Here is a 56,836-nt window from a genome sequence, read left to right as displayed (position 1 = left end):
CGCACAGACGCAAGTGCCGAGCAGACTGGCCCAGAGCGGAATCGACAGCAGACACAGCGAACCCACGGCGAACGCCTGGGCCAACAGATACGCCGCCAGCAACTGCCGTGAGGCATGCCAGCGGCATTCGAACGTATTACTTGGGCTGGACACGATCCAGAATCATCCGGACCATGCGTTGCAGCTCGGGATCTTCCGACTCGCTGCGCTCCATGAACCAGCCGAACATGTCCTGATCCTCACAGGTCAGCAAACGCACGTACAGATCGCGATCCACTTGATTCAACGTCGCGTAAACCTCCTGCACGAACGGCACCAGCAGCACGTCAAGCTCAAGCATGCCGCGACGGCTGTGCCAAAAGAGGCGATTCAGTTCAACTTGTTCGACCATGGAGCCCTCCTCGAATTTGCCGGGCAGTATACAGCCCCGGCGCGGGCCGCACAGTCGGCTTTGGTCGGGGACCCCTGATCCTTTATCAACTACCCATTTCAACCCTGCCCCCTTATGATGTGCCCCAGTCTATTTACCCTGCGATGACCCATGGCCGATTCTGCTTTTTTCTGCACCCTGTCTCATGAAGGCGTACTCGCGGTTCGCGGTGCGGACGCCGGAAAATTCCTGCAAGGCCAGTTGACCTGCAATATCAATTACCTGAGCGACACCCGCGCCAGCCTCGGCGCCCGCTGCACACAGAAAGGCCGGATGCAGTCGAGCTTCCGCATCCTGCTTGAAGGTGACGGCGTGGTGATGGCGATGGCCAGCGAGCTGCTCGAACCGCAACTGGCCGACCTGAAAAAGTACGCGGTGTTCTCCAAATCGAAACTGACCGACGAAAGCGCCGCCTGGGTGCGCTTCGGTCTGGCGCATGGCGACGTAGCCCTGACCAGCCTCGGTCTGGCACTGCCCGCCGAAACCGACAGCGTTGTGCGCAACGAAGGCCTGATCGCAATTCGCGTTTCGCCCGAGCGCGCCGAACTCTGGGTGTCTGCCGCTCAGGCGCCAAACATTCAAAGCCGACTGTCCGCCACGCTGGCTGAGGGCGAACTGAATCAATGGCTGCTGGGCCAGATCCGCGCCGGTATCGGCCAGGTCATGCCTTCCACCCGCGAGCTGTTTATCCCGCAGATGCTCAATTTGCAGGCGGTCGGCGGCGTGAGCTTCAAGAAAGGTTGCTACACCGGCCAGGAAATCGTCGCGCGCATGCAGTATCTGGGCAAGCTCAAGCGGCGCCTGTACCGCCTGCGCCTCGACGCGGCCGAGTTGCCGGAGCCCGGCACTCAGTTGTTCGCGCCCAGCCACAACAGCTCGATCGGCGAAGTGGTGCTGGCGGCCAATGCCGAGGGAAACATTGAACTCCTGGCCGTGTTGCAGGCCGAAGCTGCCGAAGCCGGTGATTTGCGTCTGGGCGCCCTCGAAGGCCCCGCGTTGCACGTGCTCGACCTGCCTTACGAACTGGATCGCGACCGCGAAATCCAGCGTTGATCGCAGCATTGTTGCAACACCCTAGAGAGTCCAAATGAGCGAACTGGCGGAAAAGGTCCAACAGGATTTGGTTGCGGCCATCGATAACGATGACCTGGTTCTGCCAACGTTGCCGGAAGTGGCCCTGCAGATTCGCAAGGCCGCCGAGGATCCGGAAATCAGCGTCAGCGATCTGAGCAAAGTCATCGGCCGCGACACCGCGCTGTCGGCGCGCCTGATCAAAGTGGTCAACAGTCCGCTGCTGCGCGCTGCGCAGGAAGTCACCGACCTGCACACCGCCATTACCCGTTTGGGCATCAACTACAGCAGCAACCTGGCGATCGGTCTAGTGATGGAGCAGATCTTCAATGCCCGCTCCGAAGTGGTCGAACAGAAGATGCGCGAAGTCTGGCGCAGCAGTCTGGAAATCGCTGGCGTCAGCTATGCGCTGTGTCGTCGCCACACCCAGCTCAAACCCGATCAGGCGGCACTCGGCGGGTTGGTGCATCAGATTGGCGTGCTGCCGATTCTGACTTACGCCGAAGACCACAATGAACTGCTCTCGGATGCGGTCAGCCTGACCCATGTGATCGAGCAGATTCACCCATTGCTGGGCGAGAAATTGCTGCGGGTCTGGGAGTTTCCCGAGCGCCTGGTGCATTTGCCGTTGCTGTATCAAGACTTCAGCCGCGACTCGACGCGCATCGATTACGTCGATGTCGTGCAAGTGGCCAATTTGTATTGCCGCAAGGACACCGATCATCCGTTTGCGCGGATTGACCCGTTTAGCGTGCCGGCGTTCAGGAAGCTGGGGATTGATCCGGAGAACAAGCAGTTCTGCGCGGATCTGGAAGAATCGCGGTCGATGTTCTACTGACCTGCGGTGAGGGGATTTATCCCCGTTGGGTTGCGAAGCGACCCTAGACTCTGCGATCCGAACCGCGACTGCTGCGCAGCCGAGCGGGGATAAATCCCCTCGCCACAAAACCCCTGGTCACAAAAGTATTACCCGGCAATAAAGCTGACCCGCACCTTCAACCCTGCCTGCTCGCCATCATGCAAGGTGATCTGCGCCAGATGCGCGCGACAGATCTCGCCGACAATCGCCAAGCCCAGACCTGAGCCGGCGACCTGCTGATTACGCCGGTAAAACCGCTCGAACACCCGATCGCGCTCATGCAGCGGGATCCCGGGCCCGTCGTCCTCAACCTCAAGCACCGCCGGCGCCGTCACCCGCAAAATCACATTGCCGCCTGGTGGCGTATGCGCCAGCGCGTTGTCGACCAGATTGCTCAACAGTTCGTTGAGCAAGGTCGGTTCACCACGCAGCCACACCGGTTCATCCGCCTCCAGCGCCAACGCCACACCCCGTTTGTGCGCCAAAGGCGCCATGGCCATGCCCAGCTCTCGGGCCAATTGACTCAGATCGAGCAACTGCGCGCCGCCCTCGGCAATCGCCCGCGCACCGTTTTCGACCCGGGCCAGCGACAGCAGCTGATTGGCCAGATGGGTCAGGCGATCGGTGCTTTGTGCGGATGACTCAAGGGTGGTGCGCCAGGTTTCCGGTTCGTTTGAGCGCAGGCCCAATTCCAGGCGTGCCTTGAGTGCCGCCAGCGGCGTGCGCAACTCGTGAGCGGCATCGGCGATGAACTGCGCCTGCCGCTCGAACTGGCCGCGTAGCCTTTCGGTGAAATGATTGAGCGCGCGGACCAAGGGTCCCAGTTCATGCTGCACTTCCACCAACGGCAGTGGCCGCAAGTCGTCGGGCTGGCGTTCCTCAACGGCGGTTCTTAACCGCTCCAGCGGGCGCAACGCCGCACTCACCGCGAACCACACCAGCAACAATGCGCCCACGGCCAGCATGCCCAGGCGCAGCAACGTATCGGCCGCCAGACTGCGCGCCATGCTGACCCGCGCTTCGTCGGTTTCAGCCACGCGGATCTCCGCCATGCCGTTCATGTTCGGCTCGCTTACGGCCTTGAGCAGGCTGACCACACGCACGTTCTGGCCGTTGTACTTCGCATTGTAAAAGCGCGCCAGCGCCGGATAGCTGTCGGTGCGCGGCGTGCCGGGCGGTGGCCCGGGAAGATTTTCGTAGCCGGAAATCAGCTTCTGGTGAATGTCGTTGACCTGGTAATAGATGCGCCCGGCGCTGTCGTAGGCGAAGGTGTCCAGCGCCACGTAAGGCACATCGGCGCTGAGGCTGCCATCGCGCTGCGACAACCCGGCAGCGATGGTGCGTGCCGAGGCCAGCAGCGTGCGGTCATACGCGGTGTCGGCGGCTTCGCGACCGTTCCAGTAAGCGCTCAAGCCGCTGGCGAGCATCAGCACCACCAGCAACCATCCAAGGTTCCACAGCAACCGCCAGCGCAGGCTGCTGGGCTTATGCATCGCGGCTTTCCAGCAGATAGCCGAGGCCACGGAAGGTGACGATGGCCACGGGCTGGCCATCGAGTTTCTTGCGCAAGCGGTGCACGTAGATTTCGATGGCGTCGGGGCTGGCTTCTTCGTCGAGGCCGAACACCTGCGCGGCCAGTTGCTCCTTGCTCATCACTCGCCCCGGCCGCGCGATCAACGCTTCGAGAACGGCTTGCTCGCGCGAGGTGAGGGTCAGCAGTTCGTCGCCGAGGGTAAAGCGCCGTGTGTCGAGGTCGTAAGCCAGCACGCCACAGCGCTGCTGACGCTCGCCGCCCAGGACACTACGGCGCAGCAAGGCTTTGACCCGCGCTTCCAGTTCCGTCAGTTCGAACGGCTTGGCCAGATAGTCGTCAGCACCGAGATTGAGGCCATGCACGCGATCCTTGACGTCACTGCGCGCGGTCAGCATCAACACCGGCAGGTTTTTGCCGCGTGCACGCAGCCGCGCCAGCACCTCGAAACCGTCCATGCGCGGCAGGCCTACGTCGAGGATCGCTACGGCGTATTCCTCGCTGCCCAACGCCAGGTCGGCAGCTACGCCATCGTGCAACACATCCACCGTCAGACCGGTGCTCTTGAGCGCCTGAGCCACGCTTTCGGCCAGTTGCAAATGGTCTTCGACGAGCAGGACACGCATGGATTTTTACCTCGTTCAGGGTTGGCCAACGCCACGCTTTGTCGCGGAGTTTACAGCCGCAACCGCCGCTGTGAAGCCCGAAAACCGTGAAAGACAACTGAAAGGTTGTTGAAAGGTTAGCCGGTTAGAGTCGGCCCACGGACAGTTTCGACTGTCGCCGCTGCCGCCACACAGCGCAACGCAAAACGCCATGAAGCGTTTTCGACTCATAAGAACAATAACGGAGTACCCCAGCATGCCCTCCATGCGCACCGAGGCTGTAATGCCTGCTCGCCTTGCTCGATTCCACCGTTGCACCGTCGGCTTCTCGCCGCAGTCCTGTTTCCCCTCCGTTGTTTCAGTCGTTGCGCTCGCGCCGCGAGAAAACTGCGCCTGCCGCTAGGTTTTCGCGTTGCCCTTTGGTCATTCGGTCCATCCATAACAACAACTCCTCTGGAGACTCAAATGAACGTATCACTGCGTAAAGTTGCTCTCGCCGCTGGCGCGATGCTGTTTGCCGGCCAACTCATGGCCGAGCCGAAACGTCCGGAATGCATCGCCCCCGCCTCCCCCGGCGGTGGTTTCGACCTGACCTGCAAACTGGTGCAGAGCGCACTGGTCAACCAGAAGTTGCTGAGCAAGCCGATGCGCGTCACCTACATGCCCGGCGGTGTCGGCGCGGTGGCGTACAACGCGGTGGTCGCGCAACGTCCGGCGGATGCCGGCACGCTGGTCGCGTGGTCGAGCGGTTCGCTGTTGAACCTGGCCCAGGGCAAGTTCGGCCGCTTCGATGAAACCAACGTGCGCTGGCTCGCGGCCGTCGGCACCAGCTACGGTGCCATCGCAGTGAAAAGCGATTCGCCCTACAAGACCCTCGACGATCTCGTCCAGGCGTTGAAGAAAGATCCAGGGTCAGTGGTCATCGGCTCCGGCGGCACCGTCGGCAGCCAGGACTGGATGCAGACCGCATTGATTGCCAAGGCCGCCGGGATCAACCCGCGCGAGCTGCGTTACGTGGCACTCGAAGGCGGCGGTGAGATCGCCACGGCCCTGCTCGGCGGCCACATCCAGGTCGGCAGTACCGACATCTCCGACTCCATGCCGCACATCCAGAGCGGTGACATGCGCCTGCTCGCGGTGTTCTCGGACAAGCGTCTCGACGAACCGGAAATGAAGGACATCCCGACCGCTCGCGAGCAAGGCTACGACATCGTCTGGCCGGTGGTGCGCGGCTTCTACCTCGGGCCAAAAGTCAGCGACGAAGACTACGCCTGGTGGAAAGACTCGTTCGACAAACTGCTGGCTTCCGACGAGTTCGCCAAGCTGCGCGATCAGCGTGAGCTGTTCCCGTTCGCCATGACCGGCCCGGAACTGGACACCTACGTGAAGAAGCAGGTCGCCGACTACAAAGTGCTGGCCAAAGAGTTCGGCCTGATCCAGTGATCGTCTCTGTCTAGTGGCTGCGTCTCCTACGCGGGGACGCAGCACAGGAGCTCCCATGCTTATTCAACGCATTTTCGCCTCGGTGTTGCTGCTGGTGTGTGCCGGCCTGGCACTGATGGCGTGGCCGTACCAAGCGGCTTTTTCCTATGAACCCGTCGGCCCACGCGCCTTTCCGCTGCTGATGCTCGGCCTGATGGGGCTGGCGCTGCTGTACATGGTGGTTCGCCCGGCACCCATCAAACACAACCCGGATGAGCCGCCGCTGGATCGCGAAACCCTGACCAAGATCGGTCTGTGCGTGGTGTTGCTGCTGGTGTTTGCCGGCACCTTCGAACCCCTTGGCTTCATCGTGGCCAGCATCATTACCGGCGTACCGATGGCCCGTCTCTATGGCGGCCGCTGGCTGCCGAGCGTGGTCATCATCAGCCTGATGGCGGTTGGTCTCTATCTGCTGTTCGATCGCTTGATGGATGTTCCGCTGCCCCTCGGCCTGCTCAGCGTCCTGGAGAACTGATATGGATACCCTTGGCTATTTGGGTCAGGGCTTCGGCGTCGCGCTGAGCCCGTACAACCTGGTGACCGCCCTGTGCGGCACCCTGATCGGCACCGTCGTCGGCCTGTTGCCGGGCCTTGGTCCGATCAATGGCGTGGCGTTGCTGATTCCGATCGCGTTCGCGCTCGGCCTGCCGCCGGAGTCGGCGCTGATCCTGCTCGCGGCGGTGTATCTGGGCTGCGAATACGGTGGCCGGATCAGCTCGATCCTGCTGAACATTCCGGGCGAAGCCTCGACTGTAATGACCACCCTCGACGGCTACCCTATGGCCCGCAAAGGCATGGCCGGTGTGGCACTGTCGCTGTCGGCGTGGAGTTCGTTCATCGGCGCGTTCATCGCCACCTGCGGCATGGTCCTGTTTGCGCCGCTGCTGGCGAAATGGGCGATTGCCTTCGGACCGGCGGAATACTTCGTGTTGATGGTGTTCGCGATTGTCTGTCTCGGCGGCATGGCCGGTGATCGACCGTTGAAGACCTTTATTGCGGCGCTGATCGGCCTGTTCCTTTCCACCGTCGGCATCGACGCCAACAGTGGCGTGTACCGTTTCACCGGCGACAACATTCACCTGACCGACGGCATCCAGTTCGTCGTGCTGGTGCTGGGTCTGTTCTCGATCAGCGAAATCCTTCTGCTGCTGGAAAAGACCCACCACGGCCAGGAAGCGGTGAAAGCCACCGGCCGGATGATGTTCAACTTCAAGGAAGCGGCGTCGGTTTTCGTCGTCAACGTGCGCTGCGGCGTGCTCGGTTTCATCATGGGCGTGTTGCCCGGTGCCGGCGCGACGCTCGCCAGTGCCGTGGCCTACATGACCGAGAAGCGCATCGCTGGCACCAGCGGCAAATTCGGTGAAGGTGATCCCCGTGGTCTGGCCGCGCCAGAGACCGCAATCGGCGGCGCGGCGTGCGGCGCTCTCGTTCCGATGCTGACCCTCGGCGTTCCGGGTTCGGGCACCACTGCGGTGATGATCGGCGCGCTGTCGCTGTACAACATCACCCCGGGTCCACTGCTGTTCCAACAGCAACCGGACATCGTGTGGGGTCTGATCGCGTCGTTGTTCATCGCCAACGTGATGCTGGTGATCCTCAACATCCCGATGATCCGCGTATTCACCCGCATCCTCGCCGTGCCGAACTGGGCGCTGGTGCCGATCATCGCGATCATCACCGGGATCGGCGTTTACGCGGTGCACGCGACCACCTTCGATCTGTTCCTGATGATCGGTATCGGCATCTTCGGTTACATCCTGCGCAAGCTGGATTTCCCGCTGTCGCCACTGCTGCTGGGCTTCATCCTCGGTGGCTTGATGGAGCAGAACCTGCGTCGCGCGCTGTCGATCTCCAATGGCGCGCTGGAGATTCTCTGGTCGAGTCCGATCACCTTCGGTTGCTGGATCCTCACCGCGATCATGCTGCTGATGCCGCTGATTCGCATCTGGCGTAAACGTTCGGCGGCACGGCGCGTCATTGCCGATGTTTGATCGCTTGTCCCTGAAAGCCTGGTGGGGCACCCCGCTGGTCGGTCTGCTTGGCGGTTTCATCGCCAGCCAGATCGGCTGGCCGCTTCCGTGGATGGTCGGCTCGTTGCTGGCGATCATCCTGGTGCGCTGCCTGACGCCGTGGCAACTGGCGGAAATCCCTGGCGGGCGCAAGTGCGGTCAGTGGATCGTCGGCATCGGTATCGGCCTGCACTTCACCCCGTTGGTGATGGAACAGGTGCTCAGTCATTTCGGTTTGATCTTCTTCGGTGCGCTGGTCACCAGCCTGTCGGCGGTGGTCGGCGTATGGCTGATGCGCCGCACCGGCGAGGATCGCGCCACGGCGTTTTTCTCAAGCATGCCCGGTGGCTCCGGGGAGATGGTCAACCTCGGCGCTCGTAACGGTGCACTGCTCAGCCATGTCGCGGCCGGGCAGAGTCTGCGGGTGTTGGTGGTGGTGTTGTGCGTGCCGGCGGCGTTCAAGTATCTGCTCGGTGACGGCACGCCGATTTCTCATGCAGGCAGCGTCGATTGGCGCTGGCTGGCGATTCTGTTTCCGGCGGGCGCCCTGCTCGCCTGGCTCTGGCAGCATCTGCGCCAACCCAATCCATGGCTGTTCGGGCCGTTACTGGTCAGTGCGGCGGTCAGCATCACCTGGGATCTGCACATCGGTTTGCCCAATGGCGGCAGTCAGATCGGCCAATGGCTGATTGGCAGCGGTCTGGGCTGTCACTTCAATCGGCAGTTCTTCCGCCGCGCGCCGTCGTTCATGGGCCGGACGTTGATCGGCACGGCGCTGACCATGTTGATCGCGTCGCTGGCGGCGCTGGGCTTGAGTGCATTGACCCATCTGGATCTGCGCTCACTGACTCTGGGCATGATGCCGGGCGGGATTGCCGAAATGAGTCTGACGGCGGAGACCCTGCAATTGTCGGTGCCGCTGGTGACGGCGATGCAGGTGATGCGGCTGTTGTTTGTACTGTTTCTGGCGGAGCCGTTGTTCAAATACTGGAATCGTCATCCCGCCTAAGTCTGCGAGATCGGGTCGCTCTTTTCGCGAGCAGGCTCGCTCCCACAGGGGGGTTGTGGCTTGTACACAATTCCTGTGGGAGCGAGCCTGCTCGCGAAGGGGCCAAACCGGTCGACACATCAAATCGGTGGCAAGCGCCAGTCGATCGGCGTTTCGCCATTCTGTTCGAGAAACTTGTTGGTCCGGCTGAAATGCCCACAGCCCAAAAACCCGCGATACGCCGACAACGGCGACGGATGCACCGAGGTCAGCACCAGGTGCTTGGTCGCGTCGATCAGTTTCTGCTTGCTCTGCGCATGGGCGCCCCAAAGCATGAACACCAGATGCGGCTGCCGTTCGCTGACCACCTCAATGATGCGGTCGGTGAAGTGTTGCCAGCCCTTGTCCTTGTGCGCGTTGGCGTTGGCGCGCTCAACCGTCATGGTGGTGTTGAGCAGCAGCACGCCCTGTTCGGCCCAGCTCTGCAGGTAGCCGTGGTTGGGAATGTCGATATTGAGGTCGCGTTTCAGCTCTTTATAGATGTTGACCAGCGACGGCGGCGCCGGCACGCCCGGTTGCACCGAGAAGCACAGACCGTGGGCCTGGCCCGGGCCGTGGTAAGGGTCCTGGCCGAGGATCACCACTTTCACCTTGTCCAGCGGCGTCGAATTCAGCGCATTGAAAATCAGCGGTCCCGGCGGATAGATCTCCTTGCCGGCTGCCCGCTCCTGCTGCAGAAAGTTGCGCAACTCTGCCATGTAAGGCTGGTCGAACTCAGCACGCAGTGCCTCCTTCCAGCTCGGTTCGAGTTTGATACGGTCGTCAGCAGTCATGGTCATTTCCGGCAAAAACAATGGGGCGAACCCTAGGAAAGCCGACCACGCTTGTCAATTGATCTGACGCAGATCCGGCACTTTCCCCCATAGCGATCATACTGATCGCTCAAATTCCCGATCGAGGTCACGATGAATCTGCACTTCGAAGAACTTACCGGCACCGACGGCGCCCGCATCGGCATCGCCAGCCTGGATGCCGAAAAATCGTTGAACGCGCTGTCACTGTCGATGATCAACGCCCTCAGCGACAAATTGAACGCCTGGGCCAATGACCCGCAAATCGTCTGCGTGCTGCTGCGCGGCAACGGCAGCAAAGCCTTCTGCGCCGGCGGTGAGGTGCGCAGCCTGGTCGAAGCCTGCCGCGCTCACCCCGGCGAAGTCCCGCCGTTGGCCGCGCAGTTTTTCAGCGCGGAATATCGCCTCGATTACAGCCTGCATACCTATCCCAAGCCGCTGATCTGCTGGGGTCACGGTTATGTGCTCGGTGGCGGCATGGGTCTGCTGCAGGGCGCCAGCACGCGGATCGTCACGCCGAGCAGCCGTCTGGCGATGCCGGAAATCACTATTGGGCTGTATCCGGACGTCGGCGCCAGTTGGTTTCTCGCCCGATTGCCGGGCAAGCTCGGCTTGTTTCTCGGCCTGACCGGCGCGCACATCAACGGCCGTGATGCACTGGATCTGGATCTGGCCGACCGTTTCCTGCTCGACGAACAGCAACCGCAATTGATCGAAGGCTTGCTGCAATTGAACTGGCAGGAACAGACCGCCATGCAGCTCAACAGCCTGCTCAAGGCTCTGCAGCAGGAGGCACTTGAGCAAATGCCCGAAGCGCAGTGGCTGCCGCGTCGCCAGCTGATCGACGAACTGCTCGATGTCAGCGACGTCACCTGTGCGTGGAAAGCCATCAGTCTGCACCTCGACAGCAGCGATCCATTGATCGCCCGAGCGGCGAAAACCGTGACCGAGGGCTCGCCGCTGACCGCGCATCTGGTTTGGGAACAGATCAGCCGCGCGCGGCACATGTCGCTGGCCGAAGTATTCCAGATGGAATACACCCTGAGCCTCAATTGCTGCCGTCATCCGGAATTCAGCGAAGGCGTGCGTGCGCGGTTGATCGACAAGGATCAGAAGCCGCACTGGCACTGGCCGGATATCAGTAGCGTGCCGGATGCGGTGGTCGAGGCACACTTTCATAAAGTCTGGGAGGGACGGCATCCGTTGGCGGATCTGACCCAGTATTGAGGTGACGCGAGGCCCGCTATGGCGACTGAATTGCCATCGCGGGCCGGCTCAATCGGTCGTCTTGTCAGACATTCAGTTCGTAGAACTCAATGATTTCCCTCATGGCCCGCTGCGCTTCATCGTCGCCCTTTATCAAAATATCCTCGACATCCCTTAATGGCGGAAGCGGGTGCAGGCGCTCGGCAATCTGCGTCGCGCTGTAGTCTTGAGTCGCTGTTCCTTCGCTGACTCTTATGAAGCCAATAGCGCTTTCACCTTCGGCAAAGTGCCTGGAAACCCGGATTTTCGGTGCCATGCCGTAGTCGACCACGATCACCAGATCATCACGCTCACGGTGAAACTTCAGGTTGTCGATCGTCAGCCTGCGTTCGGAAAAATCGATCCCGTCCAGGCCGCCTCCGTTGTTGATGATTACGTCCCTGCCGAGGCCATCGTATCGGTAGATATCATTTCCAGCACCGCCGGTCAGCGTGTCATTGCCCGACCCACCCACCAGCAGATCATCACCGAGGCTGCCCGTGAGCACGTCATCCCCGTGCATGCCTCGGATCTCCCCCGCGCCGCTTATCGTGTCGTTGCCCCGACCGCCCACGAGTGGCAGCGCTCGTTCGTCTCGCAAGGAAGTTGAACGGATGGGATGGTTGACGATGACACCCGTATGAAAAGTCTCGGGCGCAGAGCCGAGCTGACTTGATTCCAGGAGCTGCTTCAAACTTGCGACCGACCCATCGGCGAACTTGACGAGTTCAATACCGGCCCCCTCAAGTTCACCGTTGTGGGGCAAGACGATGCGGACTTTTTGCGTCCCGCCCCATTGGATATCGAGTGTCGGATGAAGCATTTTCGCTTTCGGCGGGTTGCGGTAAGCCGCGCGATCCGGGTTGGGCTCCAGCTCGACATGAGTGGTCTCTATCAGCGCAGCACCCCAGCTCAATTGCAGTGCATCGCGCTGCGCGCCTGCTGGAAGGACGACCGTGTCCTGATCGGACATTCCGTACTCGTCTTTCCACTCCGCTGCGCCAACTTCTGCGCGGTGGAAAACAGGGTTCGGCACATCCGCAATCGTGGTGGTCGCTGCGGCGTACGCTTGCACGATGTAGGTGTCGGCGCCGTCTTCGCCGTAAAGCCAGTCATCCCCTGCCCCGCTGACCAGATAGTCGGCGCCCTCGGCGCCCAGCAAGGTATCGTCACCTGCACCTGCGGATAAAAACGCGCCCGGTGTTCTGTCGCCGACAGTGCCGTAGTCAAGTGGGGAGCCTGCATAAGCGACGATCAGATCATCACCCGCGCCGCCGTGGAAAACGTTTTCCACTTCGACGTTGACTCGCCCGCCGGCATCGTCGCCATGGACGATTTTGCGTTTGATCGTGTCAGTTGTGACATCCCTGCGAAACGCCTTGGGCACTGTTGCGCCCGAACTGAAGCTTGCCGCCGGATAGACGTACCAGCCTTCAAGCGCGCCGGATTCCTCTCGGTCCTCAACCAATACGTCGCCCGAATTGAATGAAAACCTGTTGGCCGAACCGGATCGATAATAGCGAGGCGCCTGAGCTGAGGAAGGCATTGCTCCCTCGGCTTTCACCGGTTTATGTTCGACACGGGTTGTGGTTGTCGACTGCCTTTCACTGACCACGGCGTGCGCTGAATCAACCTTCATCCATGGCGGCGTTTCAGACAGTGTCCCCGCTTCGACGCTGTCCTCGATCAGCTCGGTGTGAGTGGTGTAACCGGTGTCGCTGGTAGTGATATGGCTGCGAACCCAGACGCCTTGCTCATTCAATGTAAAACCTGTGGCGTGTCTGCGGGCGGAGCGTTTTGACTGGATTTGCGCGAGGAACTCATCGGTCCAGTTGACCGCTTGAACAGACGCCACCGGGCCTTGCGCCGCAGCGGTTACATCGTCTCGCTGAAACGGATCCTCAGCTTTGCTTTCAGTGGTTGCCGGGGCGGTGACAGGTTCTGGTACGGGTGATTCGGCCGTCTCTATCGGTGGCAGTGTTTTGCGCAGGACATCTGCGTAATCAAGTACCACGCCCTCGCTGAAATTGAATGTGGAATCCTTCCACCGCTCGTGATTCTTGATGAGTATCGCGTCGCCCGTGCCATTGGCCAGTCGCAACACCGTGCCGACGGTAACTTCGATAACGTCGGCCTTCAGGCTTTGCGCGCAAAACCCTGCACCGAACCTGATGATGTTGCGGCCGCCGGCATCGGTGAAGATATCCAGACCGTCGCCAGCGCCGAAATAGTAGATGTCAGCGCCATCCATGCCATCCAGCACGTCAGCACCGGGACCGCCATCGAACACGTTGTCGCCAGAATCGCCGCGAAGGTAGTCCGTCCCTTCCCCGCCCAGCAAGGTGTCGTTGCCAGCGCCTCCGAGCAGCGTGTCGTTGCCTGAGCCACCGTGCAGATAATCGGCATTCTGCTCGGCCTCAGCGCTGTTTTCGTAATCGCCGGCAAGGATGTCGTCACCCGCGCCGCCGTACAGCGTGTCGGCACCGAAACCACCCTGTAACGTATCGTTTCCTTCTCCGCCCTGAAGCACGTCGTTGTTGCTTCCGCCCGGTTGCAGGTCAGATACGTCGCCATCGAGGAAATCAGACCCTGCGCCACCCGTCAGCGTATCCGCGCCGCCCATGCCGCGCAGGGTGTCGTCCCCCGCACCGCCATCAAGAAAGTCGTTGCCGTGATAGCGAACCGGATGCTCAGGGCTGTCGCCAATCAGATCGTCATGGCCTTCGCCGCCGAAGAGCAAATCATCGCCAGCGCCGCCCCAGAGCGTGTCATCGCCGGAGCCACCGTCCAGCAGATCATCGCCAAAAAAATGCGCGGCATCGCCTTCGACCCCGTCCAGTACGCCGTCATCACCCTGCAAAATGTCGTTGCCAGGGCCGCCATACAAAGCGTCGCTGCCACCGTTACCGGCGAGTGAATCATCACCACTGCCGCCGTCCAGCACATCGTTGCCATGGTGTCTGCTGGGCAGGCCACCGCCCCAATCGAGGTTGTCACCAAGCATCACGTCGTTGCCGCTGCCACCGGCCAGGGTGTCGTTACCTTGATCGCCTTTGAGAAAATCGTCGTCAGCTCCGCCGTCAAGCAGGTCCTCCCCCCAGCCGCCGTCGATAAAGTCCTTGCCACCCTGACCGTACAGCACGTCGTCACCGCCCTCGGACGCACTGTTTATCGAGGCCTTTGAAAAGACCGTTCGGTGACTGGTCACACCGCCAGCAATAGTGACGGTAGCGTGTTTGACCGCCCAACCCTGCTCCAGCGCACCGGTGGTTTCGTCTCCGGATAACACATCGTCGCCAGCACCGCCGATCAAGGTATCCCGGTCATTGCCACCGAGCAGAACATCTCGGGATGCCGTACCGATAAGCAAATCGTCACCTTGTCCGCCGTCGAGCCAGTCTCCGCGACTTGCCTTGCCCTTGGCGTCACCGTCGGCCATAGCATTTTCGAGCGTCGTCTGCTTGTCGCCGAATAACCGATCGTCTCCAGCCTTGCCGAACAATCGATCAGAACCGCCCAGGCCGAGAATGACGTCGTCTGCGGCGGAACCGTAAAGTACGTCGGCCTTGTTGCGCTGTTTGACCTTGGGCAGCAGCACCACGTTGCCCAGCTCATCAAAGGAGGGCTGATCGCCGGGGACAGTGGGATCGGCGTCTTTGGCTTTCCAGTCGCCCTGAAGCGTCAGATCCGCAGCAGTGAGCGGCTGCCCCTCGTATTCAGGGAGGCGGATGCCAAGCATCCCGGGCTGGAAGTTTTTGATCACCACCAGATCGCCCTGGCAGTATTTGATGTTGAGGGTGTTTTCAACAAGCGCCAGGGTGATGGACCGATTCTCGGTAGACCAGATGTTGCTCAGAGGCGCGCGGCGTTTGAGTGCGGGAATCGGTGCGCCATTGATCCACAGCTGCCCATTGGCATTGGCATCAAGAATCTCGTCGAGGCCATCGCCGCTGGCGAATTCATAACGGTCGTTGCCTTCGCCCCCGATCAAAGAATCGTTCCCCTTTCCTCCGATCAGAACATCATCACCGGCCATCCCGTACAACACATCATTGCCGTCACCTCCGGTTAGCGAGTCATTGCCGCGACCACCTTCAATTACATCGTGACCGGCCATCCCATCGATGGAGTCATTGCCCTCGCCGCCATACAGATGATCGGCATTGGCGCCACCAGCGAAAGATCGCCCGCCGTCATCACCGAACATGGCCAACGAGTTCAGCACTCCGGTGGTCATCGGCGCCTGTTTGCCGGAGGCGAGATCGGAGTAGGAAAACTGCTGCAGCGAGTGTTCTCCAAACGAGCCTTGGGTTCGGGCAATCAAACGGGCGAGCATCTGCGCACGGTCCGCCAGCCACTGCGCGGTGATAAAGCCTTCGCCAGTTTGCGGATCGTAAAGCTCGAGGTTGCGGTCGGGATAACCGTCGGCTCGCTCTATGACGACTTCACTGAGTTGCTGCAAAGAGTTGCGCAACGCCAGACCGAGCGGCGTCGCCTCGCCTGCCAGTTTTGCCCATGCATTGGCATTGCCGAACTCGCCTATTGTCCGGGTGACGATGCTTTGCGACTGCTCTGGGGAGAATGCCGAGAAGAAGGCGTAAGCATTGCTGGCGAAGGTGTCGTTGGTGGTGGGTGTGGCAGCAGAATCGCCGTCGTGAGTGCGCTTGAACATGTCGAGAAATTCGTTCTGGCCGTAGCGCAAGATCAGCTCGACCACGGCGGCAACAGGCGTGCCTTTGACTACATGCTGAATCAGCGGATTCACACTGCCACTGGCCAGCGCGATGTTGATTTGCTCGGGTACGACCGATAGCAGACTTTGCAGTGGATTGACGCCGAAATTACTGATCGCCGCTCGCAGGCCGACGCTGTAGGCGTCGATGGCGAAGAGAATGTTTTTATAGTCGTCGAGCCGGTTGGGTTTTGCCTGAGTGGGTGGGCCGCCATCTTCCGCATCCGGGTCGCCCGCAGAGATCAGTCTCCACGTTTCATAGGGAGGTTTACCGCCCAACAGGCTGAATCCGACTGTTCCAGACCAACCGGAGTTACGTTTCACGGCGGTGTCGTCCTCCCCGCAAACCTCCTTGAACAGGGCCTCGCCAATCGCGCTGGCGTCGATTTCTGCGATCTGGCTGATTGACGGAACGGTCCAGGGTGCCAGTTGACCGGCAAGGGATCCGTTGATCAGGGTATTGATGAAGTTGACGGCAACCTGGTTGGATGAAAGCTGCATCAGGTCTTCACTGAAAATTGTATTCAGTCTCAGTTCACCCTGGCGGGAGGTGTAACCACGAATCAGGGCAGAGTAGGCACCGCTTCCACCGTTGGCATCAATGGCCACGGCAAGCCAGAGTCTGGCGCTTTTCAGCACTTCTCCGGCCTCTTTATCGGCAGTTACAACGTCAGAAACTTTTTCACCAATAATGTCGAATAGCTTTTGGTACAGGGGGGCGCAGCTTGCCCCTGCTATTTTCAGCGCATCGTACTGAATTTGTTTTGAGCTCAGCCTCATTCCTTTGCAAATATTAGCCGCGTTGAAAATCTCTGATTTTTCCATGTCGCTAAAAACATAACTCATTGTTACTTCCTTGTAATAACAGCCCGTGAAAGATAACCACTGAGATACTTGAGCATCTCAGGTGCTTCGCGTAATGACGCTAATCCGAGTTTTACGCCACCGTGCCCACCAGCGAAGTCGAAGTTATCCAGATTGATAGCGCAGAAGAAATTCAGTTTGCCGAAATCAAGATTTTCCAATTCAGTTCTGCTGAACCTTGCCAGTTTCTCGTCAGTCAGCTTTTCCTCCGAAGCCGGGCGAATCAAGCCGTCACAGTTGATCAACCGAGGGGTTCCATCTCGCCGCGGCCAGCCAGTAATGACGAACGTTCTAACCGAATCTTCATTCTTGAAATGCGGCGGAGGTGCATCGAGCCAAATCTCCAGCCCCGGATAATTCTTTAGTTTCACAATCAACTCATCCGGCCAGTTGACGTGCCGATAACCCCGCTCATGGGGTTCGGTGGTTTCTTTCCTGGTAAAAAGTCCGGCGTTCAATTTATAGAGCCGCCAACTTTTGGGGATCGACTCTGCGCGCTGATCCTGGTACCGGTGCAGCCCCGTCCCGGTCCACCAGAAAAGCCCCTTCAGAGCAATCGCCAGACACGCTTTCTTGTTGACCATTTCAGGCATGCCTACATAAAACTCAGGGACTAGCGTCTTATCTATATAGGCGCCGCCTAATATCGGCACTTGCCGCATGCTCGCCAGCTTGTTCTGGCAAGCTTTCTCGTTTGCCTGGTGAATAGCCGCCGACTCGGCAGTTTGTTCTTTGCGAATATAAAATTCCGCTACGCAGTAACAGACATAAAAGAACAATCCATACTTCAACAACCTTTTAAACCACTTGATCGCCTGCTTACGCGACTTCCTGGACATTTCAAACCTCCCGCTCAAACTGCGGAACGGTTGGTATGTCGCTATGCCCGGATATCGCGCTTGCAAAAACCTCAAAATATTGGCTCACGCCCGATTCCACACTGAACCGACCTGCCGTCAACTTCGCGGTGCTGGCAAGACCACCGTACTCACCTGCCGACTTCAAAACCTTGCTTACACTTCCGGCAATTTCTTGATGGTCAAAGAAATCCACCAATATGCCATTAGCCCCCTCGACAACGACTTCCCTTACCGGAGCCGTATCCGACGCAACAACCACACAACCGGACGCCATCGCCTCCAGTAACGACCAGGACAAGACAAACGGATACGTCAAATAGACATGAACTTTCGAACACTGCAGAACCGCTCGATAAGTCTGGTAAGGAAGTTTCCCTGTGAAATGCACTCTGGAGTGATCGAAACTGACCTCCGCCTCCATCCTGCTGCGCCAATCCGGGTACCCGACCGGCTTACTCCCATAACTGACACCGTCACCGCCAACCACGATGATCTGCGCATCTGGACACTCGGCCTGAATAAGCGGGATCGCTCGCATGAAACTGTGAAAGCCGCGATAAGGCTCAAGGTTTCTGGCGACATAGGTAACGATCGGCTGTCCGGCTTTGAGCTCGATTCCATTGGGCAGTCTGACTGCCCCGACTTTCGCCAGGTCAGTACTTTGAACCACACCTTCGTGAATGACCCGAATCGCCGACCGGTAAGCGGCCGGAAACAGGCTGCGCTGCCACTGCGTGGGCGCGATTGCGATATCGCATTGTTGAATATTCAACAGATGCAGCGAGTTGAGCACCCGCAGCCGTGACGACTCCCTTGCGGCTCGGCGGAATTCAGGGTCGAACCCGCAATCGGCGCCCTGCGCTCGATAGTAATACTCGCAATAGTGAATCAGCGGCGTATCGGCATAGACGTCCTTGGCAAACAGCGTCTCTCCCCACCCGGGATGAGCAAGAATCACGTCTGGCTGATAGCCCGAACGTTTCAGCCTGCCCAGAATTTCAAAAACCTTCTGCCCGTCGATCACCGCTTGTTCGTAGCGGATCAGATACGGGTGAATATTGCCGGGCGCTCGGCTGGTCGCTCGATATCGATGGGTGTTCACACCGGCGACGCCCGGTGCAGTGTCCCGACCTATCGCCATAACCTCATCACCGCGCTCCAGCGCTGCCAGCACCACATGACGGAACTGACCGGGAAAATTTTGGTGAATAACCAGAAGCTTCATAGCGCTGAACGTCCATTTTTCGCCGCTATCGAGCTGAGGATTGCTCGCCTCGTTCGGCATCCACGAACGCTAACAAACGCCACGAAATGAAACTGTAGGACGCTTCCGGGAATCTCCTAGGAGATGGCCAACGGAACAACTTTTCGCCGGGCAAAAAAAAGCGGCGCTTGATGCGCCGCTTGTTCATTGCAGAGATTTACCAGCGGTTGCCACGGCCGTTGTAGTCACGGCGACCGCTGTGACGATCATAGTTGCCGCGACCGCGGTGGTCATTATCCCAACCGCCGCGACGGTGGCCGTCCCAGCGTCCGCGATCATTGCCGTGCCAGCGCCGGCTTTCGTAGTAACGCGGGGCCGGTTGGTAGTGCCGTGGCGCCTGGTAATAACGCGGTTGCTGGTAGTAACGCGGCGCTGGCTGGTAGTAGCGCGGCTGGGTGTAATAGGTGCCGCCGCTGCGGTAATAGGAGCCGCCACCGCTGTAATAGGCCGGTGCGGGTGATGTGTAGACCTCTGACCTGTAGTAGCTGTCTCCATAGGAATAAGGAACGCATCCGCCAAGGGAAAAAAGCATCACGGCAAGCAGTACGATTCGGCGATACATGGCGGCCTCCTGGACCGCGGGTTGGCCACACCAGCGACGCTGGCAGGCGACCGTCAGCAATTGCGTGACTGTCGAAGAATCAGACAGCGGTTTCGGAATCTGGTGCGTTCCTGCAACAAGTTGAAACAAGTGATCATGAAATCTTGTTTATCCGCAAAACTAGCGACCCGTGGAGCGTAAACGCGCTGCATGACGGTGCAACCACGCACCACCACGATGCGCCGTCGCTCGCCCCGCTCACCTCGGCAATCCAGCAGATCCCCGCCGCAGAGGCCTCGGCGCGACTTGGCACGTCTCTCGCTTTAGCAAACCCGTGCAGGAGTCATCACAGGTTCGCGGCACCACAATTTGCAATGGCTGACTAGGGTTCCGGCTCGCAATCGCGAGTGGCTGGTCCGAGAGTTGGCGACCTCCAGTTGAGGTTACACGGCGGGACAAAAGCCCGGGAGACAAGCCACCGTTCGCGGTGCCGCGTTGCCTTCCTGTCCGCCCTCGATCAACTGGAGAATCCGCAATGATCCGACTACGTTTCCCCGCCCTGCTCGCCGCCGCCTTCGCCGCGCTCATCAGCACGCAATCTTCCGCCGCCCAGAAAGACCACTTCAGCGTGTGCTGGACGATCTACGCCGGCTGGATGCCATGGGAATACGCTGGCAGCCAGGGCATCGTCGACAAATGGGCGAAGAAATACGGGATCAAGATCGACGTCGTGCAGCTCAACGACTACGTCGAATCGATCAACCAGTACACCGCCGGCCAGTTCGACGGCTGCACCATGACCAACATGGATGCGCTGACCATTCCGGCTGCCGGTGGTGTCGACAGCACCGCGCTGATCGTCAGCGATTTCTCCAACGGCAACGACGGCATCGTGCTCAAAGGCGAAGGTAAAAAAGTCGCCGATCTGAAAGGCATGGACGTCAATCTGGTCGAGCTGTCGGTCTCCCATTACCTGCTGGCCCGCGCGCTGGACTCGGTGGACCTGACAGAGAAAGACCTGAAGGTGGTCAACACCTCCGACGCCGACATTGCCGCCGCGTTCAACACCAACGACGTCAACGCCGTGACCACCTGGAACCCGATGCTCTCGGATATCAAGGCCAAACCCGGCGTCACCGAAGTGTTCAATTCCAGCCAGATCCCCGGCGAGATCATGGACATGATGGTGGTCAACAGCGCCACCCTCAAAGACAATCCGGCACTGGGCAAAGCGCTGACCGGGGCGTGGTTCGAAGTGGTCGCTTTGATGAACGCGAAAAATGCCGCGAGCAAAGCTGCGCTGGAGCACATGGCCAAGGCCTCGGGAACTGATCTCGCCGGCTTCCAGGCGCAACTGGACACCACAAAACTGTTCGCCACGCCGAGCGAAGCGCTGAATTTCGCCACCAGCAAACAACTGCCGGACACCATGCGCAAGGTCGCCGAATTCTCCTTCGAGCATGGTCTGCTCGGCGAAGGCGCGAAGGACCCGAGCGCGGTCGGCATGTCCTTCGCCAACGGCGTGACCAGCGGCGACACCGCCAATCTCAAGCTGCGTTTCGATCCGACTTACATGCAGATGGCCGCCGACGCCAAGCTGTAAGCCACGGAGGATTTGGCCATGCGCCTGATCAATCGCCACCCCGATCGCCCGAGTCGCCTGTTGCTGGTGATCCTGCCGTTCGCGCTGGTGCTGTTCGCCTACTTCACAGGCTCGGCCGAGCGCCTGGCGGACAACCCCAACGACAAACTGCTGCCCAGCGCCGTGCAGATGAGCGACGCGGTAAAACGCCTGGCCTTCAACGCCGACAGCCGCACCGGTGAATACCTGTTGTGGCAAGACACCGCGGCAAGTCTGCGCCGCTTGGCCATCGGCCTCGGCATCGCGGCGCTGGCAGGTCTTTGCCTCGGTATTGCGGCGGGCACCCTGCCGCTGTTCGGCGCGCCGTTGTCGCCGCTGCTGACGGTGCTGTCGATGGTGCCGCCGCTGGCGATCCTGCCGATTCTGTTCATCGTCTTCGGGCTGGGCGAGTTGTCGAAAGTCATGCTGATCGTCATCGGCATCACCCCGGCGCTGGCCCGAGATCTGGAACAGCGTGCCCGCGACATTCCGGTCGAACTGCTGATCAAGGCGCAGACCCTCGGCGCCTCGACCTGGACGCTGATGCTGCGCGTGGTCTTGCCGCAGCTGTTGCCGCGCTTGCTGATCTCGCTGCGTTTGATGCTCGGTTCGGCATGGCTGTTCCTGATTGCCGCCGAAGCGATCGCCTCCACCGACGGCCTCGGCTACCGGATCTTTCTGGTGCGGCGCTACCTCGCCATGGATGTGATCCTGCCCTACGTGGTGTGGATCACCCTGCTCGCCTGGCTGATGGACTGGGGCTTGAAGCAGCTGACCCAGCGCGCTTTCCCTTGGTACGAGGGAGCAGCGAAATGAGCTTCATCACAGTTAAGAACGTCTGGCAGCAGTACGCCGATCAAGTGGTTCTGGAAGGCTTGAACCTGAGCGTCAACGAAGGCGAGTTCTGCACCCTGGTCGGCGCCTCCGGTTGCGGCAAATCGACCTTCCTGCGCCTGCTGCTCGGCCAGGAAAGCGCCAGTCGCGGGGAGATTCTGCTCGACGGCCAGCCCTTGGCCAGCGAACCGGATGCCAGCCGTGGCGTGGTCTTTCAGCGCTACTCGGTGTTCCCGCATCTGAGCGTGCTCGACAACGTCACCCTCGGTCTCGAATTGCCGCGCGCGCCCTTGCTTGGTCGGCTGTTCGGCAACGCCAAACGCGAGGCTCGCGAGCAGGCAGCAGCACTGCTGAGCAAAGTCGGCCTCGGCCATGCGCTGGACAAGTACCCGGCGCAGCTGTCCGGCGGCATGCAGCAACGCTTGGCCATCGCCCAGGCGCTGATCATGAAGCCGCGCGTGTTGCTGCTCGACGAGCCCTTCGGCGCACTCGACCCGGGCATTCGCAAAGACATGCACGCGCTGCTGCTGGAGCTGTGGCGCGAGACGCAACTGACGGTGTTCATGGTCACCCACGACCTGTCCGAAGGCTTCAGCCTCGGCACGCGTCTGCTGGTGTTCGACAAGGTGCGCCTCGACCCGCACGCCCCCGGCGCCTATGGCGCCCGCATCACTTACGACATCCCGTTGAACAGCGACCGCCGCGCCCAGCGCGCCGCCGTCGAGGCCCTGCCGCTGCCGCTGGCGGGCACCCTTCGCACTGCTTGAGAGGACTGCTGCAATGACTGATTCAATCCAACTTTTCCCACCCTTCGCTGAGGAAATGCTGCCGGGCGGCGGCCACCGTTCGTTCGTGCTCAAGCGCGGCCAATTGCTGCGCCTGACCGACCTGCGCGGTGGCGCCAATGTCAGCCTGACCTTGCTTAATGCCAATGAAAAAACCGAGCGGCTGAACCTGCCCGACAGCCTCAAATGCCAACACACCGCCAAGCTCACCGCCGGCCACTGCCTGTACTCGGACATGGGCCGCGTGCTCGCCGCGATCACCGCCGACACCTGCGGCTGGAGCGATAGCCTCGGCGGTGTGCTTTGCGCACAGGAAGTCGCCGAAAAGTACGGTCAGGGCCGCTACCAGGAATTGCGCAACGGCTTCTTTCGCAATGGCACCGACAACCTGCTGGTGGAACTCGGCAAGTGGGGCCTGGGCCTGTCCGACCTGCTGATGACCCTGAATCTGTTCAGCCGTGTGAACGTCGATGAGGCCGGGCGTTTCCACTTCGTCGAGGGCAATTCGAAGGCCGGTGACTACATCGAGTTGTACGCGCCGATGGACACCCTGGTGGTGCTCACCGCCCTGCAACATCCGATGGACCCGTCACCCGAATACGCCCCGAAACCTCTGAAGCTGAGCTGGATGAACGCCGACGCCAGCGTCGCCGAACACTGCCGCACTTCGCGCCCGGAAAACGAGCGCGGCTTTATCAACACCGACCGTTTGTTCGCCTGAGGATCGCTGCCATGTCACTCGCAATCGCCACTTCGCACAAGCAAGCCGACAGCGCGATCTACCGCGCGACCATTCCCGCCGGCGAGCCCTGGCTGATGGAGGTCAAGGCCGGGCAGACCCTGCGCATCCTCGATCTGGAAGGCAATCAGGCAGTCGACACTTTGTTCTACAGCCTCGCCAACCCGAAGGAACGCTACGACGTGCAACGCACCTTGCGCCGGCAGAACAGCGTCTACCTGAGCACCGGCAGCGTGCTGTATTCCAACCTCGGCCAGCCGATGCTGACCATCGTTGCCGACACCTGCGGGCGCCACGACACCCTCGGCGGCGCCTGCGCGCAAGAGAGCAACACCGTGCGCTACGCCCTGGAAAAACGCTACATGCACAGCTGCCGCGACAACTACCTGCGCGCCTGCGCCCACGACGGCCGATTGAGCAAGAGCGACATCGGGCCGAACATCAATTTCTTCATGAACGTGCCAGTGACGGCGGACGGCGGGCTGACTTTCGAGGACGGTATTTCGGCGCCGGGCAAGTATGTCGACTTGCGCGCCGAGATGGACGTGATCGTGCTGATTTCCAACTGCCCGCAGTTGAACAACCCGTGCAATGCCTACAACCCGACCCCGGCGGAGTTGCTGGTATGGAACTGACCATCAGCCGTTTACGCCGTTGGCTTTTTGCCCTGTGCCAGGCGCGTTCCGGGCAGTGCCTGAAACCTTCAAGGCACTGATAGTCCTGTGGGAGCTGGCTTGCCAGCGATTGCGGTGTTTCAGTCACCAACAATGTTGGATGTGCCGACCTCATCGCTGGCAAGCCAGCTCCCACAGGAGTTTGTGGTGGGTTTGAGTGAAGTGTGTTTTTTCCATCCGGGACGGCCCGGATGTCTGTCGAAAAACAGCGGGACGGCCCGCTCCCCCTTCAGGGGTTATGCCATGTTCGAAAAAATCCTGATCGCCAACCGTGGCGCGATTGCCTGTCGCATCCTGCGCACGATCAACGTGCTGAAGGCCCAAGGCGTCGCCGTGTATTCAGAAGCCGATGCTGCCAGCCTGCATATTTCCCAGGCCGCTGAAGCGTACAGCCTCGGCGAAGGCGCGGCGTCGGCGACGTATCTGGCGGTCGACAAAATCCTCGCTATCGCCAAACAAAGCGGCGCCACCGCCATTCATCCTGGCTACGGTTTTCTCTCCGAGAACGCAGCGTTCGCCGAAGCCTGCGAAGCGCAGGGCATCGCCTTCATCGGCCCGACGCCGGAGCAATTGCGGGTGTTCGGCCTCAAGCACACTGCTCGCGCATTGGCCAGACAGCACGGCGTACCGATGCTCGAAGGCACCGACCTGCTCGACAGCCTCGATTGCGCGCTGAGTGCCGCCGAACAGGTCGGCTACCCGGTGATGCTGAAAAGCACCGCTGGCGGTGGTGGCATCGGCATGCGCGTGTGCCGCAGCGCCAGTGAATTGAGCGAATCATTCGAAGCGGTGAAACGCCTCGGTCAGAACAACTTCAGCGACGCCGGGGTGTTCATCGAGAAGTACATCGAACGCGCGCGGCATCTGGAAGTGCAGGTGTTCGGCGACGGCTGCGGTGAAGTCATCGCTCTCGGTGTGCGCGACTGTTCGGTGCAGCGGCGCAACCAGAAAGTCCTCGAAGAAACCCCGGCGCCAAACCTGCCAGAAGGCATGGCCGATGAGCTGTGCGCGGCAGCGATCAAACTGGCGCAAGCGGTGAATTACCGCAGCGCCGGCACCGTCGAATTCGTCTTCGACAGCGAGGGCCAGCGCTTCTATTTTCTCGAAGTGAACACGCGGTTGCAGGTCGAGCACGGCGTCACCGAACAGGTGTGGGACGTAGATCTGGTGCGCTGGATGATCGAGTTGGCCGCCGGTGATCTGCCGCCGCTGAACGAGTTGTATCAAGGCCTGGAACCGCAGGGCCATGCGATTCAGGCACGTCTGTACGCGGAAGATCCGGGGCGTGATTTTCAGCCAAGCCCGGGCCTGCTGACCGCTGTGCAGTTTCCGCCAGCCAACGGCGTTGAGTTGCGCATCGACACCTGGGTCGAGGCCGGCGTGGAAATCCCGCCGTATTTCGACCCGATGATCGCCAAGCTCATCGCGTGGGCGCCGAGCCGCGAACAGGCTCGCGCCGAACTCCATCAGGCACTGGGCGATAGCCTGCTGTATGGCGTGGAAACCAACCGCGATTACCTGCGGCAGATTCTCCTCGATACTCCATTCGCCAGCGGCCAGCCGTGGACCCGTTGCCTGGAAAATCTGCTCTATCACGCCAACACCTTCGAAGTGCTCAGCGCCGGCACGCAGACCAGCGTGCAGGACTATCCCGGACGCCTCGGTTACTGGGCCGTCGGCGTGCCACCCTCGGGGCCGATGGACAGCCGAGCGCTGCGTCTGGGCAATCGCCTGCTCGGCAATGAACAAGGCGCCGCCGCACTGGAAATCACCATGAGCGGGCCGATCCTGCGCTTCAATTGTGACGCGGTGGTCGCGGTGACCGGCGCGCCGATTGCCTTGACCCTTGACGCTGAACCGGTGCCGATGAACACCGCGCTGCTGATCCCGGCCGGCGCGACATTGCAACTGGGCAGCATCAGCGGCGCCGGCGCGCGCAGTTATCTGTGCCTGCGCGGCGGCGTGCAGGTGCCGGATTATCTGGGCAGCAAAAGTACCTTCACTCTCGGCCAGTTCGGCGGGCACGGCGGACGGGCGTTAAGGGCCGGTGACGTGTTGCATGTGCCGGCATTGGCCGACCACAGCGCCGGCCAGCAACTGGCCGAGCAGCACATCACCACGCTGCCGAGCGTGCGCCAGATCCGGGTGATCTACGGTCCGCACGGCGCACCGGAATACTTCAGCGAAAACTACATCGCCACGTTCTTCGCGACCCAGTGGGAAGTGCACTTCAACTCCAGCCGCACCGGCGTGCGCCTGATCGGGCCGAAGCCTGAGTGGGTGCGTGAGGATGGCGGTGAAGCGGGTCTGCACCCGTCGAACATCCATGACAATCCGTATGCGATTGGTGCGGTGGACTTCACTGGCGACATGCCGGTGATTCTCGGCCCGGATGGCCCGAGCCTGGGTGGGTTTGTCTGCCCGGTGACGGTGATTGAGGCGGACCTGTGGCAGCTGGGGCAGCTCAAGGCCGGCGATAAAATTCAGTTCATCCCCGTCGACCTCGGCACCGCCCGCGATCTCGCCCTGAAATGGGATGCCCCCTGTGGGAGCTGGCTTGCCAGCGATGGTGCCCGATCTGACACCGCATCAACTTCATCGCTGGCAAGCCAGCTCCCACTAGCGATTGTGTCGCCTGTGGTTCTTGAGTTGGGTCAGGGGGATCGCCGGCTTGTCGGGCGGGTTTCTGGCGACACTCATTTACTGCTGGAGATCGGCGCGCCGGAGCTTGATCTGGTCCTGCGCTTTCGCGCCCACGCGCTGATGCAGGCGCTGGAAAGCCAAGCCCTGCATGGGGTGATCGACCTCACCCCGGGCATTCGCTCGCTGCAAGTGCACTACCAGCCCGAGCAACTGCCGCTGGCCGATCTGCTCGGCATCATCGCTGGCGAATGGGACGCGGTGTGCGCCGCCAAGGACTTGCAGGTGCCTTCGCGCATCGTGCACTTGCCGCTGTCGTGGGACGACCCGGCCTGTCAGTTGGCGATCGAGAAATACATGACCACCGTGCGCAAGGACGCGCCGTGGTGCCCGAGCAATCTGGAGTTCATCCGGCGCATCAACGACCTGCCGAATCTCGACGAAGTGCAGCGCACGGTGTTCGATGCGAGCTATCTGGTGATGGGCCTTGGCGACGTCTATCTCGGCGCGCCGGTGGCCACGCCGCTCGACCCGCGTCATCGTCTGGTGACCACCAAGTACAACCCGGCACGTACCTGGACGGCCGAAAATTCGGTCGGCATCGGCGGGGCCTACATGTGTGTGTACGGCATGGAAGGCCCGGGCGGCTATCAGTTTGTCGGGCGCACCCTGCAGATGTGGAATCGCTATCGCGAAGTCGCCGCGTTCGACGGCAAACCGTGGCTGCTGCGCTTCTTCGATCAGATCCGTTTCTACCCGGTCAGCGCTGAAGAACTGCTGCGCATTCGCCGCGATTTCCCCCTTGGGCGCTTTGATCTGAACATTGAACACAGCCAACTCAACCTCGCCGACTATCAGGCATTTCTCAGTCAGCAAGCCGAGGGCATCAGCGCCTTCCGTGCGCAGCAACAGGGCGCGTTCAAAGCCGAACGCGAGCGCTGGATCGCCAGCGGCCAGGCGCATTTCGACAGCGAAGAAGCCGTGCCTGACGCCAGCGAAGAAGCACCACTGGAAAACGGTGAACACAGCGTCGACAGCCACATCGCCGGCAATCTCTGGCAGGTGCAGGTCGAGGCCGGCCAGCGTGTCGCGGCGGGCGATGTGCTGGTGATTCTCGAGTCGATGAAGATGGAAATCCCTGTGCTCGCGCCGCTGGCCGGTGTGGTGCGCGAGATCCGCGTGCAACCCGGTTCGGCGGTGCGCGCCGGACAAAGGGTGGTGGTGCTGGAACTCGACTGAAGCCATTTTTTATAAGGATCAACCGATGAATCTGCAACTCGATGCACTGCGCCAGGCCTATCGCAATGGCGACACCACACCGCGCCAACTGCTGCTGCAATTGCGCGAAAAAGCGGCCGCGCTGAATTCCGACTATCACCTGTTCATTCACTTGCTCAGCGTCGATGAACTGGAGCCGTACCTCGCCGCCCTCGACGGTCGTGACCTCGACAGTCTGCCGCTGTATGGCGTGCCATTCGCGATCAAGGACAACATCGATCTGGCCGGCATTCCCACCACAGCCGCGTGCCCGGCGTTTGCCTATGTGCCGCAGCAGTCGGCGACCATCGTCGAGCAACTGTTGGCGCTGGGGGCGATCCCGCTGGGCAAGACCAATCTCGATCAGTTCGCCACCGGCCTCAATGGCAGCCGCTCGCCTTATGGTGCGTGCCCGAACAGCGTGCTGGCGGAGTATCCGTCCGGCGGTTCCAGTGCGGGTTCATCGCTGGCGGTAGCGCTGGGTGTGGCGAGTTTTGCCTTGGGCACTGACACCGCCGGTTCCGGGCGAGTGCCGGCGGCGCTGAATAATGTGGTGGGATTGAAGGCGAGCAAAGGCCTGATTTCCACCGCTGGCGTGCTGCCGGCGTGCCGCACGCTGGACTGTGTAACCACCTTCACCGCGACCGCCCGTGAGGCCAGTCAGTTGCTGGCGTTGACGGCCAGACACGATCCTCGCGATGAATACAGCCGAGGCAATCCGGCATGGAACGACGGCTCGGCATTTGGCGCGCCACGGCCGTTTCGCTTCGGCGTGCCACGGGCACAGGACCTTGAATTTTTCGGCTGCAACGAGGGGCCACAGTTGTTCGCAGCCGCCATCGAACGGCTCAAGGCCTTGGGTGGCGAAGCCGTCGAGCTGGACCTGTCACCGTTTCTGGAAGCAGCGCGGTTGCTTTACGACGGGCCATGGGTGGCCGAGCGCTACAGCGTCGCCGGTGAGCTGATGGAGCAGAATCCCGAAGCGGTGCTGCCAGTGATCCGTGCGGTGCTGGCCAGGGCTCCGGCAGTGACTGGCGTGCAGACCTTCCGCGCGCAATATCGATTGCAGGCGCTGAAGGCCCTGTGCGACGAAGCCCTGGAAAATCTCGACTGCGTGCTGACACCGACCATCGGCCGTCCAGTGACCCTGGCCGAACTTGAGGCGGAACCGGTGCTGCGCAATTCCGAACTTGGCTATTACACCAACTTCATGAACCTGCTCGACTACGCCGCCGTCGCCGTGCCGACCGCGTTCATGAGCAACGGTTTGCCGTGGGGCGTGACGTTGTTCGGGCGGGTGTTTACCGATCAGTATCTGTTGAGCGTGGCCGATGCCTTGCAACGCCAGCAGGACAGTGCCCTGCCAGCTCCGGCGAACCCTGCGCGCAATGACCGCGCTCGATTGGTGGTATGCGGCGCGCACCTGCAAGGGCTGGCGTTGAATTGGCAACTGACCCAGCGTGGCGGGCGCTTGCTGGAAACCACGTTCAGTTCGCCGGACTATCGACTGCACGCCCTCGCCGGCGGCCCGCCATTGCGTCCGGGGATGGTGCGGGTCAAGGACGGCGGCGTGGCGATTGCCGTGGAGGTCTGGGAATTGCCGAGCAGCGAGCTGGGCTCGTTTCTCACCGGAATTCCGGCGCCGCTCGGGTTGGGCAAGGTGCAACTGGCGGATGGGCGCTGGGAGAGCGGGTTTATCTGCGAGCCGTATGGCCTGGAGGGTGCGGTGGATATCAGTCATTTGGGGGGATGGCGGGCATACCTCAAAACCCTGGCCTGAATCTGTCGCCCTGTGGGAGCGAGCCTGCTCGCGAATGCGGTATGTCATTCAACATTGATGTGGCTGACCCACCGCTTTCGCGAGCAGGCTCGCTCCCACAGGTTCTGGCGCACCACCCCCGAATAAAGGAACGACCATTCACGCCGCACAGGGAGCAGTTATTTGCGCGCAGTGCCACTAGAATGCATCCCATCGGGCCATTGCCAACGGATCTGCCATGCCGCTTCGTTCTCCCTTGTACTCGCAACGTTCACTGGTGCTCACGTTGGTCGCCCTGCTCGGCGCCGGGTTTCTCGCCACCTCGCTGTTGAGCTATTTCGCTTCCCGCGAGTCGATCCGCGACAACATCGTCAACACCGAACTGCCACTGACCTCCGATACGGTCTATTCGGAAATCCAGAAAGACCTGGTCCGGCCGATCCTGATTTCCTCGATGATGTCCCGCGACACGTTCATGCGCGACTGGGTGGTCAATGGCGAGCAGAATCCCGAGCAGATGACCCGCTATCTCGACGAGGTCATGACCCATTACGGCGCCTACACGGCGTTCTTCGTTTCCAATGCCACGCTCACCTACTACCACGCCAAAGGCGTGCTCAAGCAGGTCAAAGTCGATGAGCCGCGCGACACCTGGTACTTCCGCGTGCGCGACATGCAGGACCCGTACGAGATCAACGTCGACCCGGATCTGGCCAACAAGGACAACCTGACGTTCTTCATCAACTACAAGGTCTACGACTACCACAACCGCTTCATCGGCGCGGCGGGCGTGGGCCTGACCGTGGACGCGGTGATCAAGCTGATCGACAAGTATCAACAGCGCTATCAACGCAGCGTGTACTTCGTCGACACCTTCGGCCGCCTCGTATTGACCGGTGCCGAGGGTGGTCCGGAAGACGCGCACATCGGCCAGAGTCTTGGCGAACTGGAGAGCATGAAAGGTCTGGTCAGCCAGTTGCCCAAGCCGCACAGCGGCAGCTACGAATACTCCACCCACGGCCAGGGACATTTTCTCAACGTGCGGTTTATCCCCGAGTTGAACTGGTACCTGTTCGTCGATAAACGCGAAGACGGCGCGCTGAGCGAGATCCGCCAGTCGCTGTATCTCAATCTGCTGATCTGCCTGCTGGTGACGTTGATCGTGCTGGCCTTGCTCAATCGAGTGATCAAACGCTTCCAGGCGAAGATCCAGGCGCACGCCACCCTCGACAGTCTCACCGAACTGCCGAATCGACGCGGCTTCGACATCCTCGCTGCGCAAGCGCTGCACGAGGCCCAACGGGAAACCAAGCCGCTGACCGCGTTGCTGCTCGACCTCGACCACTTCAAAGCCTTGAACGACACCTACGGGCACATGGCTGGCGATCAGGTGTTGATCGGTTTCGCCCGCGACCTGCAAAGTTGCCTGCGTCACGCCGATATCGTCTGCCGCTGGGGCGGTGAAGAGTTCATCGTTCTGTTGAAAGACACCGACGGCGAGACCGGGCAGAAAATCGCCGAGAAGATCCGCCAGCACGTCGAGCAACACGAATATGCCTACGATGGCCACAGCCTGCATCTGACCGTGAGCATCGGCGCCACCACCGTGCAACGCGATGACACCTTGCACACCCTGCTGTCGCGGGCCGATCATGCGATGTACCGCGCCAAGCAAACCGGGCGCAACCGCACCTGCATGGAAATGCCGCACTCGACCTATGCCTGATAACGACGTCAAACCCGACCACTGCCCGGCCTGCGGTGCGCGCAACGATTGCAGCCTCGCCGACCCGCGCACCGCCGACCGCGAATGCTGGTGCTACGGCGTGACCATCGACCCGGCGGTGCTCGAAGCATTGCCGGCCGAGCTGCGCAATCAAGCCTGCCTGTGCCCGCGTTGCGCCCAGGTCGAAGCGCAGTTGCAAGCAGACCGGCGGCCGATCCCGTAAGATGCGCGGCCCTTTGTCCGTTGAATTCTGACCATGCGCGTCGACCGCTTCCTCAGCAATCTGCCCCGCTACAACCGTCAGCAGGTGCGCCTGTTGCTGGTGGAAAAGCGCGTGCGGATTGACGGAAAAGTCGTCAGCGACCCGCACAGTGACGTACTGGAATTCAGCCGGGTCGAAGTTGACGATGAGGTGCTGCAAAGCGGCAAACCGGCGCGCTATTTCATGCTGCACAAACCGCCGGGCTGCGTCAGCGCCACCCGCGATCCGCAGCATGCGACCGTGCTCGACCTGCTCGATGAACCGCACAAGGACGACCTGCACATCGCCGGACGTCTGGATTTCAACACCACCGGGCTGATGCTGATCACCAATGACGGCGCCTGGTCGCGGCGCCTGACGCAGCCGCAAACCAAACTGGCGAAGGTCTATTACGTCGAAACCGAACAGGACATCGACCCGAGCTACGCGCTGAAATTTGCCGAGGGCATCTACTTCGCTTTCGAAGATCTGACCACGCAACCGGCACAGCTTGAGCTGCTCGGCCCACGCTCGGCACGGCTGAGCATCGTTGAAGGCCGCTACCATCAGGTCAAGCGCATGTTTGGGTTCTTCAACAACAAAGTCCTGCGCCTGCACCGCGAATCCATGGGCGAACTGACCCTCGATCACGCGCTAAAACCGGGCGAGTACCGCGCTTTGCGCACCGAAGAGATTCATTTGTTCTAAGCCGGCGACCGCTCAGCCGAAGTTGTCGAACAATTCGCCGACGGCACTTGCGTGATCCTGAGTCCCCTGCTTGAATCAGGACGTCGGCCGAAATGTGACCGATGAGTCACCACATACTTCCAAGAAACTTTTTGTCGGTCGTCTGCCCTCAAGGGCTGCGCCTCAGCCGGCAATCTGCCCGCCAATAACAACACCCGTCGACCTGCCGTACCGGATCGACATGGGCCAGCAAATTTCAGGCGTATGCCTACCTGTCACAAAGCTCGTGCAATCTCGATTGCGCGCATACCCGCTTGCTTGCCAGGAGTCTTATGACATGAGGCCAGAAATCGCTGTGCTGGATATACAGGGTCAGTATCGGGTTTACACGGAGTTCTATCGCGCAGACGCCGCAGAAAAGACCATCATTCTGGTCAACGGCTCGATGGCCACGACTGCGTCGTTTGCACAGACCGTGAAAAACCTGCACCCGCAATTCAACGTGGTCTGCTACGACCAGCCCTACGCGGGTCGGTCAAAAGCCCACAACCGGCATGAGAAACATCTGACGAAGGAAGTCGAAGGGCAGATTCTGCTGGAGCTGATCGACCACTTCGCCGCCGAACACGTGCTGTCGTTCTCCTGGGGCGGCGCCGCCACTCTGGTCGCCCTCGCCCAGCAGCCCCGGCGCATCGAAAAAGCCGTGATCAGCTCGTTCTCCCCGGTGATCAATGCGCACATGCTCGATTACCTTGAGCGCGGCGTCGATTACCTCGGCAGCCGCGACGGCGATCGGGTCGGCCATCTGGTCAACAACACCATCGGCAAACACCTGCCGTCGCTGTTCAAGCGTTTCAACTATCGCCACGTCAGCAGTCTCGCCGAGCATGAATACGGACAGATGCATTTTCATATCAACGACGTGCTGCACAGCGATCGCCAGTGCTATCTGAATGCGGCGAAAAAGATCAACGTGCCAGTGCTGTTTCTCAACGGCGAATGGGACGAATACACCGCCGCCGAGGATGCGCGACTGTTCGGCAACCACGTTGCCCACAGCAGCTTCACCACCCTGCAAGCCACCGGACACTTTCTCGACATGGAGCACAAGGCCGCCTGCCGCGACAGCCAGAACGCCCTGCTCGGCTTTCTGAAACCTGCGCCGCAAGCCAGCCGAACGCGCTACTCGTTTGTGCAGGATCAACATGCTTTGGCCATTTGAAACAGCGTCATCGCGGGGAAGGCTGCAAGCTTGAAGTGCCTGTTGCACCGGCGCAGCCCTTGCTCGCGATCGACCGTTTTCTGCGTGGCAAAGCCCTCGCAGAGAAAAGAAAACTTCAAATCCGTGGCCGAGTCTGGTACAAAGTCAGCCGCTCTGAGCGGGTATAGTTTAGTGGTAGAACGAAAGCTTCCCAAGCTTTAGATGAGGGTTCGATTCCCTCTACCCGCTCCACCGAATATTGATCTCGCGTTGTGTTGTCCGACGGGGGATGCAGAAATGAAAAACCGGCCTTGATGGCCGGTTTTTTTGTGTCTGGAAGTTGAAGCGTGCTGGCGGTGAAGACTTCCGGAAAATTGCTGAGCCCCTCCTCCCCGGATTACTTCTCGAAATCCTGATGCAGCCTCGCCAGTACATTGAAGATCGGCTCCCCGGCTTTGTGCGGGACATTCAATCGAGTGAATACTTTCTTCCAGTCGGCGAGCGCTGCGAGAGTCTGCTCGATGTATTCCTCGGCCTTGAGGTATTTGTAATCCTTGCAGATCTCCATGATTCGCTTGCGCGTAGGCGTGCCGGGAGTGCGGCCACCGAAGTCAGTGGTGTGCTCGCCCATGGCGTTTGCGAAAGTCAGGTCGTATGCCGGGGACAGCGTCCAGGTTTCTTTCTCGCCTTTTTTTTCAGGATTGTGGCAGAGAAAGGCAAAGTTCTTCGCATGGTCGTCATGGTTGTGAGACAGCGCATTGAAGATCATTAACCTGGCCATCTTTTCCACTTCGACGGAGCTTCTGGTCAACACCTGAGTGAGCTTGAGCAGGTTCGGGTAGTCGATGGATGACAATGCGCGGTAGTCCGCGTACATGAGCGCCGAGACGGTCATCATGTGAATCTTGCGCTCGCCGTCGCGGTCGAAGCGCTTGGTTGCGAAGAAACGCTCAACCTCGCCGCCAGGCATCTGCACATCCAGAAGATCCGATTCAGCCATGGTCACTCCGGCGGCACGAGCCATCTCGGCATAGGCGAGTTCAATGCCGCCGGTTTCAATCGGTTCGTACAATGCCCTGAACTTCACGATCCAATGTGCATAGCCCTCGGGCAGGGCATCAAAGGCCGAAATTGCGTGTTTTTTGTCGGCAGACAGCGCCACGATTGCCTTCGGTCGTGCGCCCCCCGGTGAGCCACCGGCCAGTCGCAATTTGGTAAGCACAGCAGGGGTCTCACCCTCTTGAACTTCGATTGAAGCTTCGTAGAGTTGGCAAATATCCAAAGGGCCTGTGAGCTCTGTTTTTTCCGCCTTCGGCTGATATTCAAACGCCCCCATACTGCGCTCGCCCATATAAGCAAGGCGATCAAGCGCTGTGAGGGTAAGGTGGGTGCCGTCACCGAAGGTGCTGTCGAAATATCGATCCATCAGCAGCATGCCCCAGCCGTCAGGCAGTGAATCGGCGAACGGTCCGTGTAGCCCTTCGAAGAGGCTGGTGTTCCTGGCCAACTGGGGCTTTTCGTCCCAAGCCATTGTCAGCGGCGAAAGATTGTAGCCAGTGGCAAGCCAACCCGGATCGTAAGCGAAGTAAATCCCCCGGCCCGCGACTCTGACCAGCTCACCAACCTTGGCGCCCTCTTTCAAAACATCCAGCGCTTCTGTGTGTTTGAAAGGCTTGATCATCAGCGCATCCCTCTCTTGCGCCTGGCATTCTTCAGCTCATCCAGCGAGCTCGGTTGCTCTGGTTTGAACAGCCTGGTCACAGCGTTGAGTTCATCAAGCGCAGTGGCTATCAGGATCAAAGCCTCCAACGTCACGAGGCCGGTCGCTTCGAATCGCTTGATGGTGGATTCGGAAACCCCCGCCTTTTCTGCGAGCGTCTTGCGGGAAAGGTTTTTGGAGAGCCGCAGGATTTTGGCGTTTTCTCCGACATTTCTAGCGATCTCAGCCGGCGAGTGAAGCAAATGCATGAATGACATGGCAAACCCTTCCAATTCTTAAGGATCTTAATAGAGCCATTGTAGCCATCTAACCTCCTTTAAGGATCAGATATGACCATTTTTGAAAAATTTCACTAATTTCGTGGAGCAATAGAGATCTTCTGATTGCTACACAGCTGACATTGAGGATTACGCGGTTGGGTCACGCGTGGCCGCTTTTGTCACCGCGAATCTGACTCTCCGCAATGCAGTCATATTTGGCAACGTAATGATGAACACAGCGTTTGTTGTGCCGTTCAAGATCGCCGCTCATGTGGTTACCAAAGCGGACATCATTTATGGACATCAAACCCATTCGGAGCACTGAAGACTTGTCCGCAGCATTGCTGCGTATCGAGCAGATTTGGGGCGCTGAGATGAACTCGCCGGAAGGCGATGAATTGGAAATTCTCGCTCGGCGGGTGGGCGAGTATGAGGAGCAGCAATTCCCGATTCCCCCTTCCGAGCCCTTTCAAGAGGACAAACCTGGTATTGATCAGCGGTTTTGACGCTGCACTAGCCGAAAAACCGGTCGCAACGACCGGTTACTTTTTACTCGGAAATCAACGCCGGCTAACCCACCGGCACCACATTATCCAACACCTGATTCACCGCCAGCTCGCCCAGCATGACGACCTGGGCGATGCCGAGCAGGGTTTGCGCTGGCTGCCGTCGAGCAAGGCGGCGAAGTCGCCGAGCATGACGCTGGCCGAGCCGAGGGATTCGCTGGCGTTGACCAATAGCGACTCGGTGTCGGTGCCTGGATTGACCATGAACATGCTGCTGGCCTGGTATGGCGGTGAGCTGGTTTGCGGCGGGATGAGATAGTGGTCGAGAGCGCGTTCGGCGGCTTCGTGGAGTTTTTTCGAATCGAGGGACTCGTACGGAGAGGCCGGATCGGTTTCCGGCGGATTTGGCGTTACTTTGAACACGGGGCGGTACCTTTCATTTGAGCCGCATCCACCACGCTACTAAACGGGAGGGTGGCGGCTGTACGCAAGTTAGTAGACCGGACCCATCCCCCATCCGGCGCACCCGAAGGCGCCATGCGCACAGCCACCATAAAATACAGGCACGCGCCTGATTCAACGGAACTCGTGCAACCGTTACGAGGAGGACATTACCGGGCTACTAAACCCGATCACTGGAAATCAGTGACGCGAACCAAGTTACCGACCGCCCTCCAGGCGCACAAGCCGGCGGATTCTGGCGTACCGGTAGGCAGCGGCGCAAGGATTTGTAGGCATCGGGACGCAACGTGATTCAACTTTAAACAGCCATAGCGCACCACGTGTAAAAGCCTGGAAAACAGAAGGAAATTTCCGACGAGCTCAGCGTGAACGAGTTGAAAGGATGCCAGAGGACGATGATGTTGGCGGTGCAGCGGTGATCGGGTTTCTGCGCCAATAAGCCCCTCACCCTAACCCTCTCCCGAGGGAGAGGGGACCGACCGTGTTGCGTTCAAGAGATGCGCCGACCAGAGATAACGTGGCGAACTCAAGACACTTGGTGGCGTAACTCAACGGGTCGCAATAATGAACAATCGTGGAAACGGCAACAGCACCGAGCCGTCAGCCAAGGCCGGATAAGCCTTGGCAACTTCCGCCAGATACCGCTGCAGATACTGAGCCCGCTCCTCCTCGGTCAATGGGCTCAGGAATGGAATCAACCCGCTACCCTTGAACCACTCCACCACCCCCGCTGCACCATCGCGAAGTTGGTGGTGATAGGTGGTGCGCCACACATCGACCCGCGCGCAGTGCGGCCGCAGCATTGAAAAATACTCACTGGCACTGGCCATGTCGGTGCGCTGCCCGGCAGCGTCTGCGAGCTTGCTCGCCCACGGCCCATTGGCGGCGACTTCACGCATCAAGCGGTGGGACGGTTCGTTGAGGTTGTCCGGCATTTGAATCGCCAGGCTGCCACCGTCTGAAAGCTTGCTCGCCAGGGCTGGCAGCAACGAAGCGTGATCAGGCACCCATTGCAGCACCGCATTGGCGAAGATCACATCGAACGGACCCTCGTCAGCCCATTTGTCGACCTCGGCCACCTGAAACTGCACGTCAGGCAAGCGCTTGCGCGCGGCGGCAATCATGTCCGCCGAACTGTCGAGGCCACTGACGCTCGCATCGGGAAAACGCTGCACCAGCAATTCGGTGGAATTGCCCGGTCCGCAACCAATGTCCACCACCGCCCGGGCCTGCGCGGTGGGTATCGCCGCCAACAGATCACGGGCCGGGCGGGTGCGTTCATCTTCGAAAGCGACGTATTGCTTGGCAGACCAACTCATTGCGTTCTCCTGTCGGGGCATGGCTTGAAACCGGGCAGTGCAGCTGCCCATACCATACAGCGATAAGGCCGATGAGCTCGCCCCGCCTCCGGCGTCCCGCCCGGTTATTTGTAATTAGAATTTTCAGCACAACACCGATGTCTGAATTTCAAGCTCCCAAAACAAGGACTTCCATCATGAAATTCGCAAAGATTGCCCAGAAACTTGCCCTGTGGGCCGGTAGCCCGAAAACGTTCATGGGGGCGTTGATTCTGATCGGGTTGTGGGGGTTGAGCGGGCCGATTTTTGGTTACAACGACACTTGGCAGCTGATCATCAATACCTCGACGACGATTATCACGTTCCTGATGGTATTCCTGATTCAGAACACGCAGAACCGCGATACCGACATTCTGCATTTGAAACTCGATGAGCTGTTGCGGGTGAACAAGGAAGCGCAAAACGCGATGCTCGGGCTGGAAGCGCTGGACTTGAAGCAACTTGAAGCGCTGCGCCGGCATTACCGCGCGCTGGGTGAGAATCAGGTGTTTGATCTTGAGGGGCTTGGCGACAAGAGCAAGCCAAAGCAGGATTTGAATGAGTGCTGAGCAAGTAAACACACCCTGTGGGAGCGAGCCTGCTCGCGAAGATGGCGGGTCAGTCAAAACATCATTGACTGACACACCGCTTTCGCGAGCAGGCTCGCTCCCACAGGGGAAGCATCGCATTTCAACTGAAGGTTTCGCTCGCGCTGCAACAACAAGGCGAAGTTAGCGACTGGCCTGCAACGCTCGAGCTTTCTCCAGATGGCTTTGCAGTTTCGGCAAAGTCTCATCGGCAAACGCTTTGATTTCCGGCACGTCGGTGGTCTGTGCCTGTTGCTCGATCTGAGTGATGGCCTCCTCGGTCGCCTTGACCTGACTGGCAGCGTAGGCCTGATCGAATGTGGTGCCGTCCTTCACTTCCGGCATCAGCTCTTTGGCCTTGTCGGCGAGTTCTTCGCGGGGGGCAACCGGCAGGTCGAGTTTCTTGGCGATTTTCGCAAGGTGCTGGTTGGCCGTGGTGCGGTCGTTGATCACAACGATGGTGTAATCCTTGACCTCTTTCGATTCGGTCTTGCCGTGGGCCTGACGGCTGGCTTCGATGTCAGCCATGCCTTTGGCAGAGGCATCGTTGATGAATTCGGCAGGCGACTGGGCGAACGCACTGCTGGCGCACAGGCCCAGCAGGGTTGCAAAACTGACGTTACGTAAACGGGTGGCCATCCGGCTCATGGTCGCGCCCTCCTTCGTGGAAAATTCAAACGGGCCGTGATTCGCCCGCTGCTCAAATGTCGCGGCGGACAATTGTCCGCCTCAGTTAGGAATGCTTTAGCGGTCAAAGGTTTAGAAAATCTGCCTGAACCGCGACGAACGGCGCGCTCGCTTCAGCTGCCCAAGGCCCGATGATTCAGGTGTTTGGCCGCATACATGGCTTGATCGGCATGCCGAAACAGTTGCTGTTCTTCTTCGCCGTGTTCAGGAAAGCGCGCCACGCCGATGCTCGATTCGATCCACAGGTCATGCCCGTCGAGGCGCATGGGCTGCGCCAGCACCTGTCGGATTTTTCCGGCGACACTGTCGGGATCGCCGGCGGCATGCACGCTGTGCAGCAGCACGACGAACTCATCGCCACCGATACGCGCCACCGTGTCGGTTTCACGCACGCAGCCTTTCAGCCGGTTGGCCACGGTTTGCAGGAGCATGTCACCGACGGCATGGCCATGGGTGTCGTTGACCTGTTTGAAGCGATCCAGATCGACATACAGCAGCGCCATGTGTCCGTGCAGGGTTCGCGCATCGGCCAGCGCAGCCCTGAGCCGATCACGCAGCAGTTCGCGATTGGGCAGTTGCGTCAGTTGATCGTATTGCGCCATGCGCTTGAGCCGCGCGTGCAGTTGCTGGCGCTCGATGGCCGTGGCGACTTGTGCACAGACATATTGCAGCAGTTCTTTGTCCTGCTCGGTGTAGCGTTCACCACCAGCGAGGCTTTTGACGATCAAGGCGCCGATGGTGCCGTTTTTTGAATTCAGTGGTACGCCGAGCCAGCAAGGCGCGTTTTGTTCCGCCACCAGCTCAGCAAAATCGGGCGTGGCATCGGCGCTGTCCGGCGTCAGCAACATCGGCTGGCCGCTGCGGATCACTTGCGCGCAGAGCCGTCTGATGACGGTGCCGGGCTGCTCGGGCTGCAATTCGTGATCGTCGACGTGATAGGGAAAATTCAGCTGCGCGCAGTGTTCGTCGTACAGCGCCACGGAAAAATTCAGCGCCGGCAGCCACTCGCCAATCAGCAGATGGATGCGTTTGAACAGCGCCAGCAAATCTTCCGCCGCGTGCGCCGCTTCGGAAATCGCGTACAACGCCGCTTGCCGCGACTCGGCCTGCTTGCGCTCGGTGATATCGCGGGCGACGGCGATGCGCAGTTGATCGACTTCCGACCAGCGCGCCGACCAGGAAATGTGCGCGACGCTGCCGTCCTTGCGCAGGTAGCGGTTCTCGAAATTGTGCTTCGGATCGCCGCCCATGATTTCGCCCGCGGCCGAGAGGGTGCGCTGGCGATCGGCCGGGTGCACCAGCTCGATCATCGAGCGGCCGATCAGTTCGTCAGGTGTGTAGCCGAAAATCCGCTCGCAGGCAGCGCTGACAAAAACGAAACGGCCCTGTTTGTCGACCGCGCAAACGGCGTCCAGCAACAGGTCAATGTAGCTCGCCAGCGGCGCAGGGTTGGGGCTTTGCATGGTTCTAACGATTGTCCGCACTGTGCAGCGATTTCAATCATCCATGATCGTGATTGCGCGTCCCTGCCCATTCCATCAAGTCTTGTTCGGCAGCAGCCCCGGCAGCGCGTGCATCAACGCGTTGATGGCGAAGCCGATAAACATCACGCCGCATAAACGCGTGATGAGCAGCTCATGCCGCTGATACACCATGCGCACTCGCTGTGCGCCGACCACGCCGATGAGGATAGCGTAGGCCAGGGCGCCGCCGATGAAACTCAGGGCGATCAGTGCAGGTAGCATCGACCAGTTGAGCAGTTCGGCGCGGCTCGACAACAGCGCCGTAAAGGTCGCCACCGCCACCGGATAGGCCTTGGGATTGGTCAGGCCGAAGACGATGCCGTGCCAGAACGGCTGCCGCGCCGCCCCTTGCGCCTCGTCGCCATTGCGGCGTTGGGCACGCACCGCACGCCAGCCGAGCCAGAACAGGTACAACGCGCTGAGCACGCCGAGCACATCGAACGCGGTGCTGCCGATTTCCCGCGCACCGACAATCGCCACCAGCGCGGTGCTGCACCAGATCACATCGCCGAGCAGATGCCCGCACAGAAACCCCGCCCCGGCCCGCCGGCCATGGGCCGCGCCAATCCCGAACACCGCCAGCACGCCCGGCCCGGGCGTGATCCCGTAGATGAAACCCGAAGCCAGAACGGCCAACAGCAATGATGGAGTCATGAGAAACCTGCAAGCGCCAGAATACTTGGTGGCCAGTCTATATCAGAGGGTCACGGCGGATCACTGCGCGTCGTGAAAACGCATGCCGGGGTACGGTTTCTGGCGACATGCGTCCAGCCGCGATTGCAAATCGCCGACGTGGACCTCGAGCTTGTGTCGGTCGGGATCGAGGAAGTAGAACGACGCGCCTTCAATAGCCTCTCAGATTTTCGGGAACGAAATATTGCTGTCCGTCATAGCGCAACGTGGTTAGCACCGGCTTTTCGTGGGTGGTCTTCGACTCGCAGGTGTCGGGTGGACCCTCGCCGACCAGACCCGTGGTGAGTGAGCGGACAATGATATCGGCGTAACCATGGGAACTGGTTTTGCCCATCTCAAGCGTACGCACCGTCTCCGCTCGCTCTCCGGCGCAATTGCCATCCCACTCGCCACTGAAGCTGTAGACGACCAAGCGATCCAGCACCGGGCGCACCTTGTTGCCCTCTTTCACGTAGAGCGACAGCAGGGTTTCATCCAGCGGATTGACGCGCGACGAGCCTTTGAAATGGGCGCGGACGCCGAATGCACGAAGGTCGGGCGTGAGTTTATAACGCGCCGTGTCGAGTTCCAGACTCTCCAGCGCGATAGCATCGGAGAGAAACACCGACGGCTGATGATAGGTTGCCAGCGGTTTGGGGCTGCCGGCCGTGATGATAGCCAGATCCAGATCGTACGAGCCCACGCTGCCGTCATGGCCATAGACCGGATCGGGCACGAACGTCGATAGCGCGGTGATGGTCAGCTGCGGATAAGCCGGCCAGTCCTTGCACAGCGAGAAATCCGCTTCCGCGCTGACCGCCGGCGGCGTGCAATCGGCCCACGCCTGCCCAGCCATCAACCACCCGCAGAGCGCGGCAGCGCTGATCCACGTGGACTTCATTGTCACTTCCCGCTCCTTGAAGATATTTCCAGGCGCGCACTATCCCTTTCTGCATCGGAGGATTCAACAGATCTGGCCAGCGAATCTTCTCATGTGTCTGAAGTCGGAATTCGCGAGCAGGCTCGCTCGCACAGGAAAGCGCATTCCAAAGTGGGAGCGAGCCTGCTCGCGAAGGCGTCATCACAGACGCCGCGAGTCTCAGAACTTATCCAGCGTGCGCAACTTCTGCGGCAAGCCCCACAACAGCAAAGCGGCCGCAATCAGCGCGGCGACGCCGATGACGTAAAGCGCCGGGGTGGTGCTGCCGGTGAGGTCCTTGATGCGTCCGACCATGACAGGGCTGACGATCCCGCCGAACTGCCCCAGGGTATTGATCACCGCGATCCCGCCCGCTGCGCCGGCACCGGCGCCCGCCAGCAGTTTCGGTGGCAGGGTCCAGAAGCTCGGAATCGAAGCGATGATGCCCGCGCCGAGCAGGCCGAGCGCGACGATCAGGAAGGTCGTGTGGCTGGCGAAGATTCCCGCGCTGAAGAAGCCGATCGCGCCGACGATCACCAGCCCGGCGACAAACTTGCGCCGTTCACCGGTGGCGTCGGACAAGCGTCCGATCACCACCATGCTGATCGCCCCGCAGATGTACGGAATGGCGGTCAGCAGGCCGATCATCACCGGGCTTTCGGTGCCGGCGCTGCGGATCAATTGCGGTGCCCAGAAATTCAAACCGTAGGACGCGACCTGGATCAGGAAGTAGATCAAACCCAACGTCAGGAACCCGGGAATTTTCAGCGCCGCGAGCAATGAGCCGCCGCTCTTGTGTGGTTCGTGATGAGCGATGCGACTGGAGAGCAATTTCTTCTCGTCAGCCGTCAGCCAGTGCGCATCCTCGATGCGGTCCTTCAGCTGCGTCAGCACCAGAAAACCCAGCGCGATGCACGGCACGCCTCCGAGCAGGAACAACCAATGCCAGCCGCGCATCTGCAATACGCCATCGAGGTGTTGCAACACCAGCCCTGAGAACGGTGCGCCGACCAGCCCGGCAAACGCCGAGGCGAGAAACAGCATCGAGGTGATGCGGCCACGGAAGTGCTGCGGAAACCACAGCGTCAGGTAATACAGCACGCCCGGAGCAAACCCGGCTTCCATCGCACCGATGACGAAGCGCAGCGCATAGAACTGCCATTCGCTGTTGACGAAGACCATCGCCGCCGTCGCCACGCCCCACGACATCATGATCCGCGCGATCCAGCGCCGCGCGCCGACCTTGTACAGCATCATGTTGCTCGGCACTTCGAACAGCACGTAACCGACCACGAACAGCCCGGCGCCCAAGCCATACGCGGTGTCGCTCAGACTCAGGTCGGTCTGCAACTGGAATTTGGCGAAGCTGATGTTGATGCGGTCGAAAAAGGCGAACAGGTAGCAGACCATGATCAGCGGCATCAGGCGCCAGGCAACTTTGCTGACCAGGGCTTTTTCGGCGTCGTGATCGACGGACGGATTCACGCCCGCCTCCATTACATTGAGGCTCATAGATTTTCTCCAGGCGGACTGCCGATGGGCGTCCGATTGTTTTTGTTGTCTGGTGATGACGCTCCCTGTGGAGCGCTTTTGTGTGGGAGCTGGCTTGCCAGCGATGGCGTCAGTTCAGCTAACGCTTTCGTTGAATTTGCTGCCGTCATCGCGGGCAAGCCCGCTCCCACAGGGGTACTGGTGTTTCTCAGGTGGGCATCGGATGCAGATCGCAGTTGCGCCCGGCCTTGGCCAGTTGGCCGGGGACATCGTGGCCCAACAGCGCCGGCAAGCCGCGCGAAAGCTTCAGCAGCAGCGGCAAATCGATCCCCGTGGGAATGCCGACTTCAGCGCACAGGTTCACCAGGTCTTCGGTGCAGATATTGCCCGACGCCCCCGGCGCAAACGGACAGCCACCGAGGCCACCCAGCGCCGCATCGAAGCGCCGCGCGCCGGCCTCGTAAGCGGCCAGCACATTGCACAGGCCGAGGCCGCGGGTGTTGTGGAAATGCAGGGTCAGATCGGCCGGCGAAACCCGCTGCAAAACGCGCCGCACCAAGCGATCGACCTGACGCGGATTGGCCATGCCGGTGGTATCGGCGAGGCTGATGCCCTGAATGCCGAGCTCTTGATAAGCGTCGACGATCTGCAGTACGCGATCCTCATCGATCCGGCCTTCGAACGGACAACCGAACGTGGTGGCGATGCTGCCGTTGAGGCGCACACCTGAGCCGCTGACAAACGCAACAATGTCAGCGAATGCCGCCAGCGACTCTTCGCAACGCATGCGCATATTGGCCAGGTTGTGGGTCTGGCTGGCGGACATCACCAGATTCAACTCATCGGCATTCGCTGCCAATGCACGTTGCGCGCCTTTGAGGTTGGGGATCAACGCCACGTAAATAACACCCGGCTGGCGCTGAATGCCGTTGAACACTTGCTCGCCGTCACGCAGGGCCGGAATGGCTTTGGGCGAGACGAACGAGCCGGCCTCGATGCGGCTGAATCCGGCCTGTGACAATTGATTGATCAGGGCGATCTTGTCAGCGGTTTCCACCCACGTCGGCTCGATCTGCAAACCGTCGCGGGGTGAGACTTCCTGGACGATCAGGGTTTGCGAATAGTCAGTGATCATTGCACCACCCCTTGGTTTTTCAGGCGTTCGATGTCGAGTTCAGTCAGGCCAAGATTGGTGAGAATAGCGTCGGTGTGCTGGCCCAGTTTCGGCCCGGACCAGTTCACTCCGCCGGGGGTCTCCGAGAGTTTGGGGACAATGCCGGGCATCTTCACCGTTGCGCCACCGGGCAACTCGGCATCGAGCAGCATGTCCCGCGCCTGATAGTGCGGATCGGCGACGATATCAGCCACCGAATAGATGCGCCCGGCCGGCACTTCGGCAGCTTCGAGAGCAGCCAGTACCTCGTCGATCGGCAGGCTGCTGGTCCAGTGTGTGATGGCCGCATCGAGCAAACCGCTCTGCGCCGCGCGGCCGTCGTTGTGGGCGAATTCTTCTGCCTCGGCTAGATCAGCGCGGCCGATAGTGTGCATCAGGCGCTTGTAGATCGGGTCGCTGTTGCCGGCAATCACCACATAAGCGCCGTCGGACGTGAGGTAAGTATTGGAGGGCGCGATGCCCGGCAAGGCGCCGCCGCTGCGCTCGCGGACATGGCCGAGCATGTCGTATTCCGGCACCAGACTTTCCATGACGTTGAACACGCTTTCGGCCAGCGACACATCGACGATCTGTCCACCGCCCTGCCCGGTCTTGACCCGTAACAGCGACATCAGCGCGCCGATCACCGCGTGCAGCGAGGCCAGCGAATCGCCGAGGCTGACGCCGACCCGCGCCGGTGGCGAATCGGGATTGCCGGTGGTGTAGCGGATGCCGCCCATGGCCTCGCCAATCGCACCGAAACCGGGCCGGTCACGGTAAGGGCCGGTCTGGCCGTAGCCGGAGATACGCACCAGGGTCAGGTTCGGATTCAGCGCATGTAGCACGTCCCAACCCAGACCGAGTTTTTCCAGCGCACCGGGGCGCAGGTTTTCAATGATCACGTCGGCGTCGCCGGCCAGTTGCTTGACCAGTTCGATGCCTTCAGCGGATTTGAGATTGAGCGCCAGGGATTTCTTGTTGCGCGATTGCAGGTACCACCACAGCGATGTGCCTTCGTGCAGCTTGCGCCATTTGCGCAGCGGGTCGCCCTGACCCATGGCTTCGATCTTGATCACCTCGGCGCCGAACTCGGCAAGCATGCGCGCGGCAAACGGCGCGGCGATCAGGGTGCCGATCTCGATCACTTTGATTGCACTCAAAGGGGCAGTCATCGCGGGTACCTCTTGTTCTTGGAATATGTCGCCAAGGCTAGAGGAACGATCGTCAGCGAATCCAGCCGTCTCTCGGCAATGGGCGTTCGCGAAATGCGAATGCTCCTCTGTGATTGCGTGGTGAATTCAGGGCCGCCTTCGCGAGCAGGCTCGCTCCCACAAGGATCTGTAGTGGTTTCAGATTCTGTGTTCACACAAGTTCAATGTGGGAGCGAGCCTGCTCGCGAAGAGGCCATCAGCCGCAATGAAGATCTACCGCCCGCGCAAATGCTCAAACAACATCCGGCTCACCGGCGACAACCCTGCCTCATCGCGCACCACCACAATCAGCGCGCGATCCGCCCAGGCATCGGTCAGCGGCACCGCACGCAAGCCCAGTGCCTGACCAAACAACTCATAGGCTCGCTGCGGCAGAATGCCGATGCCCATGTTCGCCTGGACCATCCGGCACACGGCATCGAATCCCGGCACATGAATGCGGATGCGCAGGACTTTGCCGGCCTGCCGCGCCGCCGCATGGGTACGCATGTTGATCGAACTGGCTGCGTGCAAGCCGACGTAATCGCTGTCGAGAGTTTCATCGAAAGTCACCGATGCGCGCGTAGCCAACGGATGCTCCGGGAGCATCACCACCACCAGTTTGTCCTGGCGGTACAACACGCTGTGCAGGCCTTTGGTGTCGCTGTCGTCGGAGCAGATGCCGAGGTCGGCGACGCCATCGAGCACGCCCTGAATCACCCCGGCGCTGGGGCGTTCTTCAAGGTCGGTCTTGACCTGCGGCTGCCGCGCGGAGAAGTCGCGCAAGTCTTCGGGCAGGAACTGAATGATCGCCGAAAGATTGGCCAGCATGCGCACGTAACCCCGCACACCGTGGCTGTGCTCGCCCAGTTCCAGGCCCATCTTTTCCACGTTGAAGAGCATCTGCCGCGCATGGTGCAGCAGGGTCTCACCGGCCGGCGTGAGGATCATGCCTTTGGCTTGGCGCACGAACAAAGCGATGCCCAGCGCCTCCTCCAAATCCATCAGGCGCTTGCTCGCCGCCGACACCGCGATGGCTTCGCGCGCAGCCGCACGGGTCAACGTACCTTCCTCGTGGACGGCGACGAACAGTTGCAGAGTGATCAGGTCGAGACGGCGGATCAGGCTTTTTTGCAGCATGGTGGGCTCGAAGGCAGGGTTCATCCGAGCCGGCAGGATAGCCCGGTTTTACCGCTGACTGCTCAGTTGCTCATGCTGGCGCGCTGTTTTGTGACAGGCGCGGTCAGCAAGAGGACCAATTGCGCACCATCGTCCTTGCGTCCCAACACCAGAATTGAAGAGCCTTGCAAGCAGGCATCAATGGCTGACCATGAAATGTCTCTCGCGCCCTCGACATCAAACGAATCATCCACTGCGCCATCGACCAGAAAGCCTGCCGTCAACAAGCCTCGTGCGCTGCCCGAGGTCTGTCCGACCGCCACAATCCGTTTACCGGCGATATCATCCAGCGCAAACCCTGCCTTCCAACCTCTCAGATCCCGTTCCTGCGCCGTCGGGGTGAGGACAGGATTGTTGAACGCGTCATCCATTTGGCCGGCGTAGGTAATGCCACTGATGAACCCGTGTTGCAGTTTCGTGCCTTGCGTTGACTCGACCGCCGAACCGAGCAGAAGCAGGCGCTGCGCCGTTTGCACCGCGATGTCCGTCACGCTGCTTTCGAGCGGCTGGCCATCACGCTGAATGTTCAACAGCAGTACACCCTTGTCGCCGAACGCTTGTGCAACTTTCCCGTTGTGGTCGAACGCCATGACCAGTCCCTGATTGGTTACTTCCGTTTTGCCATGCAGCAGAATCAGCCCATCGTCGAGCTGGATGATCCCGGACAGCGAAATGGCCACCCCTGGCAGCGACAGGGGCAGCCAACCGTTGCTGGCGAACGATAAATCGTCCGAGCCATCGAGATTGAACCGCGTCAACAGGCCACTGCCCTTTTGCGCCGTCACGAACAGCAGCCTGTCCGGCTGCGCAAGCTGCGGATCGGATTTGGCCAGCAGCAGTTGCCCATGCGTGGCCCCAAAGAGTGCCGGAATCCGCATGGGCACAATCCGGTAGCCATTTCTGTCGCCGCCGAACTCGATGTCCGGCGAGCCGTCGAGCAGAAACCGGGCGATGACTTGCTGGTATTCAAGAGTCTGGTCTTTGACGACGCCAATCACACCGCACATCCAGATCCGTCCCAGCGCATCAACAATCAATGGCCCGCCTTGCGTGAGCGAGCCTGTGCCGAACTGGCCGCTGAGATATCCGCCGGTGCCGAAATCCGGATCCGGATTGCCATCGGCATCCAGGCGCGCAAGGCCGTAGTACGAATGGCCCGATTGCTCGACGGTAGCGCTGACCATGATCTGCTCCGAAGGCGTGATCGCCACGCCTTTGGCAATGGTCTTGCCCGCTCCGGGGAATTTCAGCGTTCGCAGACCAAAGAGCGCATCCAGCTCCCCGGCTGACTGCACGTTTGGGGACAATGGCGCGATAGATTCCGACATGTTCGTATGCTCCTCAAGAGATCGACGTCGACCCCCTCGTAGCGAGCATTCGACCCCAGGTCGCCACGCCGGACAACTGACAGAAATGACAGTTTTTTAGAAGAAAAAGAAATTACCTACTGTGTAAAAAAGACTGAATGACTGGTAGTTCTTACAGGTTCGAATTCAGGCATGTCATGCCAACCTCAGCGTTCAAATCAGCCATGGACGAGAAGCATGATGAGCACTCGCGACGAGCAAATTTCACAACCGGCCCCGACCATCACTTATCCCGAGGAGGCCAGCACGACGGGACCTGCGACATTGTTGCTCGGCAGCGGCATACCCAATGCTCTTGTGCAGGTCTGGAACATTGAAAACACCCATTCGCTTGGCGAAGGGCTGGTCAGCGCAAATGGACGATGGGCGTTCAGCATCACCGGCGTTCAGGCCCAGGGTCAGCAGAGGATTCACGCCCACCAGACCTATGCAGGCATCACGTCCGAATGGAGCGAAGAGCGCGGATATGAGGTGCGACTGCGGCCCGAGATCGACGTCCCGGTCGTTGTCGAACCGATTGAGGGCGCGCAGGTCGATACGCCTCTGATCTTTTCGGGAGATGTCATGCGAGCCGAGGGTTTCGTCAGTATTTTCGATCTGGACACTGGCCTGGAGATTGCCAGAGCAGCGGTCGAAAGCGACCGGAAATGGCAAACCCCGGCTGCACACTCATTGGCGGTCGGGCAGTACCGTATCTGCGCTGTCCACAACATTGCCGGTCAAGTTTCAGATTGGGGCCGAGTGCGGACTTTTGCCGTGGTCGCAGAAGCAAGCGAAGGACTGTTCGACTTCGCTCGCCTGCGCGCCTTCATTCAAAACGCATTGCGGAAAATCTCTTCGATCTGGCGCTGATCCGCCGCCCTCGGATTGGTCAGTCCACAGGCGTCCTTCAAGGCGTTGGTGGCGAGCACCGGGATGTCGCTGAGTTTCGCGCCCAGCTCACGCAGTCCGCCGGGAATCTCGACGTCCTTGGCAAGGTTGCGAATGGCATTGATCGCCGCCTGCGCGCCCTCCTCTGCGCTGAAACCACGAATATCCGCGCCCATGGCGTGGGCGACATCCCTGAGTCGATCAGCACAGACCAGCGCATTGAAACTCTGCACATGCGGCAACAGCACGGCATTGCAGACGCCGTGGGGCAAGTCGTAGTAGCCGCCGAGCTGATGCGCCATGGCGTGGACAAATCCAAGTGAGGCGTTATTGAACGCCATACCTGCGAGGAACTGCGCGTAAGCCATGTTCTCCCGCGCCGCCAGGTCGCTGCCGTCGCGCACGGCCAGACGCAGATTGCTGCTGATCAGGCTCATGGCCTTCAAAGCGCAGGCGTCGGTGATCGGGTTGGCGGCGGTCGAGACGTAGGCTTCGATGGCGTGGGTCAGCGCATCCATGCCGGTGGCGGCGGTCAGCCCTTTGGGCATCGCGACCATCAACTCCGGGTCGTTGACCGAAAGCAGTGGCGTGACGTTGCGGTCGACGATGGCCATTTTCACGTGGCGCGACTCGTCGGTGATGATGCAGAAGCGGGTCATTTCGCTGGCAGTGCCGGCGGTGGTGTTGATGGCGATCAGCGGCAATTGCGGCTTGCTCGAGCGGTCGACGCCTTCGTAATCGCCAATCTGCCCGCCATTGGTTGCGCACAGGGCGATGCCCTTGGCGCAATCATGTGGCGAGCCGCCACCCAGCGACACGACGAAATCGCAACGGCTTTCCTTCAGCAGCCCCAGACCGGATTCGACATTGGCCGTGGTCGGGTTCGGTCTGGCGCCATCGAAGATCACCGAATCGATGTCCTGCATCGCCAGTTTCTCGGCGATCATTGCGGCCACGCCAGCCTTGGCCAGCCCGGCATCGGTGACAATTAGCGCCTTGCGAAAACCATAATTGCGAATCGCGACCATGGCTTCGTCGAGGCAGCCGCTGCCCATGATGTTGACCGCCGGAATGAAGAAGGTGCTGCTCATCGTGTGTCTCCTGACTGGAGCCGGATCGACTGCCTCGATTCGGCGGGTGCACACAGGATCGACCGATCGGTCACGAGCAATGTTGATCTGGCTCAATGTCCGCTCGTGATAAAGTCGCCGTCCATCTGCCCTTTGTTTTGAGACCGCCCACGCAATGACCGATTTTCTCAATGTCGACGCCACCCTCGAAGACTGGAACGCCCTGCGCGCCGCGAACGATTTCCAGGGTTTGCTGGTGGGCAATGGCGCCAGCCGTGCGGTTTGGGATGACTTCGGCTACGACTCGCTGTTCGAAAACGCCCGTACGGTCGAAGAGAAACCGCTGAGCCCATCGGAACTGGCGGTGTTCGACGCGCTGCAAACCCGCAGCTTCGAGCAAGTGCTGGGCGCCCTGAAAACTACCAGCCGGGTCAACAAGGCCCTGGCGGTCAGCTCGGCGGCGCCGCGCAATCGCTATTACGCGATCAAGGAAGCGCTGATCAACACCGTGCATGCGGTGCACATCCCGTGGCGGCTGGTGCAGCCTTCGACACTGACGGTGCTCAATGCTGAACTGGCGCGCTATCGCACGGTGTTCACTACCAACTACGACCTGCTCAATTACTGGGCACTGCAACATCCCGGCGAGACCATCGACGACCTGTTCAACGGCGCAGACGCGAGTTTCGATCTGAGCCAGAGCACCACCGACAAACCGCGTCTGCTCTACCTGCACGGTGGTCTGCATCTGGTGCGCAATCAGGACGGCACCGCACGCAAACTGACCTCGACCGAAGGCACCCTGCTCGGCAGTTTCGCCATCAACAATACGATCAAGACCCTGGACGACGTGCCGCTGTTCGTCACCGAAGGGCCGAGCGCGGACAAGCTCAAGACCATCCGCAGCTCGGATTATCTGTCGTTCTGCTACGAGCAGTTACTGGCCCATGGCGACAGCCTGTGCATCTTCGGCCACGCGCTGGGCGAGCAGGATGCGCATCTGGTGCGGGCGTTGCGCCTGGCCCGACCGAAGTGCGTGGCGGTCTCGATTTATCCGCGCAGTGCCGCGTTCATTCAGCATCAGAAACGTCACTACGCCAAGGTGTTTGAAGGTACCGGGGTTGAGTTGCGGTTCTTTGATGCCAAGAGCCATGCGTTGGGCGATCCGAAATTGTCGGTACCGGTTGAGGTTTGATATTGGCCGGGCTGACGCCTTCGCGAGCAGGCTCACTCCCACAGGTTGATGTCGGATTTCAGAGCACCGGCTGGGTCTTGTCCTTAATCACTTTGGTCGGGCCGTTGGCCTTCACGCTGGCGATGCCCTTGTCGCATGCGCCATCCGATGAATACGACTCGCTGCTGCCGATGATCTGGTGATTGGCCGCCTTCAGGTTGAAGTACGGGTGGCCATCCCTGGTCGACTTTTTCTCGTAGCGCTCATCCAGCGGGCTGTTGGCCTGCACCGAGGCGATGCCGCCGTCGGCGCCGGCGCGGGTGCTGTAGAGCTCGCTGGTCAGAATCGTTTCGGCGTTCGCCGCTTTCAACACGAACCTGAATTGGCCGTTGCTGCTTTTGCTCACTTCGTACCATCCGGACATGTCTGTTTCTCCTGGGGGCGATTGAGAGATTTCGCGCTTCAGAGTAAAGACCAGCGCCTGCGATCTGTCGCCTGCATCGACTACAAGGTGATTTTCGTACCGAGCAGACCGAGGAAACCGGCCAGCCATTTAGGATGCGCCGGCCAGGCCGGAGCGGTGGCAAGATTTCCCTGAACATGGCCGTCGGTCACCGGAATGTCGATATAGGTGCCACCGGCCAGACGCACTTCCGGGGCGCAGGCCGGATACGCGCTGCACTCACGCCCCTCGAGCACACCCGCCGCCGCGAGCAGTTGCGCGCCATGGCAGACCGCGGCAATGGGCTTGCCGGCGGTATCGAAGGCGCGCACCAGTTCGAGGACTTTGTCGTTCAGCCGCAGGTACTCCGGAGCGCGACCGCCGGGAATCAGCAGCGCGTCGTAATCGGCTTCGCGGGCCTTGGCGAAGTCGAAATTAAGCGCGAACAGGTGACCGGGTTTTTCGCTGTAGGTCTGATCACCTTCAAAATCATGAATCGCCGTGCGCACGGTGCTGCCGGCGGACTTGTCCGGGCACACGGCGTGCACCGTGTGGCCGACCATCTGCAGGGCCTGGAACGGCACCATCACTTCGTAGTCTTCGACGTAATCGCCGACCAGCATCAGGATCTTTTTCGCGGCCATGGGAAAACTCCTCGGGGAAAGGTCTGGGAGTATTCAAGGTAGACCGTATCCAAGGGTTGCGGTAATTCCAGGCTTACTACGCTCGATCGCGATAAATGTAGGAGCCGCCGAAGGCTGCGATCTTTTGATCTTGCATTTAAATAATCAGGATCAAAAGATCGCAGCCTTCGGCGGCTCCTACAGGGGTGTATTTCAGGCTATCAGGCGAGAAAACCGTCAGCGCGCAGCAGTGTTTCCAGGCAATGTTCGCTGATGTGGTAGAACGCTTTCAGCTCTTCGATCTTTGCCAACAATTGCGCTGGATTAACCGGCTCGGCGCGTTTCACCGCGAGAATCATCTTGTTCTTGTTGGTGTGTTCCAGCGAAATGAATTCGAAGACTTTGGTCTCGTAACCGCAGGCTTCGAGGAATAACGCGCGCAAGCTGTCGGTGACCATTTCCGCCTGCTGGCCGAGGTGCAAGCCGTATTGCAGCATCGGTTTGAGCAGCGCCGGGCTTTGGATCTGCAGGCGGATCTGTTTGTGGCAGCACGGCGAGCACATGATGATCGACGCGCCCGAGCGGATGCCGGTGTGGATCGCGTAATCGGTAGCGATATCGCAGGCATGCAGGGCGATCATCACGTCCAGTTCGCTCGGCGCCACCGTGCGCACGTCACCGCACTTGAACACCAGCCCCGGATGCTCGAGCTTCGCCGCTGCGGCGTTGCACAGGCTGACCATTTCTTCGCGCAGCTCGACGCCGGTGACTTCGCCCTCGGCCTTGAGCGTGTTGCGCAGGTAGTCGTGAATGGCGAACGTCAGGTAGCCCTTGCCCGAACCGAAATCGGCGACCCGCACCGGTTTGTCCAGCGCCAGCGGCGACGAGGTCAGGGCATGGCTGAACACTTCGATGAACTTGTTGATCTGCTTCCACTTGCGCGACATCGCCGGGATCAGCTCGTGTTGCGCATTGGTCACGCCCAGGTCCTTGAGGAACGGACGGCTCAATTCGAGGAAGCGGTTTTTCTCGCGGTTGTGCTCGGCCGAAGGCGCTTCACGCAATTGCTGAGGTTTGCTCTTGAACAGCGAACTCTTGCCCTTTTTGCTGTATTCCAGCTGCGCTTCGTCGGTCAGCGCCAGTAAATGAGCATTTTTGAACGAGGCCGGCAGCAGACCGGCGATCAGCGCCACGCCTTCGCTCAGCGGCAGATTTTTGGTGATGTCGCGGGTCTTGTAGCGATAAACGAATGACAGGCACGGCTGCGCCTTGACCGTCACCGGTTTGATGATGACCCGTTGCAGATCCGCCTCTTCACCGACGTACTTGGCCAGCACCAGTTTGATGAAACCGCTGTCGTCGAGGCTGGCTTGCAGCAGCTCGATGAACTGGGCGTGGTGATCGGCGGCCGGTTTGGCGGACGGCGCGGAAGCAGCGGAAACGGACATGGACAAGCGGCCTCGGACGGGCGGAATCGGGAATGGCGGGTATTTTAGGGGGGATGGGGGTTGGGGACACCCTCTTATTTACCCAACGGCGAAAATCAAAAGATCGCAGCCTTCGGCAGCTCCTACAATTGGAATGCATTCTCCTTTAGGAGCTGCCGAAGGCTGCGAGCTTTTGATCTACCCCAACACCACCAACCGATTCGGCAACTCGTTCCGCACCTGCGTCACCGGCACGTGCACCTTCAACAACTCACCACACGCCTCCACGCACGTGACAAACCCTTCAAGCGTGCGGCCCTGGCGGACCTGTTCGGTGAACGCTGCGACAATCGCGTCCCAGTTGCTGTTATCCAGCCGTCTGGAAATCCCCTCGTCCACCAGAATCTCCACATAGCGCTCAGCCTCACAGACAAAAATCAGCATGCCGGTGCTGCCCACGGTGTGGTGCAGGTTCTGTTCGAGAAACTGCCGCCGCGCCAGGTTGGAGGCGCGCCAGTGGCGCACGCGGCGCGGGACCAGATGCGTGGTGATTTTCGGCAGACGAAACAGCAGGCACAGGACGATGAACATGCCCCATTGCACCAGCAGCAGACTGCGCAGGGTCAGCCAGCCCGTGAGGTAGTGGACGATGCCCGGCAACACCAGCGCCAGCAGGCTGGCCCAGAGCAGCGGGATGTATGCGTAATCGTCGGCACGGGCAGCGAGCACCGTGACCAGTTCGGCGTCGGTGTCGCGCTCGACCCGGGCGATGGCCTCGGCGACTTTGCGTTGTTCGTGTTCAGTCAGTAATGCCATGTCGAAAAGTGCCTGCTCATTATTCTTTTGATCTCACCAGCCGCCGGACGAACCGCCGCCGCCGAAACTGCCCCCGCCACCGCTGAAGCCGCCACCGCCACCGCCGCCGAATCCGCCGCCACCGCCAAAGCCGCCCCCTCCTCCGGAGCCGCCCCGGCCGGCAGGCAGGATACCGAGCATCTGGCAGACAAACACCGTCACGATGAACAACATCACCAGGAACACGAACAGCGCCGGGTGCCGCGAGATGAAATCATCCGCCGGGTCGCCGCTGGATTCGTACACGGTTGAGGGTTCGTCCAGCGGATTGCCACCGAGCACCACCAGCATCGCCGCAACGCCGTCGCTGATGCCTTTGCTGAAATTGCCGGCCTTGAACGCCGGCGTGATGACCTGATGAATGATCACCGACGACTGCGCATCGGTCAGGCGATCCTCCAGGCCATAGCCGACTTCGATGCGCAATTTGCGCTCGTCACGCGCGACGATCAGCAAGGCGCCGTTGTTCTTGTCCTTCTGACCGATGCCCCAGTGCCGACCGAGCTGAACGCCGAAATCCTCGATGGTGGTGCCCTGCAGATCGGGCAACGTGACCACCACCAATTGTTCGCCGGTGGCCTGTTCGTGCGCCTGCAATTGCTGGCTCAGTTGCGCGCGAATCGATGGCTCGAGCATCTGCGCCTGATCGACCACGCGCCCGCTCAGCGGCGGAAACGTCAGTTCGGCCCGGGCGCTGACGGCGAACAGCCAGAGCAGCAGCACCAGGCTCAGTTTCAACACACGCATGGGCGACCTCGAGTCAGAATTTCACTTCCGGGGCCTTCTCCGCGCCGGGCGTGGTGGCTTCGAAGGTTTCGCGCATCGGCAGATCGCTGTACATCACGCTGTGCCACAGGCGACCGGGGAAGGTGCGGATCTCGGTGTTGTATTTCTGCACCGCCAGAATGAAGTCGCGACGCGCCACGGCTATGCGGTTTTCCGTGCCTTCAAGTTGCGATTGCAGGGCGAGGAAGTTCTGGTTGGCCTTCAGATCCGGATAGCGCTCGGAGACCACCATCAAACGGCTCAATGCGCCGGTCAGTTGATCCTGCGCCTGCTGGAACTGCTTGAGCTTCTCGGGATTGTCGAGGGTGCTGGCATCGACCTGAATCGACGTCGCCTTGGCCCGCGCTTCAATCACGGCGGTCAGGGTTTCCTGCTCATGGGCGGCATAGCCCTTCACGGTTTCCACCAGATTGGGGATCAGGTCGGCGCGGCGCTGATACTGGTTCTGCACCTGGCCCCAGGCGGCTTTGACCTGTTCGTCGAGGGTCGGGATATTGTTGATGCCGCACGCGGTCAACAGCGTGGCGAACACCAGCAACGTGGCGATCTGTAGCCGTGAACGGGAGGTTGAGCTGATATTCATTGCAGTGATGCTCCATGACACATTTGATTTAAAAACCGAGCGCTGGGCATTCCCGGCCAGCGGTTGGGGCATAATCGGCGCCGCCACTGGCATGCGACGGGTTAATCGGCTAAAAAGTGCCCTTCGCGTTCACGTTGCCGCTGTCGGCTGCGGTTTTCCGGCTCAGGATTTTGCGCCGGCACCCGAACAACAATAGTCGCTCCCTACATTTTGGCTGGCCGGTGTTACATCACCGTTTGGGCTCTAGAGAAAAAATTCATGAAGAAGCTGTGTTTGCTGGGTCTGTTCGTCAGCCTGGCCAGTCATCAGGTACTGGCCGCCACGACCCCGGTACCTTTGGAAAACAAGGACGCTTTCATCAGCAACCTGATGAAACAAATGACCCTCGACGAGAAGATCGGCCAGTTGCGCCTGATCAGCATCGGCCCGGAAATGCCCCGCGAACTGATCCGCAAGG

General features: G+C 60.4%; 51 protein-coding genes, 1 tRNA gene, 2 pseudogenes and 1 riboswitch (2 of these 55 cut by a window edge). Of the genes and pseudogenes, 24 read left to right on the top strand and 30 right to left on the bottom strand.

Features of this window, described 5'->3' with window-relative positions:
- Positions 1-153: the start of a protein YgfX gene (locus PSH90_RS06490; protein ID WP_305382389.1), read on the bottom strand. 300 nt of this gene lie to the left of the window's left edge; 153 of the gene's 453 nt are visible here — the first part of the coding sequence; the start codon lies at positions 151-153; its stop codon lies off the left edge, out of view.
- Positions 137-391, bottom strand: a complete 255-nt coding sequence (locus PSH90_RS06485; RefSeq protein WP_007911418.1) for a succinate dehydrogenase assembly factor 2 — start codon at positions 389-391, stop codon at positions 137-139. The genes PSH90_RS06490 and PSH90_RS06485 overlap by 17 nt, the downstream gene beginning before the upstream one ends.
- A gap of 150 nt (positions 392-541) precedes the next feature.
- On the opposite strand from PSH90_RS06485, the gene PSH90_RS06480 reads away from it, so the two are divergent.
- The gene (locus tag PSH90_RS06480; protein ID WP_252877642.1) at positions 542-1,483 is read left to right on the top strand and encodes a folate-binding protein YgfZ; all 942 of its coding nucleotides are present in this window, start codon (positions 542-544) and stop codon (positions 1,481-1,483) included.
- Between the two features lie 34 nt (positions 1,484-1,517).
- Complete coding sequence (locus PSH90_RS06475) at positions 1,518-2,339, top strand: HDOD domain-containing protein (protein WP_016770675.1); 822 nt, start codon at positions 1,518-1,520, stop codon at positions 2,337-2,339.
- 128 nt (positions 2,340-2,467) lie between these two features.
- Here the strand turns inward: PSH90_RS06475 and PSH90_RS06470 are convergent, their stop codons facing one another.
- Together PSH90_RS06470 and PSH90_RS06465 are read right to left on the bottom strand one after the other, a co-directional pair.
- Positions 2,468-3,853: a sensor histidine kinase gene (locus PSH90_RS06470; protein ID WP_039760888.1), complete on the bottom strand. Its 1,386-nt coding sequence runs from the start codon at positions 3,851-3,853 to the stop codon at positions 2,468-2,470.
- A complete protein-coding gene (locus PSH90_RS06465; protein WP_024011992.1) occupies positions 3,846-4,517 on the bottom strand; it encodes a response regulator in 672 nt (223 codons plus the stop codon). Before PSH90_RS06465 ends, PSH90_RS06470 begins: the two co-directional genes overlap by 8 nt.
- 444 nt (positions 4,518-4,961) lie before the next feature.
- Here PSH90_RS06465 and PSH90_RS06460 point away from each other — a divergent pair, with 444 nt between their 5' ends.
- Genes PSH90_RS06460 through PSH90_RS06445 form a run of 4 tightly spaced genes read left to right on the top strand, consistent with a single transcriptional unit; the run spans position 4,962 to position 8,996 of the window.
- On the top strand, positions 4,962-5,939 hold the full coding sequence (locus PSH90_RS06460; protein ID WP_024011991.1) for a tripartite tricarboxylate transporter substrate binding protein: 978 nt from the start codon (positions 4,962-4,964) through the stop codon (positions 5,937-5,939).
- A gap of 55 nt (positions 5,940-5,994) precedes the next feature.
- Complete coding sequence (locus tag PSH90_RS06455) at positions 5,995-6,453, top strand: tripartite tricarboxylate transporter TctB family protein (protein ID WP_095180598.1); 459 nt, start codon at positions 5,995-5,997, stop codon at positions 6,451-6,453.
- Between the two features lies 1 nt (position 6,454).
- Entirely contained in the window at positions 6,455-7,969 is a 1,515-nt protein-coding gene (locus PSH90_RS06450; RefSeq protein WP_016771277.1) for a tripartite tricarboxylate transporter permease, read from the top strand.
- On the top strand, positions 7,962-8,996 hold the full coding sequence (locus tag PSH90_RS06445) for an AbrB family transcriptional regulator (protein WP_150636506.1): 1,035 nt from the start codon (positions 7,962-7,964) through the stop codon (positions 8,994-8,996). Before PSH90_RS06450 ends, PSH90_RS06445 begins: the two co-directional genes overlap by 8 nt.
- Positions 8,997-9,115: 119 nt before the next feature.
- On the opposite strand, the gene ung is transcribed toward PSH90_RS06445, so the two are convergent.
- Positions 9,116-9,808, bottom strand: coding sequence for a uracil-DNA glycosylase (gene ung, locus PSH90_RS06440; RefSeq protein WP_150636503.1), 693 nt, complete (start codon positions 9,806-9,808; stop codon positions 9,116-9,118).
- A gap of 132 nt (positions 9,809-9,940) precedes the next feature.
- Between ung and PSH90_RS06435 the strand changes: the two genes are divergently transcribed.
- Positions 9,941-11,053, top strand: coding sequence for an enoyl-CoA hydratase/isomerase family protein (locus tag PSH90_RS06435; RefSeq protein WP_305382387.1), 1,113 nt, complete (start codon positions 9,941-9,943; stop codon positions 11,051-11,053).
- A 64-nt stretch (positions 11,054-11,117) separates the two neighbouring features.
- Here the strand turns inward: PSH90_RS06435 and PSH90_RS06430 are convergent, their stop codons facing one another.
- The 4 genes from PSH90_RS06430 to PSH90_RS06415 all read right to left on the bottom strand — a co-directional run bounded on the left by PSH90_RS06430 (position 11,118) and on the right by PSH90_RS06415 (position 19,353).
- Positions 11,118-16,649 carry a calcium-binding protein gene (locus PSH90_RS06430; RefSeq protein WP_305382386.1) on the bottom strand — a complete coding sequence of 1,844 codons (5,532 nt, stop codon included), beginning with the start codon at positions 16,647-16,649 and terminating at the stop codon, positions 11,118-11,120.
- Between the two features lie 2 nt (positions 16,650-16,651).
- Positions 16,652-17,506, bottom strand: coding sequence for a hypothetical protein (locus tag PSH90_RS06425; protein ID WP_305382385.1), 855 nt, complete (start codon positions 17,504-17,506; stop codon positions 16,652-16,654).
- A gap of 1 nt (position 17,507) precedes the next feature.
- Complete coding sequence (locus PSH90_RS06420) at positions 17,508-18,752, bottom strand: glycosyltransferase family 4 protein (protein ID WP_305382384.1); 1,245 nt, start codon at positions 18,750-18,752, stop codon at positions 17,508-17,510.
- Positions 18,753-18,948: 196 nt separating this feature from the next.
- Entirely contained in the window at positions 18,949-19,353 is a 405-nt protein-coding gene (locus PSH90_RS06415; RefSeq protein ID WP_039760873.1) for a hypothetical protein, read from the bottom strand.
- A gap of 350 nt (positions 19,354-19,703) precedes the next feature.
- Positions 19,704-19,804, top strand: a riboswitch (guanidine-I (ykkC/yxkD leader).
- Positions 19,805-19,867: 63 nt separating this feature from the next.
- Between PSH90_RS06415 and PSH90_RS06410 the strand changes: the two genes are divergently transcribed.
- The 12 genes from PSH90_RS06410 to PSH90_RS06355 all read left to right on the top strand — a co-directional run bounded on the left by PSH90_RS06410 (position 19,868) and on the right by PSH90_RS06355 (position 33,748).
- Entirely contained in the window at positions 19,868-20,935 is a 1,068-nt protein-coding gene (locus PSH90_RS06410; RefSeq protein WP_252887445.1) for a putative urea ABC transporter substrate-binding protein, read from the top strand.
- 18 nt (positions 20,936-20,953) lie between these two features.
- Complete coding sequence (locus PSH90_RS06405) at positions 20,954-21,769, top strand: ABC transporter permease (RefSeq protein ID WP_041478876.1); 816 nt, start codon at positions 20,954-20,956, stop codon at positions 21,767-21,769.
- Positions 21,766-22,554 carry an ABC transporter ATP-binding protein gene (locus tag PSH90_RS06400; protein WP_095180592.1) on the top strand — a complete coding sequence of 263 codons (789 nt, stop codon included), beginning with the start codon at positions 21,766-21,768 and terminating at the stop codon, positions 22,552-22,554. Before PSH90_RS06405 ends, PSH90_RS06400 begins: the two co-directional genes overlap by 4 nt.
- Before the next feature lie 13 nt (positions 22,555-22,567).
- Positions 22,568-23,293 carry an urea amidolyase associated protein UAAP1 gene (locus tag PSH90_RS06395; RefSeq protein WP_016771290.1) on the top strand — a complete coding sequence of 242 codons (726 nt, stop codon included), beginning with the start codon at positions 22,568-22,570 and terminating at the stop codon, positions 23,291-23,293.
- 11 nt (positions 23,294-23,304) lie between these two features.
- Positions 23,305-23,946, top strand: a complete 642-nt coding sequence (locus PSH90_RS06390) for an urea amidolyase associated protein UAAP2 (RefSeq protein ID WP_016771291.1) — start codon at positions 23,305-23,307, stop codon at positions 23,944-23,946.
- 282 nt (positions 23,947-24,228) lie between these two features.
- Positions 24,229-27,864, top strand: a complete 3,636-nt coding sequence (uca, locus tag PSH90_RS06385; RefSeq protein ID WP_305382382.1) for an urea carboxylase — start codon at positions 24,229-24,231, stop codon at positions 27,862-27,864.
- A 25-nt stretch (positions 27,865-27,889) separates the two neighbouring features.
- Positions 27,890-29,662: an allophanate hydrolase gene (gene atzF / locus PSH90_RS06380; RefSeq protein ID WP_305382381.1), complete on the top strand. Its 1,773-nt coding sequence runs from the start codon at positions 27,890-27,892 to the stop codon at positions 29,660-29,662.
- 217 nt (positions 29,663-29,879) lie between these two features.
- The gene (locus PSH90_RS06375) at positions 29,880-31,367 is read left to right on the top strand and encodes a sensor domain-containing diguanylate cyclase (protein ID WP_305382380.1); all 1,488 of its coding nucleotides are present in this window, start codon (positions 29,880-29,882) and stop codon (positions 31,365-31,367) included.
- Positions 31,360-31,590: a cysteine-rich CWC family protein gene (locus tag PSH90_RS06370; protein ID WP_150636490.1), complete on the top strand. Its 231-nt coding sequence runs from the start codon at positions 31,360-31,362 to the stop codon at positions 31,588-31,590. Before PSH90_RS06375 ends, PSH90_RS06370 begins: the two co-directional genes overlap by 8 nt.
- Positions 31,591-31,623: 33 nt before the next feature.
- Positions 31,624-32,316 (top strand): pseudouridine synthase, encoded by a 693-nt coding sequence (locus tag PSH90_RS06365; protein WP_252885508.1) that lies wholly within the window; start codon positions 31,624-31,626, stop codon positions 32,314-32,316.
- A gap of 316 nt (positions 32,317-32,632) precedes the next feature.
- Complete coding sequence (locus PSH90_RS06360; protein WP_041478884.1) at positions 32,633-33,517, top strand: alpha/beta fold hydrolase; 885 nt, start codon at positions 32,633-32,635, stop codon at positions 33,515-33,517.
- A 157-nt stretch (positions 33,518-33,674) separates the two neighbouring features.
- Positions 33,675-33,748 (top strand) — tRNA-Gly (locus PSH90_RS06355).
- Between the two features lie 145 nt (positions 33,749-33,893).
- Here the strand turns inward: PSH90_RS06355 and PSH90_RS06350 are convergent.
- A complete protein-coding gene (locus tag PSH90_RS06350; protein ID WP_095180587.1) occupies positions 33,894-35,177 on the bottom strand; it encodes a type II toxin-antitoxin system HipA family toxin in 1,284 nt (427 codons plus the stop codon).
- Positions 35,177-35,473, bottom strand: a complete 297-nt coding sequence (locus PSH90_RS06345) for a helix-turn-helix domain-containing protein (protein WP_095180586.1) — start codon at positions 35,471-35,473, stop codon at positions 35,177-35,179. The genes PSH90_RS06350 and PSH90_RS06345 overlap by 1 nt, the downstream gene beginning before the upstream one ends.
- A 299-nt stretch (positions 35,474-35,772) precedes the next feature.
- Here PSH90_RS06345 and PSH90_RS06340 point away from each other — a divergent pair, with 299 nt between their 5' ends.
- Positions 35,773-35,982, top strand: a complete 210-nt coding sequence (locus PSH90_RS06340) for a transcriptional regulator (RefSeq protein WP_081932519.1) — start codon at positions 35,773-35,775, stop codon at positions 35,980-35,982.
- 64 nt (positions 35,983-36,046) lie between these two features.
- Here PSH90_RS06340 and PSH90_RS06335 read toward each other — a convergent pair.
- Together PSH90_RS06335 and tam are read right to left on the bottom strand one after the other, a co-directional pair.
- Positions 36,047-36,405 (bottom strand): annotated as a pseudogene (locus PSH90_RS06335) (DUF6124 family protein).
- A 587-nt stretch (positions 36,406-36,992) separates the two neighbouring features.
- Positions 36,993-37,763, bottom strand: a complete 771-nt coding sequence (gene tam / locus PSH90_RS06330; RefSeq protein WP_305382379.1) for a trans-aconitate 2-methyltransferase — start codon at positions 37,761-37,763, stop codon at positions 36,993-36,995.
- 176 nt (positions 37,764-37,939) lie between these two features.
- Here tam and PSH90_RS06325 point away from each other — a divergent pair, with 176 nt between their 5' ends.
- Complete coding sequence (locus PSH90_RS06325; protein ID WP_016771301.1) at positions 37,940-38,350, top strand: low affinity iron permease family protein; 411 nt, start codon at positions 37,940-37,942, stop codon at positions 38,348-38,350.
- Between the two features lie 162 nt (positions 38,351-38,512).
- Here PSH90_RS06325 and PSH90_RS06320 read toward each other — a convergent pair whose 3' ends face one another.
- The 10 genes and pseudogenes from PSH90_RS06320 to PSH90_RS06275 all read right to left on the bottom strand — a co-directional run bounded on the left by PSH90_RS06320 (position 38,513) and on the right by PSH90_RS06275 (position 48,510).
- Positions 38,513-39,016, bottom strand: a complete 504-nt coding sequence (locus tag PSH90_RS06320) for a DUF4142 domain-containing protein (RefSeq protein WP_041478889.1) — start codon at positions 39,014-39,016, stop codon at positions 38,513-38,515.
- Between the two features lie 152 nt (positions 39,017-39,168).
- Positions 39,169-40,518, bottom strand: a complete 1,350-nt coding sequence (locus PSH90_RS06315; protein WP_305382377.1) for a sensor domain-containing diguanylate cyclase — start codon at positions 40,516-40,518, stop codon at positions 39,169-39,171.
- 75 nt (positions 40,519-40,593) lie between these two features.
- Positions 40,594-41,232 carry a LysE family translocator gene (locus PSH90_RS06310; protein ID WP_041478891.1) on the bottom strand — a complete coding sequence of 213 codons (639 nt, stop codon included), beginning with the start codon at positions 41,230-41,232 and terminating at the stop codon, positions 40,594-40,596.
- 60 nt (positions 41,233-41,292) lie between these two features.
- Positions 41,293-41,424, bottom strand: a pseudogene (locus tag PSH90_RS06305) (glutathione transferase); the annotation flags it as partial.
- Positions 41,423-42,157, bottom strand: coding sequence for a hypothetical protein (locus PSH90_RS06300; protein ID WP_305382376.1), 735 nt, complete (start codon positions 42,155-42,157; stop codon positions 41,423-41,425). The pseudogene PSH90_RS06305 and the gene PSH90_RS06300, both read right to left, overlap by 2 nt.
- 192 nt (positions 42,158-42,349) lie before the next feature.
- The gene (locus tag PSH90_RS06295; RefSeq protein ID WP_150636483.1) at positions 42,350-43,681 is read right to left on the bottom strand and encodes an MFS transporter; all 1,332 of its coding nucleotides are present in this window, start codon (positions 43,679-43,681) and stop codon (positions 42,350-42,352) included.
- Between the two features lie 187 nt (positions 43,682-43,868).
- Entirely contained in the window at positions 43,869-44,795 is a 927-nt protein-coding gene (locus PSH90_RS06290) for a hydroxymethylglutaryl-CoA lyase (RefSeq protein ID WP_056783466.1), read from the bottom strand.
- On the bottom strand, positions 44,792-45,985 hold the full coding sequence (locus tag PSH90_RS06285; protein ID WP_150636481.1) for a CaiB/BaiF CoA-transferase family protein: 1,194 nt from the start codon (positions 45,983-45,985) through the stop codon (positions 44,792-44,794). The genes PSH90_RS06290 and PSH90_RS06285 overlap by 4 nt, the downstream gene beginning before the upstream one ends.
- A 252-nt stretch (positions 45,986-46,237) precedes the next feature.
- A complete protein-coding gene (locus PSH90_RS06280) occupies positions 46,238-47,143 on the bottom strand; it encodes a LysR family transcriptional regulator (RefSeq protein ID WP_056783458.1) in 906 nt (301 codons plus the stop codon).
- Between the two features lie 62 nt (positions 47,144-47,205).
- Positions 47,206-48,510, bottom strand: coding sequence for a hypothetical protein (locus tag PSH90_RS06275; protein WP_305382374.1), 1,305 nt, complete (start codon positions 48,508-48,510; stop codon positions 47,206-47,208).
- A gap of 216 nt (positions 48,511-48,726) precedes the next feature.
- Here PSH90_RS06275 and PSH90_RS06270 point away from each other — a divergent pair, with 216 nt between their 5' ends.
- Positions 48,727-49,401, top strand: coding sequence for a hypothetical protein (locus tag PSH90_RS06270; RefSeq protein ID WP_305382373.1), 675 nt, complete (start codon positions 48,727-48,729; stop codon positions 49,399-49,401).
- On the opposite strand, the gene yiaY is transcribed toward PSH90_RS06270, so the two are convergent.
- The gene (gene yiaY / locus PSH90_RS06265; protein WP_056783452.1) at positions 49,362-50,510 is read right to left on the bottom strand and encodes an L-threonine dehydrogenase; all 1,149 of its coding nucleotides are present in this window, start codon (positions 50,508-50,510) and stop codon (positions 49,362-49,364) included. The two genes, PSH90_RS06270 and yiaY, sit on opposite strands and share 40 nt — an antisense overlap.
- Positions 50,511-50,664: 154 nt before the next feature.
- Here yiaY and PSH90_RS06260 point away from each other — a divergent pair, with 154 nt between their 5' ends.
- Positions 50,665-51,684 carry a DUF4917 family protein gene (locus tag PSH90_RS06260; RefSeq protein ID WP_305382372.1) on the top strand — a complete coding sequence of 340 codons (1,020 nt, stop codon included), beginning with the start codon at positions 50,665-50,667 and terminating at the stop codon, positions 51,682-51,684.
- 58 nt (positions 51,685-51,742) lie between these two features.
- On the opposite strand, the gene PSH90_RS06255 is transcribed toward PSH90_RS06260, so the two are convergent.
- The 6 genes from PSH90_RS06255 to PSH90_RS06230 all read right to left on the bottom strand — a co-directional run bounded on the left by PSH90_RS06255 (position 51,743) and on the right by PSH90_RS06230 (position 56,379).
- Positions 51,743-52,087 carry a YegP family protein gene (locus PSH90_RS06255; RefSeq protein WP_236167995.1) on the bottom strand — a complete coding sequence of 115 codons (345 nt, stop codon included), beginning with the start codon at positions 52,085-52,087 and terminating at the stop codon, positions 51,743-51,745.
- A gap of 80 nt (positions 52,088-52,167) precedes the next feature.
- Complete coding sequence (locus PSH90_RS06250) at positions 52,168-52,749, bottom strand: DJ-1/PfpI family protein (RefSeq protein WP_252879575.1); 582 nt, start codon at positions 52,747-52,749, stop codon at positions 52,168-52,170.
- 200 nt (positions 52,750-52,949) lie between these two features.
- Positions 52,950-54,176 carry an SAM-dependent methyltransferase gene (locus tag PSH90_RS06245; protein WP_305382370.1) on the bottom strand — a complete coding sequence of 409 codons (1,227 nt, stop codon included), beginning with the start codon at positions 54,174-54,176 and terminating at the stop codon, positions 52,950-52,952.
- A 177-nt stretch (positions 54,177-54,353) separates the two neighbouring features.
- Positions 54,354-54,971 carry a TPM domain-containing protein gene (locus PSH90_RS06240; protein WP_095180577.1) on the bottom strand — a complete coding sequence of 206 codons (618 nt, stop codon included), beginning with the start codon at positions 54,969-54,971 and terminating at the stop codon, positions 54,354-54,356.
- Positions 54,972-55,004: 33 nt separating this feature from the next.
- Positions 55,005-55,757 (bottom strand): YgcG family protein, encoded by a 753-nt coding sequence (locus PSH90_RS06235; RefSeq protein WP_252887435.1) that lies wholly within the window; start codon positions 55,755-55,757, stop codon positions 55,005-55,007.
- 13 nt (positions 55,758-55,770) lie between these two features.
- Positions 55,771-56,379, bottom strand: coding sequence for a LemA family protein (locus PSH90_RS06230; RefSeq protein ID WP_095180575.1), 609 nt, complete (start codon positions 56,377-56,379; stop codon positions 55,771-55,773).
- Positions 56,380-56,637: 258 nt separating this feature from the next.
- Here PSH90_RS06230 and bglX point away from each other — a divergent pair, with 258 nt between their 5' ends.
- Positions 56,638-56,836, top strand: partial view of a beta-glucosidase BglX gene (gene bglX, locus PSH90_RS06225; RefSeq protein ID WP_095180574.1) — the 5' portion only. Its footprint extends 2,093 nt past the window's final position; the window shows 199 of its 2,292 coding nt (coding positions 1-199); it begins with the start codon at positions 56,638-56,640; its stop codon lies beyond the right edge, outside the window.

Origin of the sequence: Pseudomonas sp. FP1762, assembly GCF_030687105.1 — a bacterium.
In the GTDB taxonomy this organism is placed as follows: domain Bacteria; phylum Pseudomonadota; class Gammaproteobacteria; order Pseudomonadales; family Pseudomonadaceae; genus Aquipseudomonas; species Aquipseudomonas siliginis.
This window is presented reverse-complemented; position numbering and strand designations above follow the sequence as displayed.

Excerpts from the sequence above, each read along its gene's own strand:
- PSH90_RS06460 (WP_024011991.1), top strand. The coding sequence starts at position 4,962 with ATGAACGTATCACTGCGTAAAGTTGCTCTCGCCGCTGGCGCGATGCTG.
- PSH90_RS06240 (WP_095180577.1), bottom strand. The coding sequence starts at position 54,971 with ATGGCATTACTGACTGAACACGAACAACGCAAAGTCGCCGAGGCCATC.
- PSH90_RS06420 (WP_305382384.1), bottom strand. The coding sequence starts at position 18,752 with ATGAAGCTTCTGGTTATTCACCAAAATTTTCCCGGTCAGTTCCGTCAT.
- uca (WP_305382382.1), top strand. The coding sequence starts at position 24,229 with ATGTTCGAAAAAATCCTGATCGCCAACCGTGGCGCGATTGCCTGTCGC.
- PSH90_RS06360 (WP_041478884.1), top strand. The coding sequence starts at position 32,633 with ATGAGGCCAGAAATCGCTGTGCTGGATATACAGGGTCAGTATCGGGTT.
- PSH90_RS06235 (WP_252887435.1), bottom strand. The coding sequence starts at position 55,757 with ATGCGTGTGTTGAAACTGAGCCTGGTGCTGCTGCTCTGGCTGTTCGCC.
- PSH90_RS06320 (WP_041478889.1), bottom strand. The coding sequence starts at position 39,016 with ATGAGCCGGATGGCCACCCGTTTACGTAACGTCAGTTTTGCAACCCTG.
- PSH90_RS06400 (WP_095180592.1), top strand. The coding sequence starts at position 21,766 with ATGAGCTTCATCACAGTTAAGAACGTCTGGCAGCAGTACGCCGATCAA.
- PSH90_RS06415 (WP_039760873.1), bottom strand. The coding sequence starts at position 19,353 with ATGTATCGCCGAATCGTACTGCTTGCCGTGATGCTTTTTTCCCTTGGC.
- atzF (WP_305382381.1), top strand. The coding sequence starts at position 27,890 with ATGAATCTGCAACTCGATGCACTGCGCCAGGCCTATCGCAATGGCGAC.
- PSH90_RS06310 (WP_041478891.1), bottom strand. The coding sequence starts at position 41,232 with ATGACTCCATCATTGCTGTTGGCCGTTCTGGCTTCGGGTTTCATCTAC.
- PSH90_RS06465 (WP_024011992.1), bottom strand. The coding sequence starts at position 4,517 with ATGCGTGTCCTGCTCGTCGAAGACCATTTGCAACTGGCCGAAAGCGTG.
- PSH90_RS06475 (WP_016770675.1), top strand. The coding sequence starts at position 1,518 with ATGAGCGAACTGGCGGAAAAGGTCCAACAGGATTTGGTTGCGGCCATC.
- PSH90_RS06370 (WP_150636490.1), top strand. The coding sequence starts at position 31,360 with ATGCCTGATAACGACGTCAAACCCGACCACTGCCCGGCCTGCGGTGCG.
- PSH90_RS06445 (WP_150636506.1), top strand. The coding sequence starts at position 7,962 with ATGTTTGATCGCTTGTCCCTGAAAGCCTGGTGGGGCACCCCGCTGGTC.
- PSH90_RS06285 (WP_150636481.1), bottom strand. The coding sequence starts at position 45,985 with ATGACTGCCCCTTTGAGTGCAATCAAAGTGATCGAGATCGGCACCCTG.
- PSH90_RS06430 (WP_305382386.1), bottom strand. The coding sequence starts at position 16,649 with ATGAGTTATGTTTTTAGCGACATGGAAAAATCAGAGATTTTCAACGCG.
- PSH90_RS06405 (WP_041478876.1), top strand. The coding sequence starts at position 20,954 with ATGCGCCTGATCAATCGCCACCCCGATCGCCCGAGTCGCCTGTTGCTG.
- PSH90_RS06245 (WP_305382370.1), bottom strand. The coding sequence starts at position 54,176 with ATGTCCGTTTCCGCTGCTTCCGCGCCGTCCGCCAAACCGGCCGCCGAT.
- ung (WP_150636503.1), bottom strand. The coding sequence starts at position 9,808 with ATGACTGCTGACGACCGTATCAAACTCGAACCGAGCTGGAAGGAGGCA.
- PSH90_RS06275 (WP_305382374.1), bottom strand. The coding sequence starts at position 48,510 with ATGTCGGAATCTATCGCGCCATTGTCCCCAAACGTGCAGTCAGCCGGG.
- PSH90_RS06395 (WP_016771290.1), top strand. The coding sequence starts at position 22,568 with ATGACTGATTCAATCCAACTTTTCCCACCCTTCGCTGAGGAAATGCTG.
- PSH90_RS06270 (WP_305382373.1), top strand. The coding sequence starts at position 48,727 with ATGATGAGCACTCGCGACGAGCAAATTTCACAACCGGCCCCGACCATC.
- yiaY (WP_056783452.1), bottom strand. The coding sequence starts at position 50,510 with ATGAGCAGCACCTTCTTCATTCCGGCGGTCAACATCATGGGCAGCGGC.
- PSH90_RS06435 (WP_305382387.1), top strand. The coding sequence starts at position 9,941 with ATGAATCTGCACTTCGAAGAACTTACCGGCACCGACGGCGCCCGCATC.
- PSH90_RS06280 (WP_056783458.1), bottom strand. The coding sequence starts at position 47,143 with ATGCTGCAAAAAAGCCTGATCCGCCGTCTCGACCTGATCACTCTGCAA.
- PSH90_RS06470 (WP_039760888.1), bottom strand. The coding sequence starts at position 3,853 with ATGCATAAGCCCAGCAGCCTGCGCTGGCGGTTGCTGTGGAACCTTGGA.
- PSH90_RS06315 (WP_305382377.1), bottom strand. The coding sequence starts at position 40,518 with ATGCAAAGCCCCAACCCTGCGCCGCTGGCGAGCTACATTGACCTGTTG.
- PSH90_RS06425 (WP_305382385.1), bottom strand. The coding sequence starts at position 17,506 with ATGTCCAGGAAGTCGCGTAAGCAGGCGATCAAGTGGTTTAAAAGGTTG.
- PSH90_RS06260 (WP_305382372.1), top strand. The coding sequence starts at position 50,665 with ATGACCGATTTTCTCAATGTCGACGCCACCCTCGAAGACTGGAACGCC.
- PSH90_RS06390 (WP_016771291.1), top strand. The coding sequence starts at position 23,305 with ATGTCACTCGCAATCGCCACTTCGCACAAGCAAGCCGACAGCGCGATC.
- PSH90_RS06410 (WP_252887445.1), top strand. The coding sequence starts at position 19,868 with ATGATCCGACTACGTTTCCCCGCCCTGCTCGCCGCCGCCTTCGCCGCG.
- PSH90_RS06345 (WP_095180586.1), bottom strand. The coding sequence starts at position 35,473 with ATGTCATTCATGCATTTGCTTCACTCGCCGGCTGAGATCGCTAGAAAT.
- PSH90_RS06375 (WP_305382380.1), top strand. The coding sequence starts at position 29,880 with ATGCCGCTTCGTTCTCCCTTGTACTCGCAACGTTCACTGGTGCTCACG.
- PSH90_RS06455 (WP_095180598.1), top strand. The coding sequence starts at position 5,995 with ATGCTTATTCAACGCATTTTCGCCTCGGTGTTGCTGCTGGTGTGTGCC.
- PSH90_RS06295 (WP_150636483.1), bottom strand. The coding sequence starts at position 43,681 with ATGAGCCTCAATGTAATGGAGGCGGGCGTGAATCCGTCCGTCGATCAC.
- PSH90_RS06485 (WP_007911418.1), bottom strand. The coding sequence starts at position 391 with ATGGTCGAACAAGTTGAACTGAATCGCCTCTTTTGGCACAGCCGTCGC.
- PSH90_RS06450 (WP_016771277.1), top strand. The coding sequence starts at position 6,455 with ATGGATACCCTTGGCTATTTGGGTCAGGGCTTCGGCGTCGCGCTGAGC.
- PSH90_RS06230 (WP_095180575.1), bottom strand. The coding sequence starts at position 56,379 with ATGAATATCAGCTCAACCTCCCGTTCACGGCTACAGATCGCCACGTTG.
- tam (WP_305382379.1), bottom strand. The coding sequence starts at position 37,763 with ATGAGTTGGTCTGCCAAGCAATACGTCGCTTTCGAAGATGAACGCACC.
- PSH90_RS06340 (WP_081932519.1), top strand. The coding sequence starts at position 35,773 with ATGGACATCAAACCCATTCGGAGCACTGAAGACTTGTCCGCAGCATTG.
- PSH90_RS06365 (WP_252885508.1), top strand. The coding sequence starts at position 31,624 with ATGCGCGTCGACCGCTTCCTCAGCAATCTGCCCCGCTACAACCGTCAG.
- PSH90_RS06325 (WP_016771301.1), top strand. The coding sequence starts at position 37,940 with ATGAAATTCGCAAAGATTGCCCAGAAACTTGCCCTGTGGGCCGGTAGC.
- PSH90_RS06250 (WP_252879575.1), bottom strand. The coding sequence starts at position 52,749 with ATGGCCGCGAAAAAGATCCTGATGCTGGTCGGCGATTACGTCGAAGAC.
- PSH90_RS06350 (WP_095180587.1), bottom strand. The coding sequence starts at position 35,177 with ATGATCAAGCCTTTCAAACACACAGAAGCGCTGGATGTTTTGAAAGAG.
- PSH90_RS06255 (WP_236167995.1), bottom strand. The coding sequence starts at position 52,087 with ATGTCCGGATGGTACGAAGTGAGCAAAAGCAGCAACGGCCAATTCAGG.
- PSH90_RS06290 (WP_056783466.1), bottom strand. The coding sequence starts at position 44,795 with ATGATCACTGACTATTCGCAAACCCTGATCGTCCAGGAAGTCTCACCC.
- PSH90_RS06480 (WP_252877642.1), top strand. The coding sequence starts at position 542 with ATGGCCGATTCTGCTTTTTTCTGCACCCTGTCTCATGAAGGCGTACTC.